This is a genomic window from Microbacterium sp. NPDC056052 (genome assembly GCF_042266785.1).
Classification (GTDB): domain Bacteria; phylum Actinomycetota; class Actinomycetes; order Actinomycetales; family Microbacteriaceae; genus Microbacterium.
Genome location: NZ_JBHJWV010000003.1, coordinates 338,404 through 393,672, shown reverse-complemented (window position 1 = coordinate 393,672; position 55,269 = coordinate 338,404). Strand labels below are relative to the sequence as shown.

Annotated in this window: 54 protein-coding genes and 1 other RNA gene (2 of these 55 cut by a window edge); 20 read left to right on the top strand and 35 right to left on the bottom strand. The window is 70.5% G+C overall.

Annotation, left to right across the window (positions count from 1 at the left end; genetic code table 11):
* Both ACFC1J_RS08405 and ACFC1J_RS08400 read left to right on the top strand, forming a co-directional pair.
* Window positions 1–2,961, top strand: the 3' portion of a protein-coding gene (locus ACFC1J_RS08405) for a tetratricopeptide repeat protein (RefSeq protein ID WP_375904275.1). The gene continues 201 nt to the left of window position 1, outside the view; 2,961 of the gene's 3,162 nt are visible here — the last part of the coding sequence; its start codon lies beyond the left edge, outside the window; the stop codon is at window positions 2,959–2,961.
* Between the two features lie 867 nt (window positions 2,962–3,828).
* Window positions 3,829–4,281 (top strand): GNAT family N-acetyltransferase, encoded by a 453-nt coding sequence (locus tag ACFC1J_RS08400; RefSeq protein WP_375904273.1) that lies wholly within the window; start codon window positions 3,829–3,831, stop codon window positions 4,279–4,281.
* Window positions 4,282–4,435: 154 nt separating this feature from the next.
* Here the strand turns inward: ACFC1J_RS08400 and ACFC1J_RS08395 are convergent, their stop codons facing one another.
* Entirely contained in the window at window positions 4,436–4,756 is a 321-nt protein-coding gene (locus ACFC1J_RS08395; RefSeq protein WP_375904272.1) for a MerR family transcriptional regulator, read from the bottom strand.
* Window positions 4,757–4,803: 47 nt separating this feature from the next.
* Between ACFC1J_RS08395 and ACFC1J_RS08390 the strand changes: the two genes are divergently transcribed.
* The gene (locus ACFC1J_RS08390) at window positions 4,804–5,076 is read left to right on the top strand and encodes a hypothetical protein (RefSeq protein WP_375904271.1); all 273 of its coding nucleotides are present in this window, start codon (window positions 4,804–4,806) and stop codon (window positions 5,074–5,076) included.
* 488 nt (window positions 5,077–5,564) lie between these two features.
* On the opposite strand, the gene ACFC1J_RS08385 is transcribed toward ACFC1J_RS08390, so the two are convergent.
* The 3 genes from ACFC1J_RS08385 to ACFC1J_RS08375 form a co-directional block, all read right to left on the bottom strand.
* Entirely contained in the window at window positions 5,565–6,539 is a 975-nt protein-coding gene (locus ACFC1J_RS08385) for a hypothetical protein (protein ID WP_375904269.1), read from the bottom strand.
* A 464-nt stretch (window positions 6,540–7,003) separates the two neighbouring features.
* Window positions 7,004–7,373, bottom strand: a transfer-messenger RNA (tmRNA) gene (gene ssrA, locus ACFC1J_RS08380).
* Window positions 7,374–7,548: 175 nt separating this feature from the next.
* Complete coding sequence (locus ACFC1J_RS08375; protein WP_375904267.1) at window positions 7,549–7,884, bottom strand: hypothetical protein; 336 nt, start codon at window positions 7,882–7,884, stop codon at window positions 7,549–7,551.
* A gap of 173 nt (window positions 7,885–8,057) precedes the next feature.
* Here ACFC1J_RS08375 and ACFC1J_RS08370 point away from each other — a divergent pair, with 173 nt between their 5' ends.
* Window positions 8,058–8,714, top strand: a complete 657-nt coding sequence (locus ACFC1J_RS08370) for an SIMPL domain-containing protein (protein ID WP_375904265.1) — start codon at window positions 8,058–8,060, stop codon at window positions 8,712–8,714.
* Window positions 8,715–8,752: 38 nt separating this feature from the next.
* Here the strand turns inward: ACFC1J_RS08370 and ACFC1J_RS08365 are convergent, their stop codons facing one another.
* Window positions 8,753–10,699, bottom strand: a complete 1,947-nt coding sequence (locus ACFC1J_RS08365) for a collagen binding domain-containing protein (protein ID WP_375904263.1) — start codon at window positions 10,697–10,699, stop codon at window positions 8,753–8,755.
* A gap of 93 nt (window positions 10,700–10,792) precedes the next feature.
* Window positions 10,793–12,298, bottom strand: coding sequence for a GTPase HflX (gene hflX, locus ACFC1J_RS08360; RefSeq protein ID WP_375904261.1), 1,506 nt, complete (start codon window positions 12,296–12,298; stop codon window positions 10,793–10,795).
* Window positions 12,299–12,372: 74 nt separating this feature from the next.
* On the opposite strand from hflX, the gene ACFC1J_RS08355 reads away from it, so the two are divergent.
* Window positions 12,373–13,014 carry a class I SAM-dependent methyltransferase gene (locus ACFC1J_RS08355; RefSeq protein WP_375904259.1) on the top strand — a complete coding sequence of 214 codons (642 nt, stop codon included), beginning with the start codon at window positions 12,373–12,375 and terminating at the stop codon, window positions 13,012–13,014.
* Between the two features lie 63 nt (window positions 13,015–13,077).
* On the opposite strand, the gene dapF is transcribed toward ACFC1J_RS08355, so the two are convergent.
* Window positions 13,078–13,950 (bottom strand): diaminopimelate epimerase, encoded by an 873-nt coding sequence (gene dapF, locus ACFC1J_RS08350; protein ID WP_375904257.1) that lies wholly within the window; start codon window positions 13,948–13,950, stop codon window positions 13,078–13,080.
* Between the two features lie 148 nt (window positions 13,951–14,098).
* On the opposite strand from dapF, the gene ACFC1J_RS08345 reads away from it, so the two are divergent.
* Window positions 14,099–14,719, top strand: coding sequence for a ClpP family protease (locus ACFC1J_RS08345; RefSeq protein WP_375904255.1), 621 nt, complete (start codon window positions 14,099–14,101; stop codon window positions 14,717–14,719).
* 1 nt (window position 14,720) lies between these two features.
* Complete coding sequence (locus ACFC1J_RS08340; protein WP_375904254.1) at window positions 14,721–15,365, top strand: ClpP family protease; 645 nt, start codon at window positions 14,721–14,723, stop codon at window positions 15,363–15,365.
* On the opposite strand, the gene ACFC1J_RS08335 is transcribed toward ACFC1J_RS08340, so the two are convergent.
* Window positions 15,347–15,718: a helix-turn-helix domain-containing protein gene (locus tag ACFC1J_RS08335; protein ID WP_375904252.1), complete on the bottom strand. Its 372-nt coding sequence runs from the start codon at window positions 15,716–15,718 to the stop codon at window positions 15,347–15,349. The two genes, ACFC1J_RS08340 and ACFC1J_RS08335, sit on opposite strands and share 19 nt — an antisense overlap.
* 156 nt (window positions 15,719–15,874) lie before the next feature.
* Between ACFC1J_RS08335 and ACFC1J_RS08330 the strand changes: the two genes are divergently transcribed.
* A complete protein-coding gene (locus ACFC1J_RS08330) occupies window positions 15,875–16,129 on the top strand; it encodes a DUF4242 domain-containing protein (protein WP_375904250.1) in 255 nt (84 codons plus the stop codon).
* A 40-nt stretch (window positions 16,130–16,169) separates the two neighbouring features.
* Here ACFC1J_RS08330 and ACFC1J_RS08325 read toward each other — a convergent pair whose 3' ends face one another.
* The 13 genes from ACFC1J_RS08325 to ACFC1J_RS08265 all read right to left on the bottom strand — a co-directional run bounded on the left by ACFC1J_RS08325 (window position 16,170) and on the right by ACFC1J_RS08265 (window position 29,465).
* Window positions 16,170–16,664, bottom strand: a complete 495-nt coding sequence (locus ACFC1J_RS08325; protein ID WP_375904248.1) for a GNAT family N-acetyltransferase — start codon at window positions 16,662–16,664, stop codon at window positions 16,170–16,172.
* Window positions 16,661–17,569, bottom strand: a complete 909-nt coding sequence (gene miaA, locus ACFC1J_RS08320) for a tRNA (adenosine(37)-N6)-dimethylallyltransferase MiaA (protein ID WP_375904496.1) — start codon at window positions 17,567–17,569, stop codon at window positions 16,661–16,663. Before miaA ends, ACFC1J_RS08325 begins: the two co-directional genes overlap by 4 nt.
* Window positions 17,570–17,691: 122 nt before the next feature.
* Complete coding sequence (gene miaB / locus ACFC1J_RS08315; RefSeq protein WP_375904246.1) at window positions 17,692–19,242, bottom strand: tRNA (N6-isopentenyl adenosine(37)-C2)-methylthiotransferase MiaB; 1,551 nt, start codon at window positions 19,240–19,242, stop codon at window positions 17,692–17,694.
* Between the two features lie 91 nt (window positions 19,243–19,333).
* The gene (locus ACFC1J_RS08310; protein ID WP_375904244.1) at window positions 19,334–20,164 is read right to left on the bottom strand and encodes a regulatory protein RecX; all 831 of its coding nucleotides are present in this window, start codon (window positions 20,162–20,164) and stop codon (window positions 19,334–19,336) included.
* 37 nt (window positions 20,165–20,201) lie between these two features.
* Window positions 20,202–21,254 carry a recombinase RecA gene (gene recA / locus ACFC1J_RS08305; RefSeq protein WP_375904242.1) on the bottom strand — a complete coding sequence of 351 codons (1,053 nt, stop codon included), beginning with the start codon at window positions 21,252–21,254 and terminating at the stop codon, window positions 20,202–20,204.
* Between the two features lie 273 nt (window positions 21,255–21,527).
* Window positions 21,528–21,752 (bottom strand): DUF3046 domain-containing protein, encoded by a 225-nt coding sequence (locus ACFC1J_RS08300; RefSeq protein ID WP_375904240.1) that lies wholly within the window; start codon window positions 21,750–21,752, stop codon window positions 21,528–21,530.
* A gap of 4 nt (window positions 21,753–21,756) precedes the next feature.
* Complete coding sequence (locus ACFC1J_RS08295; RefSeq protein ID WP_045273774.1) at window positions 21,757–22,065, bottom strand: helix-turn-helix domain-containing protein; 309 nt, start codon at window positions 22,063–22,065, stop codon at window positions 21,757–21,759.
* 141 nt (window positions 22,066–22,206) lie between these two features.
* Window positions 22,207–22,746, bottom strand: coding sequence for a CinA family protein (locus tag ACFC1J_RS08290; protein ID WP_375904238.1), 540 nt, complete (start codon window positions 22,744–22,746; stop codon window positions 22,207–22,209).
* Window positions 22,746–23,333, bottom strand: a complete 588-nt coding sequence (pgsA, locus tag ACFC1J_RS08285) for a CDP-diacylglycerol--glycerol-3-phosphate 3-phosphatidyltransferase (RefSeq protein WP_375904236.1) — start codon at window positions 23,331–23,333, stop codon at window positions 22,746–22,748. The genes ACFC1J_RS08290 and pgsA overlap by 1 nt, the downstream gene beginning before the upstream one ends.
* The gene (locus ACFC1J_RS08280; RefSeq protein ID WP_375904234.1) at window positions 23,333–26,143 is read right to left on the bottom strand and encodes a DNA translocase FtsK; all 2,811 of its coding nucleotides are present in this window, start codon (window positions 26,141–26,143) and stop codon (window positions 23,333–23,335) included. The genes pgsA and ACFC1J_RS08280 overlap by 1 nt, the downstream gene beginning before the upstream one ends.
* Before the next feature lie 93 nt (window positions 26,144–26,236).
* The gene (locus ACFC1J_RS08275; protein WP_375904232.1) at window positions 26,237–27,913 is read right to left on the bottom strand and encodes a ribonuclease J; all 1,677 of its coding nucleotides are present in this window, start codon (window positions 27,911–27,913) and stop codon (window positions 26,237–26,239) included.
* 123 nt (window positions 27,914–28,036) lie between these two features.
* A complete protein-coding gene (dapA, locus tag ACFC1J_RS08270) occupies window positions 28,037–29,014 on the bottom strand; it encodes a 4-hydroxy-tetrahydrodipicolinate synthase (protein WP_292716490.1) in 978 nt (325 codons plus the stop codon).
* Window positions 29,015–29,042: 28 nt separating this feature from the next.
* Complete coding sequence (locus ACFC1J_RS08265; protein ID WP_375904231.1) at window positions 29,043–29,465, bottom strand: EF-Tu/IF-2/RF-3 family GTPase; 423 nt, start codon at window positions 29,463–29,465, stop codon at window positions 29,043–29,045.
* Between the two features lie 41 nt (window positions 29,466–29,506).
* On the opposite strand from ACFC1J_RS08265, the gene ACFC1J_RS08260 reads away from it, so the two are divergent.
* The gene (locus ACFC1J_RS08260; RefSeq protein ID WP_375904229.1) at window positions 29,507–30,046 is read left to right on the top strand and encodes an NUDIX domain-containing protein; all 540 of its coding nucleotides are present in this window, start codon (window positions 29,507–29,509) and stop codon (window positions 30,044–30,046) included.
* 150 nt (window positions 30,047–30,196) lie between these two features.
* Here ACFC1J_RS08260 and ACFC1J_RS08255 read toward each other — a convergent pair whose 3' ends face one another.
* The 4 genes from ACFC1J_RS08255 to ACFC1J_RS08240 form a co-directional block, all read right to left on the bottom strand.
* Window positions 30,197–31,117 carry a DUF559 domain-containing protein gene (locus ACFC1J_RS08255; RefSeq protein ID WP_375904227.1) on the bottom strand — a complete coding sequence of 307 codons (921 nt, stop codon included), beginning with the start codon at window positions 31,115–31,117 and terminating at the stop codon, window positions 30,197–30,199.
* 312 nt (window positions 31,118–31,429) lie between these two features.
* On the bottom strand, window positions 31,430–32,191 hold the full coding sequence (locus ACFC1J_RS08250) for an SDR family NAD(P)-dependent oxidoreductase (protein ID WP_375904225.1): 762 nt from the start codon (window positions 32,189–32,191) through the stop codon (window positions 31,430–31,432).
* 32 nt (window positions 32,192–32,223) lie between these two features.
* Window positions 32,224–32,700, bottom strand: coding sequence for a dihydrofolate reductase (locus ACFC1J_RS08245; protein ID WP_375904223.1), 477 nt, complete (start codon window positions 32,698–32,700; stop codon window positions 32,224–32,226).
* Window positions 32,697–33,506, bottom strand: coding sequence for a thymidylate synthase (locus ACFC1J_RS08240; RefSeq protein ID WP_375904221.1), 810 nt, complete (start codon window positions 33,504–33,506; stop codon window positions 32,697–32,699). Before ACFC1J_RS08240 ends, ACFC1J_RS08245 begins: the two co-directional genes overlap by 4 nt.
* Before the next feature lie 134 nt (window positions 33,507–33,640).
* On the opposite strand from ACFC1J_RS08240, the gene ACFC1J_RS08235 reads away from it, so the two are divergent.
* The 3 genes from ACFC1J_RS08235 to ACFC1J_RS08225 all read left to right on the top strand — a co-directional run bounded on the left by ACFC1J_RS08235 (window position 33,641) and on the right by ACFC1J_RS08225 (window position 35,159).
* Window positions 33,641–34,078 (top strand): thioredoxin family protein, encoded by a 438-nt coding sequence (locus tag ACFC1J_RS08235; protein WP_375904219.1) that lies wholly within the window; start codon window positions 33,641–33,643, stop codon window positions 34,076–34,078.
* Window positions 34,075–34,665: a DUF4395 domain-containing protein gene (locus ACFC1J_RS08230; RefSeq protein ID WP_375904217.1), complete on the top strand. Its 591-nt coding sequence runs from the start codon at window positions 34,075–34,077 to the stop codon at window positions 34,663–34,665. Before ACFC1J_RS08235 ends, ACFC1J_RS08230 begins: the two co-directional genes overlap by 4 nt.
* A gap of 68 nt (window positions 34,666–34,733) precedes the next feature.
* Entirely contained in the window at window positions 34,734–35,159 is a 426-nt protein-coding gene (locus tag ACFC1J_RS08225; protein ID WP_045273786.1) for an OsmC family peroxiredoxin, read from the top strand.
* A 71-nt stretch (window positions 35,160–35,230) separates the two neighbouring features.
* Here ACFC1J_RS08225 and ACFC1J_RS08220 read toward each other — a convergent pair whose 3' ends face one another.
* Window positions 35,231–35,677, bottom strand: coding sequence for a hypothetical protein (locus ACFC1J_RS08220; RefSeq protein WP_375904215.1), 447 nt, complete (start codon window positions 35,675–35,677; stop codon window positions 35,231–35,233).
* A gap of 103 nt (window positions 35,678–35,780) precedes the next feature.
* Between ACFC1J_RS08220 and ACFC1J_RS08215 the strand changes: the two genes are divergently transcribed.
* The gene (locus ACFC1J_RS08215) at window positions 35,781–36,785 is read left to right on the top strand and encodes an ATP-binding cassette domain-containing protein (RefSeq protein ID WP_375904213.1); all 1,005 of its coding nucleotides are present in this window, start codon (window positions 35,781–35,783) and stop codon (window positions 36,783–36,785) included.
* On the top strand, window positions 36,782–37,612 hold the full coding sequence (locus ACFC1J_RS08210; protein WP_375904211.1) for an ABC transporter permease: 831 nt from the start codon (window positions 36,782–36,784) through the stop codon (window positions 37,610–37,612). Before ACFC1J_RS08215 ends, ACFC1J_RS08210 begins: the two co-directional genes overlap by 4 nt.
* A gap of 110 nt (window positions 37,613–37,722) precedes the next feature.
* Here ACFC1J_RS08210 and ACFC1J_RS08205 read toward each other — a convergent pair whose 3' ends face one another.
* Together ACFC1J_RS08205 and dapB are read right to left on the bottom strand one after the other, a co-directional pair.
* Complete coding sequence (locus ACFC1J_RS08205; protein ID WP_375904209.1) at window positions 37,723–40,878, bottom strand: BTAD domain-containing putative transcriptional regulator; 3,156 nt, start codon at window positions 40,876–40,878, stop codon at window positions 37,723–37,725.
* Window positions 40,875–41,621, bottom strand: a complete 747-nt coding sequence (gene dapB, locus ACFC1J_RS08200; RefSeq protein WP_375904208.1) for a 4-hydroxy-tetrahydrodipicolinate reductase — start codon at window positions 41,619–41,621, stop codon at window positions 40,875–40,877. The genes ACFC1J_RS08205 and dapB overlap by 4 nt, the downstream gene beginning before the upstream one ends.
* Window positions 41,622–41,747: 126 nt before the next feature.
* On the opposite strand from dapB, the gene ACFC1J_RS08195 reads away from it, so the two are divergent.
* Window positions 41,748–42,227 (top strand): GNAT family N-acetyltransferase, encoded by a 480-nt coding sequence (locus ACFC1J_RS08195; protein WP_375904206.1) that lies wholly within the window; start codon window positions 41,748–41,750, stop codon window positions 42,225–42,227.
* Window positions 42,224–42,658: a pyrimidine dimer DNA glycosylase/endonuclease V gene (locus ACFC1J_RS08190; protein ID WP_375904204.1), complete on the top strand. Its 435-nt coding sequence runs from the start codon at window positions 42,224–42,226 to the stop codon at window positions 42,656–42,658. The genes ACFC1J_RS08195 and ACFC1J_RS08190 overlap by 4 nt, the downstream gene beginning before the upstream one ends.
* A gap of 12 nt (window positions 42,659–42,670) precedes the next feature.
* On the opposite strand, the gene ACFC1J_RS08185 is transcribed toward ACFC1J_RS08190, so the two are convergent.
* From ACFC1J_RS08185 to ACFC1J_RS08165, 5 genes are all read right to left on the bottom strand, one after another.
* Window positions 42,671–43,144 carry a hypothetical protein gene (locus ACFC1J_RS08185; RefSeq protein WP_375904202.1) on the bottom strand — a complete coding sequence of 158 codons (474 nt, stop codon included), beginning with the start codon at window positions 43,142–43,144 and terminating at the stop codon, window positions 42,671–42,673.
* An 11-nt stretch (window positions 43,145–43,155) separates the two neighbouring features.
* Window positions 43,156–43,758 (bottom strand): histidine phosphatase family protein, encoded by a 603-nt coding sequence (locus ACFC1J_RS08180; protein ID WP_375904200.1) that lies wholly within the window; start codon window positions 43,756–43,758, stop codon window positions 43,156–43,158.
* Between the two features lie 83 nt (window positions 43,759–43,841).
* Window positions 43,842–44,894 carry an aldo/keto reductase gene (locus tag ACFC1J_RS08175; protein ID WP_375904198.1) on the bottom strand — a complete coding sequence of 351 codons (1,053 nt, stop codon included), beginning with the start codon at window positions 44,892–44,894 and terminating at the stop codon, window positions 43,842–43,844.
* A gap of 203 nt (window positions 44,895–45,097) precedes the next feature.
* Window positions 45,098–47,374 (bottom strand): polyribonucleotide nucleotidyltransferase, encoded by a 2,277-nt coding sequence (locus ACFC1J_RS08170; RefSeq protein ID WP_375904196.1) that lies wholly within the window; start codon window positions 47,372–47,374, stop codon window positions 45,098–45,100.
* Window positions 47,375–47,490: 116 nt separating this feature from the next.
* Window positions 47,491–49,416 carry a GDSL-type esterase/lipase family protein gene (locus ACFC1J_RS08165; RefSeq protein ID WP_375904194.1) on the bottom strand — a complete coding sequence of 642 codons (1,926 nt, stop codon included), beginning with the start codon at window positions 49,414–49,416 and terminating at the stop codon, window positions 47,491–47,493.
* Between the two features lie 186 nt (window positions 49,417–49,602).
* Between ACFC1J_RS08165 and ACFC1J_RS08160 the strand changes: the two genes are divergently transcribed.
* Together ACFC1J_RS08160 and ACFC1J_RS08155 are read left to right on the top strand one after the other, a co-directional pair.
* Window positions 49,603–49,773, top strand: a complete 171-nt coding sequence (locus ACFC1J_RS08160) for a DUF5302 domain-containing protein (protein ID WP_160299713.1) — start codon at window positions 49,603–49,605, stop codon at window positions 49,771–49,773.
* Between the two features lie 110 nt (window positions 49,774–49,883).
* Window positions 49,884–51,083 carry a hypothetical protein gene (locus tag ACFC1J_RS08155; RefSeq protein WP_375904192.1) on the top strand — a complete coding sequence of 400 codons (1,200 nt, stop codon included), beginning with the start codon at window positions 49,884–49,886 and terminating at the stop codon, window positions 51,081–51,083.
* A 12-nt stretch (window positions 51,084–51,095) separates the two neighbouring features.
* Here the strand turns inward: ACFC1J_RS08155 and ACFC1J_RS08150 are convergent, their stop codons facing one another.
* Both ACFC1J_RS08150 and ACFC1J_RS08145 read right to left on the bottom strand, forming a co-directional pair.
* A complete protein-coding gene (locus ACFC1J_RS08150; protein ID WP_375904190.1) occupies window positions 51,096–51,581 on the bottom strand; it encodes an SRPBCC family protein in 486 nt (161 codons plus the stop codon).
* A gap of 107 nt (window positions 51,582–51,688) precedes the next feature.
* Window positions 51,689–53,143, bottom strand: coding sequence for a cation:dicarboxylate symporter family transporter (locus ACFC1J_RS08145; protein WP_375904188.1), 1,455 nt, complete (start codon window positions 53,141–53,143; stop codon window positions 51,689–51,691).
* Window positions 53,144–53,349: 206 nt separating this feature from the next.
* On the opposite strand from ACFC1J_RS08145, the gene ACFC1J_RS08140 reads away from it, so the two are divergent.
* Both ACFC1J_RS08140 and ACFC1J_RS08135 read left to right on the top strand, forming a co-directional pair.
* The gene (locus tag ACFC1J_RS08140) at window positions 53,350–54,621 is read left to right on the top strand and encodes an ATP-binding protein (protein ID WP_375904186.1); all 1,272 of its coding nucleotides are present in this window, start codon (window positions 53,350–53,352) and stop codon (window positions 54,619–54,621) included.
* Window positions 54,618–55,269 carry the 5' portion of a response regulator gene (locus ACFC1J_RS08135; RefSeq protein WP_375904184.1) on the top strand. The gene runs 41 nt beyond the window's last position, so only the first 652 of its 693 coding nucleotides appear in the window; the start codon lies at window positions 54,618–54,620; its stop codon lies off the right edge, out of view. Before ACFC1J_RS08140 ends, ACFC1J_RS08135 begins: the two co-directional genes overlap by 4 nt.

The window sequence follows — 55,269 nt, the reverse complement described above, 5'->3', positions numbered from 1 at the left end:
ATGTACCGCACGCTCGCCGAGGTCTGCGAGAGCGCACTCGCCGACCAGGGACACCTGGACGAGCACCGCGAGCGGCTCCTCGACGACCGGCTGTACGCCCGCGCCGCCGAGCAGATGGTCGGCCAGGGGCCGGCTTCCTCCGCCGTCGTCGCAGCGCTGGACGCGCTGATCGCAGAGGGCGAGCAGACGCTCGGCGGTGCGCACGGCCGGGTGCTCTGGCTGCTGGACCGGCGGGCGCAGCTCCTGACTCGGATGAACGCTGCCGAGGGTCTGCACGCCTACGACCTGCTCATCGCTCGCGCCGCGGCCGCGGACGAACGCGGCGAGAACCACCTGACGGCGCTCGCGGCGAAGGCGACGGAGCTGTCCCGGATCGATGAGGACGAGCAATCCGCCCTGCTCTGGGGGCAGGTACTGGACGGCCGCCGTGCGCTGCTCGGCTTCGACGCGCCCTCGACGCTGGACGCGTGGTGGTGGCGCGCGCGGACCCGGTACTGGTCGGGCGACGCCGCCGGAGCCGACGCCGACCTCGTCCTGCTGATCCCGGCCCTGCAACGGCAGCACGGGGAGGACGACGCGCTCACCCTGGACGCCATGAAGTTCCGCGCCACCACGCTGCGGGTGCTCGCGCGTGACGGCGTCACCGCAGACGATCCACTGCCGCTGGTTCGTCGGATCGCCGTGCTGGAGACCGCTCGCTTCGGCCCGGGCGCCGACCAGGTGCTCGCGTCCCGGATGATGGCGGTCGAGGTGCAACTCGACCGGGAGGACCGAGAGGGACTGTGGCCCGCGCTCATCGCGGAGGCCCGTGGGATCGTCGACGACACCGCGGATCGCCCACCGCGCGCCACGCTCGCACTCCGCTCGCGAGACCTCCTCGCCCGCGTGCTGCGCGACGCCCACGCAGAGGATCCCTCCCCCGCGCTCGCCGAGTCCGGCCTCGCCGCTGCCATCGCGCGGTGCGAACATCTCGATCGCGCCCGCGAGGAGTCGACCTCCATCGCTTCGGCGGCGGCGAGTCCGACGCCCGGTGAGGATCCGGATCCGTCCCTCGCCTCGCCCGAGCAGCTCGCGAACGAGATCGCGCACGCCTGGACGGACCTGTCCCGGTGGCGCGCACCGCATTCCCCCGGCGCTCTGGAGGCGCTGCGCACGGGCGCCGAACGCCTCCGCGAGCTCGGCGCCGCCGGACGCCGGAGCGAGATCGACGTACGGGACGGCCTCGGCTCCGCCTTGCGCGACGCCGGCCACGGATCCGAGGCTCTTGCCGAGTTCGAGCGCTCGCTCGCGCTCGAACTGAGTCTCGCCGCCGAGGCGTCGACCCCGGAGGACCGCCGCACCGCGGCGACCAGGCTGGCCCAGTCCCGCTACGCCCTCGGCGCCACGCTGCGCGGCATCGGGCGCAACGCCGAGGGCGAGGCGCTGCTCGCCGACGCCATCGAGATCGCGCAGCACGACGGCGCCTCCCCGCAGATCATCTCCGAGGTCCGTGCCGCCCGCGCGCTCGCCCTGCAGGATCTGGGACGCAGCGACGAGGCCGCCGCCGAGATGCGGGCGCTCTACGACGCCTCGGGCGACGTCGGCCACGCGATCGACCTCGCTGCGGTGTATCTGCGCAGCGACCGCGCTGCCGAGGCGGAGGCGCTGCTGCGCCCTGTGCTCGCACACCTCGAGGCGGAGGGCTCCACGGAGACCGCGCAGGGCTCCCGCGTGATCGGCAACCTCGCGCTGGCCGCGTGCCAGCTCGGGCGGGACGCCGAAGCCGCCGCGACCTACGACCGGCTCTACGAGCTGCAGTCGCGCATCCTCGGTCCGGAGCACCGCGACACCCTGATCACGCTGCACAACCGCGCGCAGGAGGAGCGGCACCTGGGTCGCTACGCGGAGGCGGCGCGACGCTTCGATTCGGTCCTCGTACGGCGTACGGCGGCGCTCGGCGGGGACGATCCGCACACGCTCAGCACCCTGTCCGCCCTTGCCGGCACGGTCGCGGACGCCGGAGACCTCCCGCGCGCCAGGGAGCTGGCGGAACGGGTCGTCGCCGAGACGCGCGCGGTACTCGGCGAGACGGATCCGCAGACGCTGCGCCGGATCCGCGATCTGGACGGCATCCTCGCGCGTCTCGGCGACGCCCAGCAGGATCGCGACGTGCTCGCCGATCAGGTCAGGGCCGAGTTCGTCTCGGCCGAGCACGCCACCGACGAAGGCGCCACCTCGACCGGGCTCGCGGCGTTGCGTTACGCCGACCACCTCGCCCGGCAGAACCGCTTCGGCGATGCCTTGGTCGAGTACAGCCGCGCCCGCGACGCGCTGAGCGACACCGCCGGCATCGACTGGCTGAGGGCCGAGCGCGGCGCCGCCGAATGCTCGAAGCGGCTCGGCGCCTATCGAGAGGCCGCCGACGCCTACGTGCGCATCGTGCCGCAGATCGAGAGGCTGTTGCCTGGCGACCACTGGGCGCTCGCCGACACGCTGAACGATCAGGGCCTCGTGCTCTCGCACCTGGGTCTCCTGGACGCGATGATCCCCGTGCAGGAGCGCGCGATCCGGGTCGCCGACAGCGCCGGATCCGACCCCGAACGGGCCGTGCAGCTGCGGATCTGGTTCGGACGCCGTCTGGCCGAGGCCCGGCGCTTCCCGGAGGCGCTCGCCGCCTACGACGATGCCGCCGAGACCGGTGCCCGCACGATCGGCGCCGAGCACGCGGTCACTCTCGACGCGACCGATGACCGGGCCGAGACGCTGATCGCGCTCGGGCGGCATCGCGAGGCGTTGAAGATCTACCGCACCAGCATCCCCGCCATGGAGCGGGTGCTCGGCGCCGACTCCGCGGCCGTGCGTCGCGCCCGGACCAAGCAGAAGGCGGCGGCGCAGCAGGCGTCCAAGACGCGTTCGGTGATCATCGGCGGCGTCATCATCGCGGCCATCCTCGTGTACGTGATCTGGACGCAGATGAACTGATCGTCGAGCTCGCTCGCGACCGCAGACCTCGCAATCGTCGCTGCGCCGCAGGCCGCGACGTCCCCAGTGCCGGCAAACGCCGATATGCGACAGCGCTACGACCAACTTGCGACGTTCTACCGGACCGCACGTCATGGAATCGGCTCACGTCGATCTCATCAGTTGCATGGCTAACCACGCGGTCGAGATCCCAGATGCTCGGCCCGCGTCTTCCCAGCAGCTGTGCATCGCCAGGAGGGTATGGCGGGTGCGGTCGGTATTTTCCCGCCGGCCGCACCAGCATCCCGTGGACCTCTGGCATGTATCGAGGCAGCGCTCAAGGCCGCCGCGCATCTCTCGCCGAGCTGCGCCTCCACAGGCGCACCTCCTGCTCAGCCGCCTCACACCGCTCAGAGACGCTGGAGCGACACGCTCGCGGCCGCTTCACGACATCTTGTGAACCCCGCGTCACTATTTCGACCCTGCTCCTCATACGGTCGCCCCTCGTGGACGCCCAGGGGCTATGGTGATCGTGTCGTCGCAGGGCACCCCCAGCATCCGCGGCGGCAGGGCACCTTGGTTTCCCGGCTCGGTGCCATAGTTCGCTCTCTGGGGAGAGTGAGCGGACCGGTGGTTCCTTCAACAGGGAACGGGGCCACCGGCTTCCCTTCCGCGCCCCCTCACGACGTCGTTGACGTGACCATCCGGTCGCCAGTGTCGAAGTGCGGCCGTCGCGATACGAATGACGTGCGCCAGCGCCGGGGACGTGCTGTGTGGGGTCGCAACGCCGTGAAGGTCGATGAGTCGGACTGAGAGAATCTGTGAGTGCAACCCGAAAGTGAAGTCAGGATCCGACAGGCCGACCTGAATGGAGCCGACGCAGCCATTGTGAGCCGCCTCATCGAGGCGTACCTCGCACAAACGGAACTCGAAAAGGCGGCACATCTAGCTGAGGCGGTGGACCTCGATGGCCTCCCAGAGCGGTACCTCGCTGAGGTCGAACACCCTGCGGAGGCCTACGAGCGCGCCGACGTCCTTCTGGCGGACGTCGATGGCGAGCCTGCCGGCGTTGCCGTGCTCCAACACCGCACCGCCACCCACGAGATCAAGCGCGTCTGGGTTGACCCGCGTGCAAGAGGCCGCCGAGTAGGTTCCGCTTTGATCGACGCACTCGTCGGACAACGGGATAAGCCCGTCCGGCTAACGGTCTGGTCATGGAGAGACGAGGCGATGCGGCTGTACCAAAGTCGTGGTTTCGTTCCTGTTGCGTCGTGGGAGAACCGCCCTGGGCTCGTGTGCATGGAGCTTCCTGCCGTCGACGCCGACGGGTCATCGCGATAGGTCTGAACGTGGCCCATCCCCTGGCCGAAGTCGGGGAGATCGGAGACCATCGTCATGCGCTCAGCCATTCGGGCTGCCGCGTCTGCGATTTGCTCGAGGCGAGGATCGCACCCCGTCCATGTACTCAACGGCTTCAGGGGGCGAGCAGAGCCGATCAGGTTGGTCGAGATGACGCAGCCTTGCCCGTCGCTGCTCGAACTCGCGGATGCGTGCGCGCAACTCGATCTCGACGTGGTCGATCTGTTGTGCTGCTCGGTCGGCATCGACATCCACATATGCCGGGGATGCGAGCCAGGGGGACGCCTGCGTGGGCGACGGTGACGATGCGGGTCAGGTCGATGATCGCTTGGGCGCCGTCGCGCCGATATCCAGAGGAGTCTCGCTCGGGTTCGGGCAGGAGTCCTTCGGCATGGTACACACGGATGGCCTTGGCGGTGACTCCCGCATGGGTGGCGAGCTGTCCAATGGTCAGCATCCTTCGATACTGCCCTTGCCCGTGAGGCAAGGCTGCACACTGGTTCCATGACTGATCATGACTTCGATGAAGACACTCTCCGTGCACTCGCAGACGAGGGAAACGAGACCGCACTGGATCGGCTCGCCGACCTCTATGACGCCCGCGACGACGGGGAGGCGCTCTCTGCACTGCTGGACGAGGGCAGCGAACAGGCCGGGCGGCTGTTGACGCGTCGCGCCGTTGCGAACCGTGACCTACGCGAACTGCAAAGGCTCTCCGACGCTGGAAGCAGTGAGGCCGGCGTGGAGTTGAAACGACTTCTCACGCAAAGGGAATGAGCACGAAGATGGCCCGGCGAGTGACGTCGCACCGTGGCCGCGGTGTATCTGCGAGAACCAGCAGGCCGCTCGCCAGAGCGCGTCCGCGCCCGTTCGGGCCGTTCCGGGGTCCACACCTCAAAGTTGCAGTATGGCGGAGATGCCGGCGGATTCGTCTGTGACTGCTTCTTTCATAGGGTGGCGCGGTCACCACCGATGCGGACGCCACGGTTCTCAAGATCCCCCGTCACGAGACCGAGGACGTGTCCGACAAAGGTCGTGCTCGTTGGCTGAGAGTCGGGAACGACTTCGGGCGTCAGCCTCCCGTAGGCGCCTCGCCGACCGTCACCCTGCGCCATGTGCGACGCAGGTTCACAGTGCGCCATGTCGACGTCTGACTGCAGCCCATCGCGTCGAACAGGTCGCTGTCGCGATCAGGAGCGGGAAGCACGGAAGACCGTGTTCGCGGCTCCGGAGCCACGGCCGCGCGGGAGAAGGAAGAGAGCGGCTCAGTTGATTCGCCCCTCTGCCCACTCCTGAATGAGCATGACGAGGGCGCCGGCCTCGCGCTCGCCGAGGTGGCTCGGGAACTCGTGCACCTCGCCGATCGCGGCAATGATCTGGCTCTTGCTCTGGGGATTCACCCTCACTGCCTCAACCTCGACCTGGACTCGCGGAGTCGATACAGGATCCTCGCCGAGACCACGAGATCGCAGGTGGCGGTCCGTGAGCATGAGACCATATGGGCCCGCCAGGGTGCTGGCACTGAAACACGCGAGGATCTGCTCGCCTGGGTCGAGTGGCATCTTCTTCGCGAACTTTGCGAAGTGCTTCGCGTGTTTCTCGTCATCGGCGTATTTCGCTGCAGCAAAGAGGCCGAGTTCCTTCACTCGCGCGCGGATGTCGCTCGCTGCGACCGGGGCGCCGGCGATCGCCGTACCCGTGCTCGCCACGGCTTCCAACGTCGTGGTGATCGCGGCGACGAGCAACTGGCTGAACCACTCGGCGTCCTCCTCGTCAACGAGTGAGTCGGCGCTGTCCCAGTCGTAGCTCTCGATCGCCGTCGAAGCGATCGCGGCGGCCGACGCCGCGATGCCGTTCGGTCCGACGTAGAGCGGGTACTGTCGCGCTTCCCCCTTGCCGAACACCAGATCCACGTTGTCCTTGACGATGAGTCGGCGATCGGTGACGAGGAATCCCTGTGCTTCTCGCCTGTTGGTGAATCGCGTCGCGACGTCGTATCCCACCCAGACGACGGGGAGTTCGTCGTCGCCTGCGGGCGAGACCAGCATCATCTGCTCGATGGCCCGCCACAACCTGTCCTGACCGTCGTCCCACGTAGGGTGCGTGTGCCCGGGAACGAACACGAAGTCTTGAATATCGGGCTTCTCCGCTGCCAGCTCCGCGGCCCGTGCCGTCAGCAGCGTGAACAGAGCGGACCGCTGCGGCGGGAGGGCTGATTCATACATCTCGATGCTTTCCACGCTGAGAGCGTAGCTTAGGTTGAACGATGATTCAGCGAATCTGCGCGACGAGCGACAAGACCCGTCTTCCAGGTCGCGCTGGCCGACGACCCGGCAACGCCAGATCCCCGCAGGCGGGGACCCGGACCGAGGCGGCGTTCTGCTGATGGGCGTTGCAGGAAGCGCACCTCCACGACGCTCGCGCGCATTGCGCTCGCTCTCGCCGACGCGTACTCCCCGGAGGACATCGACCTCCTCGACCTCGACGCCGGCGACCTCCTTGGCGTGAAGCTTCCTCGCAGCGCCCCTGTGGCACTCACCACAGGTCGAGGCTATGCCTGCAGCGGCGGCGACATCGCCCTCCTCCAGGCCTTCGGGGGCCCACGGGGCGTCTAGCGAGCTCACGAAACGAGAAACGCACCAACAAGGAAACCCCAGGCCACAATGACCTGGGGTTCCTTGTATTCCATCTTGCGACAGCGGCACGGTGGAGCTGGGGGGAATCGAACCCCCGTCCAACGCTGAGTCTCCACGCCTTCTCCGGGCGCAGTCTGTGCAGACGTTCTCCTCGGCTCCGACCTTTGTCACAGACACCTAAGTCGACAAGCCCAGCCTGGGAAGAGTCCCGTGCGACGTCCAGACGCCATCGCACAGCAAGATTCCTAGATGACGCCAGGATCCGTATCGGAATCACATACGGCCTGACGGACTATCGGGCTCGCTTACGCAGCGAGGGCGAAGTCAGTGCGCTTTGCATTGGCACTTATTGTTTTGCAGGGAGCGTTCACGAGATAACCCTGCATCCTCGGCCCGCTTCTCGTGGATTCACAGGCGCTGTCGAAACCGATCAGCCCCGTGGTCCTTCTTGCGAAGGAGCCGCTGTCGCTCTGTGGAATTACCAGCGGGTGCACGAAGCACCCGAGCATCACAGACTACAACGCTTGAGCCGCCCGCGCCATTCCGCGCCCGTGAGACGGCGCCCCTCCCCTTCCCCAGGGCGCCGTCGATCAGCGACCCCAGCGCCGCGCGCTCACTTCCCGCTGCCGTTGCACGCCACCCCGGGTGACGGCACGAACTCCTTCAGGCCGGCCTTCACGAACGACCCGTAGGACTGCACACCGTGATACCTGTCGACGCCGCCAGGGCTCTGACTCCCTCGCATCGCGATCGCGTCATCATCGAACCCCGGAGGGTTGTTCTCCACCGAGTCCATCCTGTCCAGCCCCGAGTAGACGCATTCGGACGCGGCGTGGGAGGGTCCGGATGTCGGATCCTCGTTCCCGTTGGTCTCGCCGGCATATGCCGCGCTGGATCCTGCTGCCACGAGCCCCAGCGCGATCGCACAGCCGATCGCCACTCGTTTCATCTGATGGTCCTCCTTCACGCAGTTCTTCTTCGCCGAGGCGCGGAACTGCGCCGCGGTGCGCGAATTCTACGCGCGCACCACGGCGGCGCTGCACCGTGCTAGCACGCGGAGTGCGGCGACTGCCGGCCTCTCGGAGATGCCCCGGGCAATCGACGGTGCCGTAGAGTCGCGACATGAGCGAGGTCGTCATCACCGTCCGCGGCGAGCACGAGGTGCGGATCGCACCCGAACGCGCCATCGTCACGCTGTCCGTCGCGCTGGACGGCCCGGATCGCGAAGAGGTCGTCGCCCGCACGCTCACCCTCGCGGAGCCCGTGCGCGACGGAATCGCCGCTCAGGAGAAGGTCGGTGCCGTAGAGAGCTGGTCCAGCCGCCGCCTCGCGGTGCGCTCGGAGCGGCCGTGGAGCAACGACGGTACGCGGCTCGCCCTGGTGCATCACGCCTCGGTCGATTTCACGGCGACGTTCGCGGACTTCGCCGCGCTCTCCGCCTGGGTCGCCGAGGTGTCGACCGGTGACGGCATCGCCGTGAACGGCACCGACTGGATCCTGACGCCCGAAACGCGAGCCCGCGTCGAGCAGGAAGTGGCGTCGCAGGCGGTGCGCACAGCGGTCACGCGCGCCGGTGCGTATGCGGCCGCCTTGGGACTCACCACGGTCGAGCCGATCGAGATCGCCGACGCCGGGCTCATCACCGACCGCGGCGCGGCGGACATGGCCCCGAAGGCGATGCGCGCGTTCGCCGCTCCCCCATCAGGCGCCGGACTCGAACTGCAGGGCGACGACATCACCGTGTCCGCGACCGTCGAGGCGCGGTTCGTAGCCGCCTGAGGAGCGACAGGAACCGCGCCTCGAACAGGCGTGCAGAGTCAGGCCCTGCGGCGCCTCACGAACGCCAGGGCGAGCACGCCGCCGAGCAGCAGTACTGCTCCGGCACCGATGACCGGCAGCGGATCGGCGCCGGTCGCGGGCAGGGATCCGCTGCCGGATCCGCCAGGAGCCGTCGTGGGCACGGTACTCGGCGTGATCGTCGGGGTCGGTGTGGAGGTCGGAGTGACGACGACGGGCGTCAGTACGAAGTCCTGCCCTTCGATCAGCTCACCGAGCTCCGTGATGGTCACCGTGCGCGTCGCCGGGGTCGCCCCCGTGAAGCCATCGGGAACGGCGATGTCGATCGTGTGGACGCCGGGAGCGAGCTCGCCGAGCGCGTACGAGCCGTCCGCGGCCGTCGTGATCGTGACGGGGCCGCCGGGGCCGGTGACGGTCACGCTCACTCCCTGGTGGGGCGCTCCGCCGTCGTCCGTGACCGTGCCGGCGACGGAGCCGAGACGGGCGAGCGCGAAGTCCACGTTCGCGACGTCATCGGCGGCGACCGTCTCGGCGCGCGACGCATCACCGGACACGACGTAGCCCTGAGGAGCCTCCACGCGCACGGTGTAGTCGCCGCGGGGAAGGCGCGGGAACGAGTACGTGCCGTCCGCGGCGGTCACGGTCTGCGCAGTCCCGTCCGGACCCTCCGCGGTGACGACCACACCGCCGACGCCCGCGCCGGCCGCGGTGACCGCACCCGAGAGTGTCGGCTGCACCTGAAGGATGAAGTCCTTGCCGGTGATCGGCGTCTCATCGTTGTCCGGCACCGTGAACGGCGTCGGCGAGGACACCAGGGTGTACCCGTCCGGCGTGGTGATCCTCACCGCGTGGATGCCCACCGGCACATCGTCGAAGAGGTACGACCCGTCCGCGCCGGTGACCACCGTGCGTCCGCCGTCGAGCGTGATGGCGGCCCCTGCGATCGGAGTGCCGTGCTGGTCCTTCGCCGTCCCGGAGACGGGCACGGGGATGATGTCGCGCACCGCGAAGTCGGCCGTGCCATCGGCAGCGGTCAGGTCGACCTGGCGCGACCGCAGGTCGCTGGTCTTGCCCGCGGGCGGGGTGATCTCGACCGTGTACCCGTCGGTCGCGACGGCGCCGCCGAACGAGTACGTGCCGTCGGCCGCAGTCGTGGTCGTGCCGATGACCGTCCCATCGGCGGCGGTCAGCCGCACGCCGACGCCGGCCGCCGGAGTGCCGGCGGTCTGATCCAGGACGACGCCCGCGACGGCGCGCGTGATCGCCGCGAACCACGTCTGGTACACCGGGAACCCGGCACGACGGGTGAAAGTGAAGGTCAGGGAGGAGATCGGCGCGTTCGGCTCGAACCACGCGGCAGCCCCACTCGTGTCCGCCGCCGCCGCATTGCCGGTCAGCGTCAGCGTCGAGGCGTCCCAGCTCGGCACGTCGCCGGCGTCGCCCGTGCACGAGGGCTTGCCCGTGAACTCCGGCGCGCAGTAGTTGAACCCGCCGCGGAAGCCCAGCTCGGACGCGGTGAGCGCGTGGCCGCCGGGGCCGACAGCCGAGATCGCGACCTTGTCCGCGTCGATGTCGCCGAGTACGAACGTCCACCCGGCCGTCGGCGTCGCATGCGCGAAGGTGTACGTCGTCTCCGATGGCGACGAGGCGTTGTCGGCGCGCGGCCGCAGGTTCAGGTACTGCTGATCACGGCTGCTGCCGTATTTCGCACCGACGGGCGTGGTCGCTGCGAGCCACGTGCTGGCGCCGCTGATCACGCCGACGGATCCGCCGCGCGAGTCGCTCGTGTACATCGCGTCCAGCTGCGGCGCGGCGGCGGTCATCGTGCCGGTGTACGCGCCGGAGGATCCCTTCAGCTCGCCCCAGTCGGCCCAGGGGGTGCCCGTCGCGGCCGAGGCGGGCGCGACGAGGGCGAGAGCGGTGAGGGTCGCCAGAGCGGCTGCAGCGAACGCGACGGTACGTCTCATACCGATATGTTGGCAGATCTTGCACCCGGCACGGTGCGCACGGCGTCGCCGAAGGACGCACCGCGGCGGGAGGATCGACCCCTCCCGGGGATCTCAGACCGCGAAGGGTGCGAGTTCCGCGGCGAGGCGCTCGTTGACGTGCGCGTGGATGCGAGTCCCCGCCTCCTCGTGCGCGACCTCGAGCAGCAGCCCGGTCTCGTGCACGGCGGCGACGAGATCGCCCCGGTCGTACGGGACGACGGCGCTGATCTCCACCGCCGGCTTGGGCAGCACCTCATCGATCGCGGCCCGCAGCTCTGCGATCCCCTCGCCGCTGCGCGACGACACGAAATGCGCTCCGGGAACGAGCCCCCGCAGCACCATCCGCTCGTCGTCGTCGAGGAGATCGGCCTTGTTGAACACGATGAGCTCGGGGATGCTGCGCGCCCCCACATCACCCATCACATCGCGCACGGTCTTGATCTGCCCGGCCGGATCCGGGTGCGATCCGTCGACGACGTGCACGATCACGTCGGCGTCCGCGACCTCCTCGAGCGTCGAGCGGAACGCCTCGACGAGCTGATGCGGCAGGTTGCGCACGAAACCCACCGTGTCGGTGAGCGTGTAGACGCGTCCGTCGGCCGTCTCCGACCGGCGCACGGTGGCGTCCAGGGTCGCGAAAAGCGCGTTCTCGACGAGCACGCCCGCGCTGGTGAGCGCGTTGAGCAGGCTGGACTTGCCGGCGTTCGTGTAGCCGGCGATCGCGACGGACGGGATCGTGTGGCGCTTGCGCTCGGCGCGCTTGGCCTCGCGCGCGGGCTTGAAGTCGCGGATCTGCTTGCGCAGCATCGCCATGCGGGTGCGGATACGGCGGCGGTCGAGCTCGATCTTCGTCTCACCGGGGCCGCGCGAGCCCATGCCCGCGCCGCCCGCGCCGACCTGCCCACCGGCCTGACGGCTCATCGACTCGCCCCAGCCGCGCAGACGCGGCAGCAGGTATTCGAGCTGGGCGAGCTCGACCTGCGCCCGGCCCTCGCGGCTCTTCGCGTGCTGGCTGAAGATGTCGAGGATCACCGTGGTGCGGTCGATGACCTTCACCTTGACCACGTCCTCCAGAGCACGTCGCTGAGACGAGGCGAGCTCGGTGTCCGCGATCACCGTGTCGGCGCCGACCGCGGCGACGATGTCCTTGAGCTCCTGCGCCTTGCCGCGACCCAGGTAAGTGGCGGGATCCGGATGCGGCCGGCGCTGCAGCAGGCCGTCGAGCACCACAGCACCCGCGGTCTCCGCAAGCGCGGCGAGCTCGCGCAGCGAGTTCTCGGCGTCCTCCTGCGCACCCTGCGGGTACACGCCGACCAGCACCACGTTCTCCAGGCGGAGCTGGCGGTACTCGACCTCTGTGACGTCCTCGAGTTCGGTCGAGAGCCCTGCCACGCGCCGCAGCGCGTGCCGGTCCTCCACCTCCCACTGTTCGCCGTCGGTGGAGGTGTAGCCGGCGGTGGCCGTGTCCTGCAGCGCCTGCGCGGATCCGAACACGTGCGATTCCGCACGTCGCTCCGCTGCCGCCAGGACGCGCTCGACCGCGTCGCCGTGCTCGTCATGTGTCGTGGACTGCGTCATCCGCACCTTTCTCATGCCCGCCGAATCGGTCGGGCGCCTTAACTTTAGCCGGGAGTGTCCGCTACGCTCGCTCCATGGGCTCGGACCACTACTTCACTGCGGCCCCCGCCAGCCCCGAGAACCTCCGCAGGATCACGGTGACCCTCGCGGGCAAGGAGATCGAACTCACCACCGCGGCCGGAGTCTTCAGCCCCGATCACGTGGATGTCGGCACCTCCGTGCTCCTCGCGAACACCCCGCCCCCGCCGCCTGGCGGGCACCTGCTCGATCTCGGGTGCGGCTGGGGCCCGATCTCGCTGTCGCTCGCTCTCGCCTCACCGCACGCGACCGTATGGGCGGTGGACGTCAACGAGCGCGCGTTGGATCTGGTCCGCCGCAACGCCGCGGAACTCGGCCTCGACAACATCAACGCCGTCACCCCCGACGATGTTCCCGCCGACGTGAGCTTCCGCACGATCCGCTCCAATCCCCCCATCCGCGTCGGCAAGAGCGAGCTGCACGATCTGCTGGAGCGCTGGATCCCGCGACTGGACGAACGCGCGGACGGCTGGTTCGTGGTGAGCCGCAATCTCGGAGCCGACTCGCTGCAGCGCTGGCTGGCGACCACCTTCGACGGCGGCTACAGCGTCTACCGTGCGACGACCGGGCGAGGATTCCGCGTACTCAAGGTCCGTCGGCACGGCACGCCGCCCACCGACGCCATCACGTTGCCCTAAGCCTGTCGTCCAGCGCTCCGCGGACGCACCGACGGGCACGCGCCCTTCCCGCGGTACGGAAGGTCAGGCGAGTTCGATCTCGCCGGAGAAGGCGAGCTGCGCAGGCCCCGACAGGAAGGCATGCTCGCCGTCCGCGCCGGGCGCCATCGTCACTCGGAGCGTGCCGCCGGGGACCTCGACGAGCCACTCGTGAGGCGCCGCTGCGCCCGCCCAGTGCCGCACCGCGAGAGCGGTGGCCACCACGCCCGTCCCGCAGCTGAGGGTCTCGCCCACGCCGCGCTCGAAAACGCGCATGCGCACCCGGCCCACGCCGTCGTGCACGAGCGGCTCCGCCGGCACGACGAACTCGACGTTCGCGCCGTGCTCCGGCATCGGGGCGAGCTCGGGACCGTGCGCGAGCTCGAGGCCGTCCAGCTCCGCATCCGACGCGATCGCGACGACGACGTGCGGGTTCCCGACGTCGATGCCGAGGCCGGGGCGGGGAACGCTCAGACCCGTGGCGCGGGCGAGCGGATCATGCCCGGACAGCCGCCAGACGCCGATGTCGACACGGTAGCCCTCGTCGCTGCGGGTGACGTCGCGCACCCCGGCACGCGTGCCGATCGGCAGCGCGCCGCCCTCCTCGAGGTCGGCGAGCCCGGTGCGCAGCAGGTAGTGCGCGAAGACACGCACGCCGTTGCCGCACATCTCGGCCACCGAGCCGTCGGCGTTGCGGTAGTCCATGAACCATTCCGCGTCGGGGTTCTCCGCGAGCGCAGCGGTGCCCTCGGGAAGTGCGCGGGAGCGCACCACGCGCAGCAGCCCGTCCGCACCGATGCCGAAGTGGCGATCGCAGAGCGCGGCGACCTGATCATCGTTGAGCTCCAATTCACCGTCGGGGTCGGCGATGATGACGAAATCGTTGCCGGTACCGTGCCCCTTGGTGAATGCGACCATGCGTCGATTCTAGGGGCGGTGCTTCTGCGGCTGCTGCGCGCAGGGTCTGCTGTGCGCTCACGTCGCGCGCCTCCTTCTCTGCCGGGAGCGGATCCGCTCCGAGCAGATCCGCTGGCGCCGAGATCGCCCACCGCCGCACGCTGAGGTCATGACCGATGACATGCCCCGCAACCTCTTCGACGCCGACACGCGCCGGATGCTGTTCGCGCGCCGGGTGCTCGTGCTCGACGGCGCCCTCGACGACGACAACGGCGTGCTGCTCATGACCCAGCTGCTCGCCCTGGCCGCCGAGGATCCCGATGCCGACATCACGCTCTGGATCCACTCCCCCGGCGGATCCGTGCCCGCGATGCTCGCGATCCGCGACCTCATGCGCACCGTGCCGTGCGACGTGGCGACCGTCGCCTTCGGGCTCGCCTGCAGCGCCGGCCAGTTCCTGCTGTCCGCGGGGACGAAGGGCAAGCGGCGCGCGCTGCCGCACAGCCGGATCCTGCTGCACCAGGGCTCCGCGGGCATCGGCGGCACCGCCGTCGACGTCGCGCTGCAGGCCGCGGACCTGAGGCACACGCGCGATACCGTGCTGGGTCTGATCTCCGACGACACGGGGCAGAGCATCGAGCGGGTCTTCGAGGACTCGCTGCACGACCGCTGGTACAGCGCGGATCAAGCGCTCGCCTACGGATTCATCGATGAGATCACCACGGATTTCGCGGCGGTCCTGCCGCGTCCCAGTCGCCGAAGCATCGGCCTGACCGCAGAAGGAGCCTGACATGGCCTCGTTCCTCGTCCCCAACGTCATCGCGACCTCGCCCCGCGGCGATCGCGTCCTGGACGTGTACTCCCACCTGCTCGCCGAGCGGGTGATCTATCTCGGCACTCCGCTGGATGCCGATGTCGCCAACGTGCTCGTGGCGCAGCTCCTGCACCTCGACGCCACGGGCAGCGACCGGGACATCCAGCTCTACATCAACTGCGAGGGCGGAGATCCCAGCGCCATGCTCGCGGTCTACGACACCATGCGCTTCATCCGCTCGGACGTCGCCACGTTCTGCATCGGCCAGGCCGTGTCCGTCGGAGCGGTGCTGCTGGCTGCGGGAGCGGCGGGCAAGCGCGCCGCTCTGCCGCACGCCAGGGTGATCCTGCACCAGCCCGCCGCGCAGGGCCGCGGCACGATCCCCGACCTCATCCTGCAGGCCGACGAGGTCGTGCGCGTGCGCGACAGCCTGGAGGAGATCCTCGTCGCACACAGCGGGCAGAGCGCGGAGCGGCTGCGCCGCGACACGGATCGGGATCTCGTGCTCACCGCGGAGGGCGCGCGCGAGTACGGCCTCGTGGACCAGGTCGTGATGCAGGCGCCCCCGATTCCGGGGCCGCCGTCCGTCGACGCCGGACGCGCTCAGGCGGCCAGCGCGTAAGCGGCGCGCGCGGGCTGCGCGGGCTGACGGATCGGCGCCGCGGCGCCGATCGTGATCCGCTCGGCGACGCCGAGGGTGAGGTCGAGCAGAGTGAGATCGAGCGCGCCTGACACCGCGGCGAGCATCTCGCTGGACGCCTCCTTGCGCCCGCGCTCCATCTCCGACAGATACTGAGGCGAGACGCCGGCGCGCTGCGCGGTCTCGGCGAGCGTCTCGCCGCGATCCGCGCGGGCGTCGCGCAGCAGCTCCCCCACGACGGTGCGCCAGAGGCGCTCCGGTTCGGCGCCCGGGTTCGTCCTGGGTTCGTGCGAGGGGGCGTGCTCGATGCGGATCGGGTCAGGGGTCGCGGTCATGGCGCCATGCTAGGCACGCCGCTTCCGCAGGCGCGACCGGATCCGCTCAGAGCAGAACAGCTCCGGCCGGAATCGGGTGCTGACCCGGATGCGCACAGGACCGCCGAGGAGTGGAATCGAGCCCAGGGGCGATCCGCCCCCGGAGGAAGGGAACAGATGATGGCGCTCTACATGGATGTCCACAGGCTCGACGGCCCCGTCACGCTGGACGACGTCGCGGCGGCGCACGCGGCCGACCTCGCGACGCAGGATCAGCACGGAGTGCACTATCTGCGCTACTGGGTCGACGAGGCCGGCGGGAAGATCTTCTGCCTCGTCGATGCCCCGGACGCGGAGTCCGCCAATACCGTGCACCGCGAGGCGCACGGACTCGTCGCGGACGAGATCCACCTCGTCCAGGAAGGTCGCTGACGATCAGGACGCCCTGACGCCGCCCGCGGCACCCGGGCGGTCAGATGTCGTGGATGAGCCGCTTGCCGGTGTTGCCGACCTCGAAGCGCTCGTAGCCGAGCGCATCGTAGAAGCCGAGCACCTGCTCGTTCCCGACACGGACCATGAGCTGGACCTTGGGGCAGCCCATCGCCAGCAGCAGCCGCTCGGCCTCCGCGACGAGCGCCCTGCCGATGCCGGCGCCACGACGGTCGGAGGCGCTGGCCAGGTAGTACAGCCAGCCGCGGTGCCCGTCGTAGCCCGCCATCACGGAGCCGACGATCCGAGCGTCGGCGGCGTCGGGCTCGGCGTCGGGCTCGGCGGCGTCGGCGGCGACGGGCCGATCCTGCACGCGCTCCTCCGCGACGAGGAAGAGCTCCGGCTGGACCGCGAGCTTGCGCTCGATGTCGGCCCGGGGATCGTTCCACGGCCGGGTCAGGCCCGCATCCTCCCAGAGGGCGACGACGGCGTCGGTGTCGCGCCGATCGAAGGCCCTGATCGCGATTCCGGTGGTCATGCCTTCTCCTCCACGATGGTCCGGGCGTCGATCGGCGCCAGTGCGTCTATCCACTCCGCTTCGACGTACCGGCGGAACCAGGACACCTGGCGTCGCGCATATCGGCGGGTCAGCGCCTGCGTCTCGGCGATCGCCTCGTCCTGGGTGAGCGCGCCGGTGAGCTGGGACAGCGCCTGCGCGTAGCCGATCGCACGGCGTGCCGTCGTGCCCTGCTCGAGCCCCTCGCCGCGCAGTCGTTCGACTTCAGCGAGCATGCCATGCTCCCACATGCGCTCCACCCGACGGTCCAGCCGCTCGACCAGCGCGGCGCGTTCGACGCCCAGCGCCAGCATGCGCGTGCGCGGGTGCCACGGCACCGGCTGCTCGGGCAGCGCCGCGCCATGGGTGCGCTCACCCAGTGCGAGCACCTCGAGCGCCCGCACGATGCGGCGGCCGTTCTTCGGGTCGATCCGTGCGGCGGTCTCCGGATCCTGCTGCTGCAGGCGGGCGAGCAGGGGCCCGGGCCCGTCGTGTTCCAGCTCGGCCTCGAGGCGCGCACGCAGCGCGTCGTCCCGGGGCGGGAAACGGAAGTCGTAGAGCACGCTGGAGATGTAGAGACCGGATCCGCCGACGAGGATCGCGTCCGCGCCCCCGGCGTGGATCCGATCGATCGCGGTGCGCGCGTGCGGCTGATACCAGGCCACCGCCGCGTCCTCGGTAACGTCGAGCACGTCGAAGAGGTGATGCGGGATCCCCCGCCGCTCCGAGACGGCGAGCTTCGCGGTGCCGATGTCCATGCCGCGGTAGAGCTGCATGGCGTCCGCGTTCACGATCTCGGCGCGACGCCCGCGCGAGGACAGCGCTTCCGCGAGGTCGAGCGACAGGTCGCTCTTGCCGGTGCCGGTCGCGCCGACGATCGCCCACAGACGCGGGACGGCGACGTCGGATCCTTCGCTCCCCCCGCCGCCCTCCCGCCGGCGCTCCGCGCTGCCCGGAGCCTCCGAGGCGCGTGGGCCCGGCTCGGGGACCGGCACGGCGCCCGGCGCGTTCACACTCCGACGCGGAGCGTCGGCAGTCCCAGCGACACCGCGCGCGGCTTCCCGTCGGCCGCGGGAGCGGCCGGCACCGCGCAGGACTCGGACTGCGCACGGTCCCAGGCGTCGCCGCCGCGCGTACGGCGGATCCGCAGCGGCGCGCCGTCCGGTGCGTCCGCGAGCAGGTGGAACGGCGCCCCGTGCGTGATCGTCACGGTCACCACATCGCCCGGACGCGGCCGGTCGGAGCCCTCCGGCAGCTCGAAGTGCACGAGGCGGTTGTCCTGAGCGCGGCCGGTGAGCCGGTGCGTCTCGGCATCCTTCTTGCCCTCCCCGACGGAGACCAGGACCTCGACCTCGCGGCCGACCTGCTTCTGGTTCTCCTCGAGCGAGATGCGCTCCTGCAGCGCGATGAGGCGCTCATAGCGCGCCTGCACGATCTCCTTGGGGACCTGTTCCTCCATGGTCGCGGCCGGCGTGCCCTCGCGGATCGAGTACTGGAAGGTGAAGGCGCTCGCGAAGCGGGCCTGCTCCACGACGCGCATCGTGTCCTCGAAGTCCTCCTCGGTCTCACCCGGGAAGCCGACGATGATGTCGGTGGAGATCGCGGCGTTCGGGATCTTCGCGCGCACGCGGTCGAGGATGCCCAGGAACTTCTCGCTGCGGTACGAACGACGCATCGCGCGCAGGATCCGGTCGCTCCCGGACTGCAGCGGCATGTGCAGCTGCGGCATGACGTTCGGCGTCTCCGCCATGGCGTCGATCACGTCGTCGGTGAAGGCCGCGGGGTGCGGGCTCGTGAAGCGGATCCGCTCGAGACCCTCGATCTCACCGGCGGCGCGCAGCAGCTTGCCGAACGCCTGGCGGTCGCCGAACTCGACACCGTAGGAGTTCACGTTCTGACCGAGCAGCGTGACCTCGATCGCGCCGTCCTCGACGAGCAGCCGGATCTCGTTCAGGATGTCACCGGGACGGCGATCCTTCTCCTTGCCGCGGAGGTTCGGCACGATGCAGAACGTGCAGGTGTTGTTGCAGCCGACCGAGATCGACACCCAGCCGCTGTGCGCCGAATCGCGACGGGTCGGCAGCGTGGACGGGAAGACCTCGAGAGCTTCCAGGATCTCCAGCTCGGCCTCGCCGTTGTGGCGGGCGCGCTCGAGCAGACCGGGCAGAGATCCCATGTTGTGGGTGCCGAAGACCACGTCCACCCAGGGCGCCTTGTCGAGCACGGCCTGCTTGTCCATCTGCGCCAGGCAACCGCCGACGGCGATCTGCATCCCCGCGTGCTTGTCCTTGCGGCTCTTCAGATGCCCCAGTGTGCCGTACAGCTTGCCGGCGGCATTGTCGCGCACCGCGCAGGTGTTGATGATGACGATGTCCGCCTCGTCCCCCATGGCGGCGCGAACGTAGCCGGCGCTCTCCAGCGAGCCGGACAGGCGCTCGGAGTCGTGCACGTTCATCTGGCATCCGAAGGTGCGCACCTCGTACGTGCGCCGCTGCCCGGCCTCATCGAGCGCCGCGGCGGAGGGCGCGATGAGCGTGGGCTCTGAGAGGGGAATGGTCATAGTGCCTGCCATTCTACTTTCGCCTGGCGGGAAAGGTCCCCGCCCTTCTCCTGGGCCGCCCCTCGGTGAGGTGGAACTCCGTCCTCCGGGATCAGCTCTCCTCGAACCGCACCCGCCCGACGCCCGAACCACGCTGCGTCTCACGCCAGGCCGTCCGTGCGGCGGTCAGCGCGACGCTGCCTCCGTACCCCCGGCGAGAGAGCTGCCCGACGAGGCGCCGGATCGCGGTGTCCTCGTCGTAGCGACGCAGACCGGCCACCTTGGAGCGTGCATAGTCGAGCGCCCGCTCGGCATCGTCATCGTCCAGGACGGACAGCGCCTCGTCGGCGACCTGGCGCGGAATGCCGCGTTGGCTGAGCGTGCGGGCGATCGCCACACGCCCCTGCCCCTTGCGTTCGGATCCCGCGGTCACCAGGAGCTCGGCGAGGGAGACGTCGTCGAGATAACCGCGCTGCTCGAACTGCTCGATGACGAGATCACGATCCTCGGAAGACAGGCCGTTCTCGCGCAGCACGTCGCGCGCCTCCGCGCTGGAGAGCTGCTTGGAACGGAGCTTCCGGACCAGCAGCTCGCTCGCGTCAGCGATCGGGTCGTCGGGGGCGAAGGCGTCGTCCCCGCCGTGACGGCCGACGGCGCGCAGCCCACGACGGCCCGGCGCAGATGACGCCGCCGCAGAGGCATGAGCCGCTTCCGGCGCCAGCGCTGCGGCGGCGGGGTGGCGGGAACTCGGCCCGCGACGCTCGGCCGCAGATTCCGCAGCCCAGGTCGAGCGCCACTCCGCCCCCGTGGACGGCTCTGCCGGTGCAGGGCCCGAGGGGCGCGGCCGCCCGCCATCGGCGGTCGTACCGCGCCCTCCGAACAGCGGGATCACGGGGGCGAGGCGACGGTCCTCGGACGATGCCCCGCCCCTTTCGTCACTCACGGCTCACTCCGGTCGCTGAGCGTCATCGATGCGCATGTCAGGCCGGACGGCGCTGTGCGAGCTCGTCGGCCGCTGTCGCGTCGGGAGCCGCCGCCCCGCCGATGCCGAGCTTCTGCTTGATCTGCGTCTCGATCGCCTGCGCGATGTCGGGGTTCTTGAGCAGGAAGTTGCGCGCGTTCTCCTTGCCCTGACCGAGCTGGTCGCCGTCGTACGTGTACCAGGCGCCGGATTTCTTCACGATGCCGTGGTCGACGCCGAAGTCGATGAGGCTGCCCTCACGGGAGATGCCGACGCCGTAGAGGATGTCGAACTCGGCCTGCTTGAACGGCGGAGCCATCTTGTTCTTCACGACCTTGACCCTGGTACGGTTTCCGACCGCCTCCGTGCCGTCCTTCAGCGTCTCGATGCGACGGATGTCGAGGCGGACCGACGCGTAGAACTTCAGCGCCTTTCCACCGGCGGTGGTCTCCGGGGAGCCGAAGAACACGCCGATCTTCTCGCGCAGCTGGTTGATGAAGATCATCGTGGTGTTGGTCTGGTTCAGACCACCGGTGAGCTTTCGCAGCGCCTGTGACATCAGTCGCGCCTGCAGGCCGACGTGCGAGTCGCCCATCTCGCCCTCGATCTCCGCACGCGGCACGAGGGCGGCCACGGAGTCGATGACGATGAGGTCAATGGCACCGGAGCGGACGAGCATGTCCGCGATCTCGAGCGCCTGCTCACCGGTGTCGGGCTGGGAGACGAGCAGCGCGTCGATGTCGACGCCCAGCTTCTTGGCGTACTCGGGGTCGAGGGCGTGCTCCGCGTCCACGAACGCCGCGATGCCACCGGCGCGCTGCGCATTGGCGATCGCGTGCAGGGTCAGCGTGGTCTTACCCGAGGACTCCGGGCCGTAGATCTCGACGATGCGGCCCCGCGGCAGCCCGCCGACGCCGAGCGCGACGTCGAGCGCGATGGAGCCGGTGGGGATGACGGCGACAGGAGCACGCTCGTCGCTGCCCAGGCGCATGACCGAGCCCTTTCCGAACTGCTTGTCGATCTGGGCGAGTGCGGTCTCGAGGGACTTCTCGCGGTCTGCGGGAGAGGGCATGACGTGCTCCTTCGTGCTCGTGAACTGCCGCCTGTAGGCTGTCGCGGCCACCCCGGCCGGGGTCGGCTCTCCGACAAGGCGTATGACCTCGTGGTCATGTCGAACACGCTAGGCGGGGCCACCGACATTCAGCCGAGGTTCCCGCAAGCCGTGCAGATCCCGATCACGAAATCATCTGTGCAGGACGATACGCGCATCTCGAACATGTCTTCGACGACACGCCGATGAGAGCGAGGAACGGATCGAACACCGCGCGCCCGGATCCGACCGGGTTCAGCGCCGTTTCGGCTCCAGCCGACCCGCGCCGTACCGGTGCGACTCGGGGACGTCCGTCTCGGCGCACAGCGCCAGCCACACATCCCGCGGAGGCACGCCGGCTTCCAACGCCTGCACGGCCGTACGCCCGCCGACGGCGCTCAGAACGAGGTCCGCCACGAGGGAACCGCCACGCGATCCGAACTCCGCGTCGACGGCGCGGAGGAACTCACTGCGCCGCATCCCGTCAGCGCAGCGACAGCTCGGACTCGACCGAGGCCACCAGCTCGTCGGGAACGACGTCGGGGATGACCTGCATGCCCTCGAGCACGGCGATCCGATCGCCGACCTCACGCATGATGGTGGAGATGGGCACGTCGAGTGCTTCGGCGACCGAGGCGAGGATCTCGCTGGACGCTTCCTTCTGCCCACGCTCGACCTCACTGAGGTACCCGAGCGCGACAGACGCCTTGCCTGCGACCTGGCGGAGCGTGCGACCCTTCTGCAGACGGAAGTCCCGCAGCACGTCACCGATCTCCTGACGTACGAGAATCATCGGGACCTCCTCTCCCCCATCGCCCGGCCCCAAGCGCCGGATCGGATGGTCAGTCTAACCCGACCTGTCGGGTTCGACACTAGTATTTCGTCCTGTGCGTTGAATGTGAGCACACTCGACTCAACTTCATCGAAAAGCACTCTATTCCCTGTCATCCTGCCCGGGCGCGCCGGCGTCGAACTCTCCGCCCGTCACAGCTTCGAAGACCAGCGCGAGAGCCGCCAGCACCGCGGCCGCACGGATCGCGGAACGATCGCCGCCGAACAGGAACGCCCGGCTGATCGTGCGCTCGGCGACGCTCACCCCGATGTGCACCGTGCCGACAGGCTGCCCGCCCTGCGGGGTGGGACCGGCGACACCGGTCGTGGCGACACCGACGTCCGCCGGGCGCCCCTCCACGGCCAGCGCCGCGCGGGCGCCCGCGGCCATCTGCCGCGCGACCTCCGGGTCGACCGGCCCGTGCGTGGCGAGACGGAGCGGATCCACTCCCAGCACCGAGGACTTGATCGGCGTCGCGTAGGCGACCACAGCGCCGTTGAGCACGTCCGAGGCACCCGCGATCTCCACGAGCGCCGCAGAGAGCGCCCCGCCGGTGAGCGACTCGGCGACGGCGAGCGTCATCCCGCGCTCTCGCAGCGCATCGAGCACGGCGGCCGCGGCGCGAGGCGACTCGGAGGCCATCAGGACGCTGCGCCGCGATCCGCGCGGGAGCCGCGCACCTGCGCCACCACGTAGTCGATGCCGCTCAGGATCGTCAGGATGAGCGCGATCACCATCAGCACCGTGGTCGTGACCGACCACACGGGCATCCCGATCCAGACGTGCAGCGGCAGCAGCGCCCACGACAGCGCCACGGCCTGCACGGTCGTCTTGATCTTGCCCATCCACGCCGCAGCGACGACGTGCTCCTTGACGATCATGAAGCGGTGCACGGTGATGCCCCACTCGCGCACGAGGATCACGAGCACCAGCCACCACCACACCTCGCCGAGGATCGCGAGGCCGATGAAGCCCGCTCCGGTGAGCAGCTTGTCGGCGATCGGATCCCAGAGCTTGCCGAAGTCGCTGACCAGGTCGTACTTGCGGGCGAGGTAGCCGTCCACCCAGTCCGTCGAGATCGCCAGGATGAACAATCCCGCGGCGACCCAGCGCAGCGCAGGCTGGGTCAGGCCGTTCGCGCCCCCGAGCAGCAGGAGCACGAAGAAGACGACGGCGAGAGGGATACGGGCGATCGTGATCGCATTGGGCAGCTGACGCGGAATGGCCATCAATCGCGTCCCGTCAGGCCCCAGGCGTCCTCATCGGCCTCGGCATCGACCTCGGGGAGCCCGCGGTACTGCGCCTCGAGCGGGTCCTCGCCGTAGCGGTCGTCCGTGCCGCCGTAGGACGATGCCGGCACCGGGTCGGCAGGACGCGGCGGCAGTGGGGCCGCGGGCACGGCGGGAGCGCTAGGAGCCGGAGCCGCCGCACGCGCCGAGGGCGGATCCTCGCCGCGCAACTTGGCCAGCACACCGGCCAGCTGCTCGGGGGTGACCAGCACATCGCGCGCCTTGGACCCCTCGGACGGGCCGACGATCTCGCGCGACTCGAGCAGATCCATGAGCCGTCCGGCCTTGGCGAAGCCGACGCGCAGCTTGCGCTGCAGCATCGACGTCGAGCCGAACTGCGAGGAGACGATGAGCTCGGCGGCGGCGAGGAGCAGCTCGAGGTCGTCGCCGATGTCCTCGTCGACCTCCTTCTTCTTGCCCTCGACGGCTTCCGCCACATCGGGCCGGTACTCCGGACGCGCCTGACCCGTGACGTGCTTGACGACCGCTTCGATCTCGCTCTCGTCGACCCAGGCGCCCTGCAGGCGGAAGGGCTTGGAGGAACCCATCGGGGAGAACAGCGCGTCACCCTGTCCGATCAGCTTGTCGGCGCCGGGGCTGTCCAGGATCACGCGGCTGTCGGTGACGCTGGTCACGGCGAACGCGAGGCGCGACGGCACGTTGGCCTTGATGAGGCCGGTCACGACGTCGACGCTCGGTCGCTGGGTCGCGAGCACGAGGTGGATGCCGCTCGCTCGGGCGAGCTGCGTGATGCGGACAATCGAGTCCTCGACATCGCGCGGGGCGACCATCATGAGGTCCGCGAGCTCATCGACCACGACCAGCAGGTAGGGGTACGGCTTGAGCACGCGCTCGCTGCCGGGAGGAACCACGACCTCGCCGGCGCGCACGGCGCGGTTGAAGTCGTCGATGTGGCGGAAGCCGAACGACGCGAGGTCGTCGTACCGCATGTCCATCTCCTTCACGACCCACTGCAGCGCCTCTGCGGCCTTCTTCGCGTTCGTGATGATGGGCGTGATGAGGTGCGGGACGCCGGCATAGCTCGTGAGCTCGACGCGCTTCGGGTCGATCAGCACCATGCGCACGTCGGCGGGGCGGGCGCGCATGAGCAGGCTCGTGATCATCGAGTTCACGAAGCTCGACTTACCGGATCCGGTCGATCCGGCCACCAGGAGGTGCGGCATCTTGGCGAGGTTGGCGAGGACGAAGTTCCCGCCGACGTCCTTGCCGACGCCGATCGTCAGCGGATGCGTGCTCTTCTGCGCCGCGGCCGAGCGCAGCACATCGCCGAGCGCGACGGTCTCGCGGTCGGCGTTCGGGATCTCGATGCCGATCGCGCTCTTGCCCGGGATCGGCGACAGGATGCGCACGTCGTTCGACGCGACCGCATAGGCGAAGTTGTTGCTCAGCTGCAGGATCTTCTCGACCTTGACGCCGTGACCGACCTCGACCTCGTACTGCGTGACTGTCGGGCCGCGCGAGAAGCCGGTCACCTTCGCGTCGACGTTGAACTGCGTGAGCACGTTCGTGATCTGCTCGACCACGCGGTCGTTCGCCTCGGAGCGGGCCACCGCGGGCGGCCCCGCCTTCAGCGCCCCCGGCGACGGGAGGATGTACGGGGCGGCCGGCGCCTGCAGGCCGTCCTTGCCCGGTCCGTCGGTGCCGAACCCGTCGAATCCGGCCAGTTCGAGTTCGCCGGTGTCGCCGTCGTCGAGCAGCGCCGTGCTCTGCTGCTCGGCGAGGGAGTCCGCGACGGCGCGCACGTCGGTGAGCACCTCGGTGGCCGCGTCGTACGGATCCTCGTCCTTGATGACGGCCTGGTCGTACGCGGTCGCCTGCGCCACCGTGGGGGTGTCGTCCTGCGCCGTGAGCAGCTCGGTGAGGTCCTGCGAGCCGAGCCCGTCATCCGGATCCTCTTCGCGTCCGGTCTTGTTGCGCCGCCACCAGGGCAGCACGTCCGGATCGTCGACCTTGTCGGCCTCGTCGACCGCCGCGGCGCCCTCGCCGGGGGTGGCCTTCGGCGTGCGCTCGGCGTCGAACATCCACGCGTACAGGTCGCCCAGGCGCTGGCCGATGCGGTTCGGCGGCGTCTTGGTGAGGATCAGCACGCTGAGCGCCGCGAGCAGCGACAGCACGATGTAGGCCGGGACCGAGGTCAGGTAGCTGAGAGGCTGGCCCAGCAGCCAGCCGAAGAGGCCACCGGCGGCGCTGAGCGCCACCATCCCCTGCTTCGGCTGCGGCATGCCGCCCGCGACGTGGCAGAAGCCGGCGAGCGTGATCACGAACAGCCCGAAACCGATCCCGATCCGCCCGTTGTCGTGCACGGAGGAGGGATGCCGGAACAGCCACCCGGCCAGGAGCAGCAACAGCACCGGCATGATGAACGCGGCCCGGCCGATCAGGGCGCCCACCGAGTAGGCGCTGATGTTGGTCGCGACCGTGTTGCCGATGAAGAACCACTCGTTCACGGCGCCCGCGACGGCGAGCAGGACGAGAAGGAACGGGAAGCCGTCGCGACGCTGATCCTTCTCCAGCGTCTCCAGGCCGAAGGCGCGGAAGAGCCCGCCCACGCCGTGCGCGAGGCCCGTCCAGGCGCGCGCGATCACCGGCGGCTTGTCCGGCTCGTCGACGTACTTCCTCGGCGCGGGCGCGGCCTTGGTCGAGCTGCGCGGCTTCGCCCCGGACGTGGAGCGACTGCGCGTCGAGGGCTTCTCGGTCGCGCTCTTGGTCGCATTCGAACTCCTGGGCATGCTCCCACGCTACGGCCGCACGCCGACAAAGGCCCGCAATGACGCGGCTTTCCGCGGGATTGCGGGCCTCAGCCGGACTCAGAAGGCCGTCGCTCAGGCCTCGATGACGAGCGGGACGATCATCGGACGACGGCGCAGCTTCTGGTTGACCCATCGGCCGATCGTGCGGCGCACGATCTGCGACAGCGCGTGGTTGTCGCGCACCCCGTTCCCGGCCGCCTCCTTGAGGGCGGCGACGATCTTCGGCGCCACGTCGTCGAACACGGAGTCGTCCTCCGCGACGCCGCGGGCGTGGATCTCCGGCCCGGAGATGATCCGGCCGGTCGTGGAGTCGACCACGACGATGATGGACACGAAGCCCTCCTCGCCGAGGATCCGCCGGTCCTTCAGGTCCGCGTCGGTGATCTCGCCGACCGTGGAGCCGTCGACGTACACGAAGCCGATGTCGAGCTGCCCCGCGACGCGGGCGACGCCGTCCTTGAGGTCGATCACGGTGCCGTTGGAGCCCAGGATCGTGCGCTCCTCCGGAATCCCGGTGTCCTGCGCGAGCTTGGCGTTCGCCATGAGGTGGCGGTACTCGCCGTGCACGGGGAGGACGTTCTTCGGCTTCAGGATGTTGTAGCAGTACAGCAGCTCGCCCGCCGCGGCGTGGCCGGACACGTGCACCCGGGCGTTCGCCTTGTGCACGACGTTCGCACCGAGCTTGGTCAGTCCGTCGATCACGCGGTACACCGCGTTCTCGTTGCCCGGGATGAGGCTCGACGCCAGGATCACGGTGTCGCCGGGCCCCGGCTCGATCGCGTGGTCGAGGTTCGCCATGCGGCTGAGCACGGCCATCGGCTCGCCCTGGGATCCGGTCGACATGTAGACGATCTGGTCCTCGGGGAGGTCGCGTGCCTTCTTGTAGTCGATGAGCACGCCGTCCGGCACCTTGAGGTAGCCGAGCTGCTCCGCGATCGTCATGTTGCGGACCATGCTGCGTCCGAGGAAAGCCACACGCCGGCCGTGCGCGTGCGCCGCGTCGATGACCTGCTGCACGCGGTGCACGTGGCTGGAGAAGCTCGCGACGATGACACGGCGCGGCGCCTTGCCGATGACCTGGTCGAGCACGGGTCCGATCGAGCGCTCGGTCGGCGTGAATCCCGGCACGTCGGCGTTGGTGGAGTCGACGAGGAACAGGTCGACGCCCTCCTCGCCGAGGCGCGAGAACGCACGGAGGTCCGTGATGCGGCCGTCCAGCGGGAGCTGGTCCATCTTGAAGTCGCCGGTCGCGAGGACCATGCCCGCGGGGGTGCGGATCGCGACGGCGAGCGCGTCGGGGATGGAGTGGTTGACCGCGATGAACTCGAGGTCGAACGGGCCGACCTTCTCGCGCTGACCCTCCTTCACCGTGAGGGTGAAGGGTCGGATCCGGTGCTCCTTGAGCTTGGCCTCGACGAGGGCGAGGGTGAGGCCGGATCCGATCAGCGGGATGTCGCCCTTGAGCCGCAGCAGGTAGGGCACGGCGCCGATGTGGTCTTCGTGGCCGTGCGTGAGCACGACGCCGACGATGTCGTCGAGGCGGTCCTTGATGGGCTCGAAGTCGGGCAGGATCAGGTCGACGCCCGGCTGGTGCTCTTCGGGGAAGAGCACGCCGCAGTCGACGACGAGGAGCTTGCCGTCGTACTCGAAGACGGTCATGTTGCGGCCGACCTCCCCGAGTCCGCCCAGCGGCGTGACGCGGAGGGTGCCGGGGGCGAGAGCTTCGGGGTCGGCGAGGGGAATGTTCATGTGGTGCCTCCTAGGCGGGACGCGCTGCGCGTCCGAGGTTCGTGTCTCCCCTGCCGGTCAGGACCGGATCCGCCTGCGCGTTCCGCGCGGGTCCGTCCCGTCCGATGCCCATCGGCCACGCCCTCATCGGGTCGTGCCGTGCACCTTGGGGAGTGCGCCGCCGGCGGCGGCATTGCGGTCGGGGCGGAAGTCGGAGAAGTCCGCGCCGGGGATGTCCTTGACGAGCGCCAGCTCGTCCTCGATGAGGGCGGCCTCCCACTCCTCCGGCCCCACCAGGGGCAGGCGGACGCGGGGGCTCGTGATGCGGCCGAGGCCGTGCAGGATGTACTTCGCCGACACCGTGCCCGGCACGTGCGTCATCGCGGCGCGCACGAGCGGCTCGAGGCGCTTGTGCTCGGCGGTCGCGGTGGCGAGGTCGCCGCGGTTCACCGCGTCGACGATCGCGCGGTACGGCGCCGAGGTGATGTTGGCCGTGACGCCGATGAGGCCGGTGGCGCCGATCGAGAGATGCGGGAGCACGTTCGAGTCGTCGCCGGAGAAGTACATCAGGTCGGTCTGGTTGAGCACCCGGCTGACCTCGGAGAAGTCTCCCTTGGCATCCTTCACCGCGAGGATGTTCGGGTGCTTGGCCAGACGGAGGATCGTCTCGTACTTGATCGGCACACCGGTGCGTCCGGGGATGTCGTAGAGGATCACCGGCAGATCGGTGGCGTCCGCCACGAGCCGGAAGTGCGTGAGGATGCCCGCCTGGGTGGGCTTGTTGTAATACGGCGTGACGATCATGATGCCGTCGGCGCCGGCCTTCTCGCTGGCCTTGTACAGCTCGATCGCGTGCGCGGTCTCGTTGGATCCGCCGCCCGTGATGATCTTCGCGCGCCCCGCAGCGACGTCCTTGCCGACCTCGACGAGGCGCAGCTTCTCGGCGTCGGTGAGGGTCGAGGTCTCCCCCGTCGTCCCGGTGACGACGATGCCGTCGGCACCATCCGAGATGACACGGTCGATGTGCTTCTCGACAGAGGGCCAGTCGACCTCGCCGTCGGCCGTCATCGGCGTGATGAGGGCGACGAGCACCTGTCCGAAGGGATTGCCCGTGTGCGTCATGCGTCCAGCGTAACGGTTCGGGCGACGCTCACGCTGTCGCCATGACGCGGATGACGTCGCCGCGGGCCAGATCCGCACTGGGCTTCAGCAGCAGACCGGCGGCGGTGCCGACCGGCGCCTCGCTGGCCTTCTTGCGGAACATCTCGATGCCGGTGATGGTGCTGGCACCGGTCTGGGTGGCTCCGCGGAGCACCGCGACGCGGTCGCCGACGCGCATCGTGCCCGTCGTGGTCCTGCCCGTGGCGACCTGGCCGCGTCCGGTGATGGTGAAGACGTCCTCGACCACGAACTCCGAGGTCCCGATGCCGGTCGACACCGTGCTCGCGACCGAGGCGATGCCCGTGCTCGGAGCGATCCCGGCGGCGGCCAGGCGCTCGGCCTCCTGCGCGTTGTACTGCCGGAGCATCTCGTTCGCGTCCTGCGGATCCTTCTTCTTCCCGAACCAGCCCATGCGGTCGAGCCTAGAGGGGGCGGGCGGTTAGGCTCGCGCACATGGCCTGGCAGACGCGGGAATCGCGCATCGTCTACGACAACCGCTGGATCTCGGTGCGGGAGGATCGGGTCTCCGGACCCGCCGGGGACGGGATCTACGGCGTGGTCACCCTGAAGAACCCGGCCGTGTTCGTGGTCGCTCTCGACGAGCAGGATCGTGTGTGCCTCGTCACGATCGACCGCTACACCACAGGGCGCTCGGTCGAGGTGCCGGCCGGGGGCTCGGACGGGGAGGATCCGCTCCTCGCCGCCCGGCGCGAGCTGCGCGAGGAGACAGGGCTCGAGGCCGACGACTGGACGCCGATCGGCACCATGAACGCCCTCAACGGCGTGACCGTGGCACCCGAGCATGTGTTCCTCGCCAGAGGCCTGCGCGAGGCCGCGGACAGCGCGCACACGCAGGCCGAGGAGGGCATCGACGAGATGGCGTGGGTGCCTTTCGCCGAGGCGCTCGCGATGATCGCCGACGGGCGGATCCGCGACGGCGAGACGATCGCCGCCCTCGCCTACGCCGGTATCAGGCTGGGCCGGTTCGCCTAGGCGGGCGGCGGGCGCGGTTCCGCCGGCGCCTCCATCGGCATTGGTCGGGCCCGTCTCGCCGAATGCAGGAGCGGTTCACCACGTGCAGGAGCACCGACGTTCCGCGCCCACGGATCCCCTGCTACTCCGCGGATCCGTCATATCCTCCGCTCATCGATCCTGCGGTCGGGTGGCATCGTCCTGCACGTGGCGGGACTGGAGGACAGCAAGCCGCCCCTCGATCGCGGCCAGCACCAGATCCCAGCGGAAGAGGATCATCGCGTAATCGAAGCGCAGCGTTTCGTAGCCCTGAGCGGCCGCCGCCGCATCCCGCAGCAGATCCTTGTGCCGTTTCGAGAATCCCTCGTGGTTCTCTCTGCCGTCGGCCTCGAGGATGATGCGACCAGCGAGGAGGAAGTCGACGCGTCCGACCCCGACTATCTCCACCTGCGACTGCAGAGTGATCCCCCGCAGGTGCAATCGAAGTCGGAGCAGGGACTCCAGCCCGCTGTCGGCCTGATCCGACGCGAAGTCGACGAGCCAGCGCAGGTGTTCCGAGATACGAGAGCGCAGCGTCGTCAGGCCACCCTGCGAAATGAGCCCGAGGTGCAGCGCAGACTCCAACGCCGCGAAGAAGCCCTCGGGCGTCCCGCATACGGCGTACTGCATGAGGGCGAGGAGCACTTCGACAACCCCGAATCCGACGGGCCGGTCACCGATCTCATGATGCGTCCTGCACCGGCACCCGGCGTGCGCGTGCTGCCGTCCGGAGGGCCCCATCCACACATGCAACCGGGGCATGGGGCGGTGATCGCGATCGTTGGCACCGCTCCGCGCGGGATGTGCATCCGGGAGAACCCAGACACCGTGGGCGCGCAGGGCCGCACCGCACGCGACCTCGCCGCCGTGTCGGGCCGCGCTGAGCACCGGCGGGTCTACCGCAGGCGTCGCGTACACGCCCTGCCGGACGCGGATCACCGCGCCGCGCGCAAGCGCGCGGTCGATGTCCGGCCTGGATACGCCTCTGTCGAGGAGCTGTGCGCGACGGCCAATGCCACCGAGCTGGCCGAGCACGCGTGCGATCTCTGACATGCCCGGAGAGCCTGCCGCACCCGCACGGCGCTGTGCGACGCTCTCGCGGAATCGGGGGAAAACCGGGGCGCCTACCGGATTGTGTGGACCGTTCTGGTTCAGACGGTGACGACGACTTCCCCCGCCAAATGCAGGACCGATCCTCCGCATGCAGGATCAGCCAGGGTCCCGGGCCCGATCGGCGCTCGTTGTTCGCAGGACTCCGCGGGATCGCTGAGGTTCGCCGCCGACCGATCCTGCAGTTGGCCAAGCGGTCCTGCATTCGGCGCGCACAAAGTCGGAGCCCCCAACGGTGCTCCGCCGCCGCGCGCCCTACATGCGGCCGCGGCGGGCGATGCGCGCCGTGAGCGAACGCGGGACCAGGCGCGAACCGGCGACGACCGCCTTGTAGCGCAGTGACGGGACCACGACGGACCGGCCCTGCGCGGCGGCGCGCAGCCCCTGGCGCACGACGAAGGGCGCGTCCAGCCACAGGAACCGCGGCACCCCCTCCTGGCCCGCGCCGAGCCCCATCCGCGAATGGAAGGTCGTGTGCACGAATCCGGGGCACAGCGCGGTGACCGTGACGCCGTCGGCCGCATACTCGCCGTTCGCCCAGCGGCTGAAGCCGATGAGCCACGCCTTGCACGCCGAGTATGTCGACCGTGAGATGAAGCCGGCGACCGAGGCGACGTTGATGATCCGCCCTCCGCGACCGCGCATGACACCGAGCGCGGCGTGCATGAGCCGCATCGGCGCCTCGACGTGCACGCGCAGGTGGCGCACCTCGTCCGCGATCTCGTTGTCGGCGAAGTGCAGCGGCAGCCCGAACCCGGCGTTGTTCACGAGCAGGTCGATCGGGCGCTCGGCATCGGCCACCCGCTGCGCGACGCGGTCGACGTCGTGCTCCTCGGCGAGGTCGGCGACGAGCACCTCCACGGCGACGCCGTGGCTCGTGCGGAGCTCCGCGGCGAGCGCCTGCAACGCGTCCTCCGAGCGGGCGACCAGCACGAGGTCCGCGCCGCGGTCGGCGAGCTGGCGGGCGAACTCGGCGCCGAGCCCTGCACTGGCGCCGGTGATGAGAGCGGTGGGCATGCGGATCCTCCTGTCGGGAGCGGGCGATGCGGTCAGCGCTGGTAGCCGAGGAAACGGAAGCGGATCCCACTCCTGCTGGTCTGCCATTCCCCCTGCGAGATGAGCTGGAAGCCCTCGCGGGGCGGGGCGAAGGCATCGCCCGGCACATCCAGGTCGAGCTCGGTCACCTCCAGGCGCTCGGCGTCGCCGATCACCTCGCGGAAGATCTCTCCGCCGCCGATCACCCATGCCTCGTCGAGGCCTTCGAGCGCATCGGCGATCGATCCCGCGGTCCGCGTGCCATCGGCGGCCCAGCCCGCCTGTCGCGTGATCACGATGTTGTCGCGCCCGGGAAGCGGTCTGAACCGCTCGGGGAGCGACTCCCAGGTGCGCCGCCCCATGAGCACGGGCGCACCCAGGGTGACCTCCTTGAAGTGCGCGAGGTCCTCCGGCACGTGCCAGGGCATCGTGCCGCCGGCGCCGATCACGCCGCCGTGCGCCTCGGCCCAGACCAGCCCGATCCGGGTCATACCGCGACCGCCGCGCGGATGGCCGGGTGGTGCTGGTAGTCCTCGACCGCGAAATCCTCGTAGGCGTAGTCGAAGATCGACTCCGGCTTCCGCGTGATCCGCAGGGTCGGGTACGGGTACGGCTCGCGCGTGAGCTGCTCCCGCACCTGCTCGAGGTGGTTGTCGTAGATGTGGCAGTCACCGCCCGTCCACACGAAGTCGCCGGGCTCGAGGCCGGTCTGCTGCGCCACCATCAGGGTGAGCAGCGCGTAGGACGCGATGTTGAACGGCACGCCGAGGAACAGGTCGGCGCTGCGCTGGTAGAGCTGGCACGACAGCTTTCCGTCGGCCACATAGAACTGGAACAGTGCGTGGCAGGGGGCGAGGGCCATGTTCGGGATGTCCGCCGGATTCCACGCGGACACGATGATGCGGCGCGAATCCGGCGAGTTCCGGATCTGGTCGATCACCTGCTGCAGCTGGTCGATGTGGCCGCCGTCCGGCGTGGGCCAGGAGCGCCACTGCACGCCGTAGACCGGGCCGAGATCGCCGTCGGCGTCCGCCCACTCGTCCCAGATCGTGACGCCGTTCTCCTGCAGCCACTTCACGTTCGAGTCGCCGCGCAGGAACCAGAGCAGCTCGTACGCGATAGACTTGAAGTGCACGCGCTTGGTGGTGATGAGCGGAAAGCCCTGCGACAGGTCGAAGCGGATCTGCCGGCCGAACACGCTGGTCGTGCCCGTGCCGGTGCGATCGTCCTTGTGCGTGCCGCTCGCCAGCACGTCGCGGAGCAGGTCTTCGTACGGCGTGGGGATCGCGGCGCTCATGTGTTTCAGCGTACCGGCGGCGACCGACGCTCGGGCCCTTCGACAGGCTCAGGAACCGACAAGCACAGGGACCGCGCCCTGACTCGAACCGTCATATCCGCCCGCTCCCCCGCGGACGGACGTAGCCTCGGACCATGTCTCTGCCGCTCGCCGTCGCCGTGGTCGCCGCTCTGCTCGCGGCGACCGTGATCGCCGGCGTGCTGCTGCGACGCCGAGATGGCCGCGCGGTGGCCGTGCACGGCGACCGGCACGTGGATCCCGCCGACCTCATGCGACCGCTGGGAGCGCACGCGACCCTGGTGCAGTTCAGCACCGAGTTCTGCGCGCGCTGCCCGCAGGTGCGGCGCATGCTCGGATCCGTCGCCGCCGAGCGGGACGGCGTCGTGCACGCCGAGGTCGATCTCACCTCGCGCTCCGATCTCGCCGCACGCTACAAGGTGCTCTCCACACCGACGACGCTCATCGTCGATCCGGAGGGCCGGATCCGCTCGCGCTTCACCGGCGTCCCCACCCGGGCCGCCGTGCTCTCGGCGCTCGACGGCGCCGACCACGTCAAGGAGGCCATCGCATGACCGCTCCCACCGGCATTGATCCCCGCGGTCCGCGTTTCGCGGCGTGGATCACATCCGCCCTGCTCCTCGTGGCCACCGTGCTCGGGCTCATCTCAGGACCTTCGCCCAGCTCGATCTCCTTCGGCTGGTTCGCCTACCAGCCGCTCGCGGACGCCACGTTCACGCCGGGCGACTTCGCCTTCATCGCCGGACGCCCGTTCTGGCTCCAGATCCTGCTGCTCCGTGCCGCTCAGCCCGCGTTCATCCTCACGTTCGTGATCGCGCTGCTCTTCCTCTGGGGCGTGCTCTCGCCGCGCACTCAGCCGTGGAGCCTGATGTTCCGCACCCTCGTGCGCCCACGGCTCGCGCCGCCCCGCGAGCTGGAGGACCCGCGTCCGCCGCGCTTCGCCCAGGGCGTCGGGCTGCTCGTCGTGACGGTCGGACTCGTCCTGCATCTGCTCGGTGTGCCCTGGGCGCTGCCGATCGCGACGGCGATGGCGTTCGTCGCTGCCTTCCTGAACGCCGCGTTCGGTCTGTGCCTGGGCTGCCAGCTGTACCTCCTGCTGCAGCGGGCCGGGATCCTGGGCAGGGCCCCACGACTTCCCTGAGAAGTACGGATCCGTCCCGGTCCGGTCGCTAGGCTGGCAGCCTCACCCATCCCGATCGGAGGACCCCCATGTCCGTCACGAGCGAAGCCGCTGCCACCTGGACCGGAAGTCTCATCGAGGGCGAGGGATCCGTCTCCCTCTCCTCCTCCCGCCTGGGCACGTTCCCCCTGAACTGGAAGGCGCGGTCGGAGGGGTCCGACACCACGACCACGCCCGAGGAGCTCATCGCCGCTGCGCACTCCTCGTGCTTCAGCATGGCGCTCTCGCACGCGCTGGCCGGCAACGGCACCCCCGCGGAGCGCGTCGACACGACCGCGTCGGTCACCTTCAAGCCGGGCGTCGGCATCACCGGCAGCCACCTCAACGTGAACGCCTCGGTGCCAGGCCTCGACGCAGAGACCTTCCAGCGCCTCGCGCAGGAGGCCAAGGTCGGCTGCCCGGTCTCCGCCGCGCTCTCCGGCATCGAGATCACGCTCGAGGCGACTCTGGCCTGAGCAAGCCTCACATCAGAAACGCCGCGCCCATCAGGGTGCGGCGTTTCGTCTCGGTCGCTTCGCGTCCTCGCTCAACGACCCCGTGCGCCGGCAAGACGGATCGCGGCGCGGATCGCCGCGCGCGCGTCCTTGCGGTGCCCCGCCGCGTCGTGCACCACGCCCAGGCGGTACTGCGCGCGCCAGTCCTCGGGCTCCGCGGCCGCGGCCGATCCGTACTCCGACACCAGCCGGTCGGCGTCCTCGGGCAGCAGCCGACCGTTCGGGCGCAGGTTCTCCGGTGCCTCCGGCATCCCGCCCTCGTCGTTCAGCGTCCGGCCGAGGCGATCCGCGGCGAGGCCGAACTGCAGCTCGCGCACGAGCGCCCAGGCGCCGATCAGCGGCATCACGAGCAGGGCGACGCCCATCGTGACCCCGAGAGCCTGTCCCGAGCCGAGCAGCACCACCGCTCGCCAGCCGACGAGCGCGATGTACAGCACGAGGAGCGTGGCCATGACGACAACGCCGATGCGGGAACCCATCCCTCCATCCTAGATCGGCGCCGTCGACGCGACCCGCGGCACCGGAAAGCGCGCGACAGCGGCACGACAGTGCTCCGACAGCGGGGCGGCGGATGCTCGGAGCATGACGAATCCCACCACCGACTGGGCCCTCGAGGCCGACGGACTCGTGAAGGTGTTCGGTGAGAACCGCGCGGTCGACGGTGTCGACCTGCGCGTGCGCACCGGCACCGTCTACGGCGTCCTCGGCCCGAACGGCGCCGGCAAGACCACGACCATCAACATGCTCGCGACCCTCATGCGCCCCGACGGCGGATCCGGTCGCGTCTTCGGCCACGACGTCGTGCGCGAGGCGCACATCGTGCGCCAGCTCATCGGCGTCACCGGGCAGTTCGCCTCGGTCGATGAGACCCTGTCCGCCACCGAGAACCTCATGATCTTCGCCCGGCTGCTGGGCCTCGGCCGCAGCGCGGCGAAGGCGAAGTCCGCCGATCTGCTGGAGCGCTTCGGGCTCACCGAGGCCGCGCGGCGTCCGCTGAAGCAGTTCTCCGGCGGCATGCGCCGACGGCTCGACCTGGCCGCGTCCCTGCTCGCCCAGCCCCCGCTGATCTTCCTCGACGAGCCCACCACCGGACTGGATCCGCGCACCCGCGGCCAGATGTGGGACACGATCCGGGAGCTCGTGCACACGGGGTCCACCGTGCTCCTCACGACCCAGTACCTCGATGAGGCCGACCAGCTCGCCGACCGCATCGCCGTGATCGATCACGGCAGGGTCGTGGCGGAGGGCACCCCGGACGACCTCAAGGCGTCCGTCGGCACCTCGTCGCTGCAGCTGCGCGTGCGCGACACCGCCGACACGGCAGACGCGCTGCATGCGATCGAGCAGACGCTCGGCGTCCGCGGCGTGCTCTCCCCCGAGGCGTCCCGGATCACGGCTCCCCTGGCGGATCCGGATCGGGTCGCCGAGCTGCTGATCACGCTCCGAGAGGCCGGCATCGGCCTCTCCGAGGTCAGCGTGCAGAAGCCCACGCTCGACGAGGTGTTCCTCACGCTCACCGGCCACGCGGCCGACGAGGAATCCGCGGACGAATCCACCACCGCACAGATCCAGGAGGTCCGCGCATGACCACCCTCGCCCCCACCGCCGGTCGCATCGTCCCGGCCGCCGAGCGCCGGCTGAGCCCGCGCGCGAGCCTGTCCCTGACCCTCCGCAACACCCTCACGATGGCGGCGCGCGGTCTCATCAAGATCCGGCGCACCCCGGAGCAGCTCGTGGACGTGACGGTGCAGCCGATCCTGTTCACCCTGATGTTCACCTACATCTTCGGCGGCGCGATCTCCGGAAACGTCACGAACTACCTGCCCGTCATCATCCCCGGCATCCTCGTGCAGACGGTCATCACCACCTCGGTGGTGACGGGTGTGCAGCTGCGCGAGGACATGGACAAGGGCGTGTTCGACCGATTCCGCGCACTGCCGATCGCGCGCATCGCCCCGCTGTCCGGCGCGCTCCTGGCCGACACGATCCGCTACGGCATCGCGACCGTGCTCACCTTCGCGATGGGCTTCGTGATGGGCTTCCGCCCCGCGGGCGGGCTCGGCGCCGTGATCGGCGCGGGCCTCCTGGTCATCGTCTGCTCCTGGGCGATCAGCTGGATCTTCGCCTTCGCCGGGGTGATCGCGCGGACCGCGTCGAGCGTGCAGGGCATCTCGATGATGATCCTCTTCCCGCTCACCTTCCTGTCCAACGCGTTCGTCCCGGTGAACACGATGCCTGGTTGGCTGCAGTGGTTCGTGAACGTGAACCCGGTCTCGCACCTCGTGACAGCGGTGCGCGACCTCGCCAACCTGGGCACCTTCGGCGTCGACGCCTGGGTCTCGCTGCTCGGCGCCGCCGTGATCGTGGCGGTCTTCGCCCCGCTCACGGTGCGCGCGTACATGCGCAAGGCCTGAACCGGACCGACATGGGGCGTCCTCGATGAGGGCGCCCCTTCGCCGTGCCCGGCGCAGGGGATTCGCAGCAAGATCTGCCCGGCGCCCGCCGGTCACGTCGGGCGCTGCGGTCAGCGGGAGCCCAGCACGGCGAGGCCTCGCGCCACACGATCCGCAGGATCCAGCGCGGCGGCATCCGTCCTCGCCACGGCGACGGCCTCGGGCCCGGCGATCCGCTCCGCATCCGCGAAGTGCGCCGCGAGGTCGAGGCTCGGCATGTTCTGCCGCCCGCCGAGCACCTCGGCGAGCGCGATCGCCTCGGTCCCCCGCGCGACCAGCTCCGGCTGCCGCAGCGCCCAGGCGGACCAGCCGATCAGCGCCGTGCCGAGAACGGGCCTGTCCACGCCCTCCCGCCGCTGCCGGCATGCGGCGATCGTACGCGTGCGCAGGCGCCGCTCCCAGACGGCGAGCTCGGCCTCCGGCATCGCGAGCTCCCGCGCGGCCGCGGAGACGTAGCCGGACAACGCCATCAGATACCAGGGCGAACGGCGATGCACCGGATCGGCGAAGGCGCCCATCGCACGCCGGAAGGCCTCGGTCGCCCCCGCCACGTGCCCGTCCAGGAGCTCCGCCTCCGCGAGGCCGTACAGCCCGATCGATCCCAGTTCCACGCCGTCCTGGCTGAGTCCGCCCTCCTCGGTGAGCCGGGTGAACAGCGCCCGCGCCTCGCCTCCGCGCCCCAGGCAGAGCAGCGCGCCGCCGCGCACCCACTCCTGGTGGTTCATCTGATCCTGCGCGTCGAACTCCTCGAACACGACGGTCGCACGCTGGATCCAGGTCATCGCCTCGGCGGGGCGCGCCGACTGCGCAGCCAGCTGCGCCGCGAGATCGGCGGCCATGCCCTCGGCCCATCGTTCGTCCAGGCTCCGCGCCCGGTGCCAGGCGCTGCGGGCGGCCTCCATCGCGACCTCGGCCTCGCCGTCGTTCTCCGCCCGGTGCGAGCGCAGCACATCCGCCGTCAGCTGCGCCCGCGGATCCGTCCCGTGCTCGAGCTCCGACACCGACCCCATCGGCCCGCCCCGGCCGACCGCGAGCAGGGAGTCCGCCAGCAATTGCCAGGACGGCGCGAGCGCGTCACCGGCGGCGCGCACGGCGCGGGTGACGAACGCGAGTCCGCGCGCGGCGAGAGGATCCCCGCTGATCATGCAGCCGAGCGAGGCCATCACGACCGCCATGACCTGCAGGTCAGGCTCGATGTCCCCGGACGGCAGCGCATCCACGATCTCGATCATCGGTCCGGCGTAGCCGATGAACTCGGTGAAGGATCCGCGGATGAACCACGACTGCCCGAGGACGGTGAACAGGCGCACCGCATCGGCGCCGCGGTGCGCGGCGACGAGGTGCCGCAGCACATGCACGAGGTTGTCGTGCTCGCGCGTGATCGCGAGGTGGGCGGGCGCGGTCAGCCCCGAGGGGAACGCCCTGGCCCTCGCGCCGTGCTCGGCGACGAAGGCGAGCGCCCAGGTGACCACGGCCTCCCACGCATCATCCTCCGCGCCGGTCTCGGCGAGGCGGTCGTGCCCGAACTCGCGCACGGTCTCCAGCATGCGGAAGCGCACGGCACCGTCGGCGACCTCGATGACGTTCAGCAGCGACTGCGAGACGAGGCCCTCCAGGACGTCGTCCGACGCCGCGGACAGCACCGCGTCGGCGGTCTCCGCGGAGAACCCGCCAGGGAGCACGGACAACAGGGCGAGCGCCTGCCTGGCATCGGCGGAGAGCAGATCCCAGCTCCACTCGATCACGGCCTCGAGGGTGCGGTGACGCTCGGGGGCCGCGCGGTCTCCCGAGGTCAGCAGCGCGAAGCGGTTCTCCAGGCGCTTCTCGATCTGCTCCGGCGTCATCGTGCGCACGCGCGCGGCCGCGAGCTCGATCGCGAGCGGCAGCCCGTCCAGGCGCGCGCACAGTCGCGCGACGACCTCGAGATCGAGCGTCGCGCCGGGGCGCGCGGCGTGCGCGCGCTCCACGAAGAGGCGCACCGCGGGCGCCGCGGGCGTCGCCTCGATCTCCAGCGGTTCCAGGGGCAGCACGCGTTCCGCGGCGATCGCGAGCGGCGTGCGGCTCGTGGTCAGGATCCGCAGGGAAGGGACCGCGGCCAGCAGATCCGCGGTCCAGCGCGCGACGCCGTCGATCACCTGCTCGCAGTTGTCCAGCACCAGCAGCGTCGTCCGGTCGCCGAGCACAGCCACGATGCGCGCGCCGAGGTCGGGGCGCGGACGCTGCTCGGAGAGCCTGCCCCCTGGGACGTTCTCGCTGATCCCCAGCGCGGCGGCGATCGCCAGCGGCACCCCCGCGTCCGCACGCACGCCCGCGAGTGGGACGACGACCACCGCAGGGACCGTGGACTCCGCCGCCAGCGCCTGCGCGAGCCGGGTCTTGCCCAGGCCGCCGGCGCCCATGATGGTCACGAGCCGCGCCGAGTGCAGCAGAGAGCGCGCACCCGTGAGCGCGTCGTCTCGGCCGATGAGCTCGTTCGGGGCGGACTGCACCCCGATCTGGACCCGCGGGCCGTCGTCCTGTCCGCGCAACAGCCGTGCGTTGAGTTCGACGAGGGCAGGGCTGGGTGAGGTGCCCAGAACCTCGGCGAGGGTGCTGCGCAGCCGGGCGAAGACGCCGAGGGCCTCGGGCGCTCGGCCGTCCTCGGCGAGGGCGGTCATCACGGCGGCGTGCACGGCCTCGTCGAGCGGGTGCGAGGCTGCGAGTTCCTCGAGGATCCCGATGCCCTCGGCCATCTGCCCCGAGGCGATGAGCGCCGCGGCGAGGCAGCCGCGGAGAGCTGCGTACAGCTCCTGCGCCTGGGTCGCGAGGTCCTCCGCGATCGGAGCCCCGGCCAGGTCGACACCGGGTTCGCCCCGCCAGAGGCCGATCGCCACGCGCAGCAGCCGGATGCGCTCCGGATCGCCGTCGTCGAGCGTCTCCGCCTCGGCACGCAGCCGGCGTGCGGTGTGCAGGTCGGTGTCGTCGGTGCCGAGCGCGTAGCCGCCCGGCGCGCTCGCGATCGCGTCGGATCCGGCCAGTGCCCTGGCCCGAGAAACGAGCGTCTGCAGTGCGGCCTTCGGGTTCTGCGGCTGATCCTCGCCCCAGACCTCGTCGGCCAGCGCGGGCACCGAGCGCGTCGTGCCGATGCCGGCCAGGACGAGCGCGGCCAGCAGCGCGCGCATCGGTGTTCCGCCGGCGTCGCGATCCGCGATCCGCACCGGGCCGAGCACGCCGATGCGCGCGGTCATGCGCGCGGCCGGATCCCCAGGTCGATCACGTTCTCCAGGCCGACGACCACGCCGCGCAGGTCCCGCGCGTACGGCAGGGCGAGGCGGATCCCGGGGGCGTACGCCGCGGCGGACTGCACGGTGTCGTGCACGATCGACAGCGACTCGCCGGGGCCGGAGAGGATGACCTCCTGCTTCGCGATCACGCCGGGCCGTCGCAGCGAATGCACGGGCACGCTCGCCACTTGCTGCCCTCGGGCGCGCTGGTCGACGTGCGGCGCGTCCACAGGGCCCTGCTCGGCGCGTGCGGCGGCGATGAGCTCGGCGGTGCGCACGGCCGTGCCGCTGGGCGAATCGATCTTGGTGTGCTGGTGCGACTCGATGATCTCCACGGATCCGAAGAACGGCGCAGCCAGGGCGGCGAGGGCTGTGCCGAGCACGGATCCCAGCGAGAAGTTGGGTACGAACAGGGCGCCCGTGCCTGCCGCCTCGATGGCCGGGCGGACCTGTGCGATGCGGTCGGCGGACCACCCGGACGTGGCGACGAGGAGGTTGATGCCCCGATCGGTCGCGGCACGCACGATCTCGACGCTGGAGGCGGGCGTGGTCGCATCGACCACGAGGTCCGCGCCGTCGAGCTCGTCCATGGCGCTGGCGGATCCGAGCACCGCCCCGATCTCGAATCCGTCGAGACGGGCGATCACGTCCGCAATGATGGTGCCGAGCTTGCCGGAGGCGCCCACCAGGGCCACGCGCGTCGTCATGCCCTCAGTCTATTCAGCGCCTCCGACGCGGTCGCCGCCGATCGACGCGGCTCGCGACACAGCGCGTCGCGGAGACGCTCGACGAGGACGGACCGCCGGGGCCGCGGCATCGATTACCGTCGGATCATGCCCACGTTCCGCATCGCGTCCCCCGAGGACGCCGACGCGCACGCCGTGCTCGTCGATTACTTCACCCTCCGCGCGGCGGAATTCCCCGGCGGCAGCTACTCCCCCACGTATCCGACCGCCGCGGCGTTCCAGGCTCCGGACGGCGTCTTCCTCCTGCTCCAGGACGAGGGCGCGATCGTCGGTTGTGGCGGGATCCGCCGGGTCGGTATGCCCGATGGCGAAACGGACGTGTTCGAGATCAAGCACGTCTTCCTGCGCCCAGAGACCCGCGGCCGAGGCTGGGGCCGCCTGCTGCTGGACGAGCTGGAGCGCCGCGCTCGCGGCTTCGGGGCCGGCGCCCTCGTGCTCGACACCCACCACACGCTCGAGGCGGCGGGCCATCTGTACCGCAGCAGCGGCTTCGCCGAGATCCCCCGCTACAACGCCAATCCGAACGCAACCCGGTGGTACCGCAAGGACCTGGAGCACCGCGCATGAGGCTGTGGTCGGTGCATCCGCAACACTACGATCGGCAGGCGCTGACGGCGTGCTGGCGCGAAGGGCTGCTCGCACAGGCCGTCATCGCGGATCCGACGCGCCGGGGCTATGCGCACCATCCGCAGCTCCAGCGCTTCCGCGAGACGCGCGACCCCCTCGCCGCGATCGGCGACTATCTTGCTGCCGTTGTCGACGAGGCGGACGCCCGTGGCTACCGCTTCGCGAGGGAGAAGATCCTCAAGACCGGTCCGGTCGAAAGCATCCCGGTGGCCCAGGGTCAGCTCGAGTACGAGTGGGGGCACCTGCTCCGCAAGCTGGAGGGGCGCACCCCCGAACTCTGGGAGCGCTGGCGCGCGCTCCCCCTCCCGGCGCCGCATCCGCTGTTCACGGTCGTGGACGGCCCGATCGCGGACTGGGAGAGGGCCGGCTGAGCGGCCCCACGATCACAGAAGGCCCTGGCTCGGCTCCTGCTGTTGCAACCGATGCTGCTTGTCGTCCTCCCTGCGCGAAGCGCGAGCGGTGAGGAGCGCTGCGGCAATCGCCGCGACCAGCGCGAACGCCCCGCAGAGAGGCAGCCAGATCTCCCACGACACGAACGCTCCGTACGTGCGCAGGCCAATGCCGACCCAGACCAACGCCGCCCCACCGGCCGCTCCGACCGCTGCGACCCAGGCTCTCGACACCACCGTGCGTTCCGCGTACCAGGTCCACGGCCTGAGCAGGGCGAGGACTCCGAATCCCGCTACGAGTCCCGTCACGGCCCCGACGGCAGCACCCGCGTATGCCAGCGCTACCCGGACGAAGAGGCTGTCTTCGCCGTCGTCGGGCGGCAGCATCATTGGCTCTGCGACCATCAGAAGCAGACCGATGACGGCGCCGAGGACGGTCAGCCACCCCAACACCTGCCGGTACGCCACCCAGAACATGGTCAGACGAGGAGCGGATCCGGCAGGCCGGTGCGCAGCTCCATCGGGAGATGGCTCAGGTCGTTGTGCGCGACCAGGCTCCACGGACGTCCCTGCTTCTGCGAGATCACGGTGAGGCCGCAGTTGGCCTGGTTCAGCGTCATCCAGCGCCACTCCGGGGATTCCAGGACCTCGCGCACGAACCAGCTGATCACGAAGTTGTGCGTGATGAGCACCTCGTGCACGTCTCCCGGCTTGCGCACCAGGAACTCGTTCACGGCATCGCCCATCTGCGCCCGGCCCGCCTCGATCTCCGCGTCGGTGATGGATCCGAAGAACGGCTCGAAGACGGCGGGCGTCTCCTCCGTCATGCCGGTGGGCACGCAGTCGAACAGCAGGGCGGACGGCTCCGCCTCGACCGAGGGGATCCGCTCCGAGATCGCACGGGCCGTCTCGGCGGCGCGCAGCAGCGGCGAGTGCCAGATCGCGTCGAGCGGCAGCCCGGACAGACGATCGGCGAGGAGCGCGGCCTGGCGGCGGCCGCGCGGTGAGAGGGGTCCGTCAGCGAGACCGTGCTCGGCGTCCTGATGCTCGCCGTGCCGGACCAGATAGATGTAATGCGTCACAACCGCTCGCCTCGTCTCCGACGCCGTGGCCGGGGTGCTTCCAGCCTATGTCACAGATCGGACACAGCGAATGACCGATCGGGTCAGCTCGCGGCCCGGGTGAGCTCGGCCAGCTGTGCGCGACCGAGGGCGACGCCCGCGCCCTGCATCAGTTCGTCGACCTGCTCGGTGGCGAACGCGTTGACGATGGGGGCCGTGATCGTGCGCTGCGCGAGCAGCCAGCCGATCGCGACGGCGGCGACGGGCACCTGCAGCTCGGAGGCCGCGATGTCGAGCGCCCGCAGCACCTTGATGCCGCGACGGTTGATGTTGCCGCGCAGCTGCATGCCGCGCACGCCCTGCAGCGCCTGCTTGGTGCGGTGCCGGCCGGAGAGGAATCCGTGCTCGAGCGCATGAGACGGGGTGACGGCCAGTCCCTGCGCCGCGGCGACGAGCCGGAGGTCTCCCTCGAAGCCCGCCCGGCGCAGCAGGTTGTACGGCTCGTCCAGCACTTCGATGCGCGGGTAGCCGGCGGACGCCAGGATGCGCGCCTCGACGAGCCGCTCCGCGGTGAAGCCGAAGGCGCCGAGCGTCCGCACCTTGCCGGTCTCGACCAGCCACTCGGCGGTGGCCAGTGTGTCCTCGAGGGTGCTCCCGTCGTCGACCGTGCCGTCGAGGTAGAGCACGTCGATGCGCTCGACGCCGAGGCGGGTCAGCGAGGCCTCGGCCGCACGCACGAGGTTCACCGATCCGATGCCCGGGTTGTCGGGGTGGCCGCCGACGCGCACGCTGAGGACGACGTCATCGCGGTTGCCGCGCGTCGCGAGCCAGCGACCGATGATGTGCTCGCTGCGTCCCGCGGCGAAGCTGTCGGCCGTGTGCACCGCGTTGCCGCCGAAATCGGCGTAGCGGTCGAGGATGTGCAGCGCGGTGTCCGCGTCGGTGTTCCAGCCGAACTCGGCGCCGCCGAGGATGAGCGGGAAGGTGCGGATGCCGGTCTCTGCGAGCGGCACGCGCAGGTTGCTCCCTATGCCGGGCCCGACCACGGGGATCGGGGCGGAGGGATGGGGCGGGACCACGGCGGACGCGCCGGTCGCCGCGGGTGCGGCATGGCCGATCGCGGATCCTGCCGTGGATCCGACGCTGAAGAGACGCATGCGATCACCCCCGTGCCTGCTGCGTTGTGTTCGGTGGCGCACCCCCCGGTGCGTCCCTTCGAGAGTAAGCGAGGCCTCGGACAGTTCCGTTCATTGAGTCGTCCAGGAGGCGAACAACTCGTAACGTTTCGATCACGAAGGCGGGAAAAGGCCCGTCCTGTCCCCCTTTCGGTGGACAGGACGGGCCTTTTCGTGCGAAGGACTCAGACCTCGGCGACCTCAGCGGCCGGCTCGGCGGCCTCTGCCGGAGCCTCGTCGATGACGGGCTCGAGCGAGAGCTTGCCGCGGTCGTCGATCTTCGTGATCTTCACGAGGATCTTCTGGCCGACGGAGAGCACGTCGTCGACGTTCTCCACGCGCTTGCCACCGGCGAGCTTGCGCACCTCGGTGACGTGCAGCAGGCCGTCCTTGCCCGGGAGCAGGGAGACGAACGCACCGAAGGTCGCGATCTTGACGACCGTGCCCAGGAACTGCTCGCCGACCTCGGGGTTGGTCGGGTTGGCGATCGCGTTGACCTGGGCGCGGGCGGCCTCGGCCGAGGGGCCGTCGGTCGCGCCGATGTAGACGGTGCCGTCCTCCTCGATGGAGATCTGCGCACCGGTCTCGTCCTGGATCGCGTTGATCGTCTTGCCCTTCGGGCCGATCAGCTCGCCGATCTTGTCGACCGGGATCTGCACGCTGATCACGCGCGGCGCGGTCGGCGCCATCTCGTCCGGGCTGTCGATCGCGGCGTTCAGCACGTTGAGGATCGTGAGACGAGCCTCCTTGGCCTGGGTCAGCGCGCCGGCGAGCACCTCGGAGGGGATGCCGTCGAGCTTCGTGTCCAGCTGGATCGCGGTGACGAACTCGCTCGTTCCGGCGACCTTGAAGTCCATGTCGCCGAGGGCGTCCTCGGCGCCCAGGATGTCGGTGAGCGCCGCGTAGCGGGTCTCGCCGTCGACCTGGTCGGACACCAGACCCATGGCGATGCCGGCGACGGGCGCGCGCAGCGGCACACCCGCGTTCAGCAGCGACAGGGTCGAGGCGCAGACGGAGCCCATCGAGGTGGATCCGTTGGAGCTGAGCGCCTCGGACACCTGACGGATCGCGTACGGGAACTCCTCGCGCGTCGGCAGCACCGGCACGAGGGCGCGCTCGGCGAGGAAGCCGTGCCCGATCTCGCGACGCTTCGGCGAACCCACGCGGCCGGTCTCACCGGTCGAGTAGGGCGGGAAGTTGTAGTGGTGCATGTAGCGCTTGCTCGTCGTCGGGGACAGCGAGTCGATCTGCTGCTCCATCTTGAGCATGTTCAGCGTGGTGACGCCCAGGATCTGGGTCTCGCCGCGCTGGAAGATCGCGGAGCCGTGCACGCGCGGGATGACCTGCACCTCGGCGTCGAGCGGACGGATGTCCGCCAGGCCACGACCGTCGATGCGGACGCCCTCGGTGAGGATCCGGCCGCGCACGATCTTCTTCGTGACGGACTTGTAGGCGCCGGAGAACTCGGAGAGCGCGGCCTCGGGCTGCTCGCCCGCCTCGACGGCGGCGACGAGCTCGGCCTTGACGCGGTCCTTGATCGCGTCGTCGGCGTTCTGGCGCTCCTGCTTGTCGGCGATCTGGTAGACGTCGACGAGCTCGGCGTACGCGCGCTCCGCCACGAAGTCGTACGTGCCCTCGCTGTACGGCAGGAAGACGGGGTAGACACCCGGCTCCTTCGACGCCTGCGCGGCGAGCTCGGCCTGAGCCTTGACCAGCTGCGAGATGAACGGCTTGGCGGCCTCGAGACCCTGCGCGACGATGTCCTCGCTGGGCTTGGTGGCGCCGGCCTTGATCAGGTTCCAGCTGCCCTCGGTGGCCTCGGCCTCGACCATCATGATCGCGACGTCCTCGGTGCCGTCACCCTTGGTGACGACACGACCGGCGACGACGAGATCGAAGACGGCCTGCTCGACCTGCTCCGCGTTCGGGAACGCGACCCACTGGTCGGCGTGCTCGCCGTGACCGGGGATGAACGCGAGGCGCACACCGGCGATCGGGCCGGAGAACGGCAGACCCGAGATCTGGGTCGAGGCGGACGCCGCATTGATGGCGAGCGCGTCGTAGTACTCGCCCGGAGCGATGCTCAGGACGGTGATCACGATCTGCACCTCGTTGCGCAGGCCGTCGACGAACGACGGACGCAACGGGCGGTCGATCAGACGGCAGACGAGGATCGCCTCGGTGGAGGGACGGCCCTCGCGACGGAAGAACGAGCCGGGGATCTTGCCGGCGGCGTAGGAGCGCTCCTCCACGTCGACGGTCAGCGGGAAGAAGTCGAAGCCCTCGCGCGGCGACTTGCTGGCGCTCGTCGCCGAGAGCAGCATCGTCTCCTCGTCAAGGTAAGCGGCGACCGCGCCCTGCGCCTGCTGCGCGAGACGGCCCGTCTCGAAGCGGACGGTGCGGGTGCCGAAGCGGCCGTTGTCGAGAACGGCCTCGGTGGCGGTGATTTCAGGACCTTCCAAGAGGTCTCTCCTTCTTTGTTTAGGCTCGCTCTCCCGTGTGGAGCGCGAGCATGGACGGATGCGCACAGAGGCATCCTGTTCGATCCTATCAGCGCGGCGCGCCTGAGTCCGCGCCGTCAGACCTCGCTGGGCACGCGCACCCCGCGCTCACGGCCGAGGCGCACGTAGTCGTGGTGCTTGGCGCTGCGTCCATCGCCCGCGGCGCGGCCGTGCAGGCGGCGCCAGACCCATGGCAGCGCGTGCCGGCGCCACCAGACGCCGGCGCCGGTGCGATCGGTGGCGTGCAGGGCCTCGTCCAGCGCGCCGAGCTCGTCCGCGAGGGGAACGCCGAGGGCGACGCCCGCCCGGTAGGCGAGGAAGCGGTGCCCGCGGCTGGAGAGGTGCACGAGGTCCTCCCCCCAGTTCGGCCGTTCGGCGAGCTGCGGGTGGAGGTCGGTGTCGAGCAGGATCGCGCCCTGACGCCGGGCGATGCCCGCGAGCGCGGTGGCCCAGGCGGAGAAGCGGCGGGCGTAGATGCGGGCCGCGGGGTTGCCCGGCAGGAACGCCGTCACGAGGAGCACGTCGGCGCCCGCCTCGCGCAGCTGCCGCACGGCGTCCTCGAGGCGGATCGCCAGGAGCGGGACCGAGACGCGCTGCTTCACGAGGTCGTTCGCGCCCACCAGGATCGACACGAGGTCGGGGCGCAGCTGCAGCGCGCGATCCAGCTGGGATCCGCACACGTCCCTGACGCGCTTGGAGCGGATCGCGAGGTTCGCGTACTCCAGCGGATCCCGCGCGGCCAGCAGCAGCGCGAGCCGGTCCGCCCAGCCGCGCAGCGCGCCGTCGGGACCGGGGTCGCACAGCCCCTCGGTGAGCGAGTCGCCGAGCGCGACGTAGCGGCGCCAGTGCTTGCGCTCCCCCGCCGGCGTCGGCTCGGGCCGCACGGCCCTGGGCGCGCGCAGGCCCGCATCGGCCCTGTGCAGATCCTGCGCCTCGGCGAAATGGCCGAGGAGCTGGTCGCACACCGCGCTCCAGCTGCGCCCCTCCACCGCCTCCCGGCCGGCGCGGCCGAACGCCTGCCGCTTGCGCACGTCGCCGGCGAGATCCCGCACCCGCTCGCGCAGATCCTGCAGGTCGCCCGGGCGGTACAGCCAGCCGTCGATGCCCTGGCGGACGAGGTCCAGCGGGCCTCCTCTGCCCGTCGCGACCACCGGGATCCCGCTCGCGTGCGCCTCCTGCAGGGTCTGCCCGAAGGTCTCGCTCTCCCCCGGGTGCACGAAGACGTCGAACGACGCCATGACCTGCGCGAGCTCGGGGCCGCTGAGATGGCCGAGGAAGACCGCGTCCGGCAGCATCGACTCGAGCCGAGGACGGGAGGGTCCGTCGCCGACGATCACGAGCCGGATTCCCGGCAGATCCGCGAGCACGCGCAGGTCGTCGACCTGCTTCTCCGGGGCGAGCCGTCCCACGTAGCCGACCACCGCCTCGGCGCCGGGGCGGTGCTCCCACGCGGTGAGGCGACGGTCAGGACGGAAGCGCTCGGCATCCACGCCCCGGCCCCAGCGACGCACCCGGTCGACGCCGAGCCGGGCGAGCTGCTCCTCCGATTCGGACGAGGGAGCGAGGGTGAGCGTGGCACGCCGGTGCAGCCGGGCGATATGGGCCTCGGCGAGGGCCGTCGTCAGGGAGACCCCATAGCGCGCGGCGTAGGCGGCGACATCGGTCTGATACGCGGCGACCGCGGGCACGCCGATCCGCTCGGCGGCGAGCGCGCCGCGCCAGCCCAGGGCGAACGGCGAGGCGAGGTGCACCACGTCCGGTGCGAAGCGGGCGAGCGACGCCGACAGCCGATGCGTGCTGGACGTGCCGACCCGCACGGTGCGGTAGCCCGGCAGCGCCACGGACGGGATGGCCTCGACCCTGGCGTGCCCGATCATGCGCGGCATGTCCGCGGCGGCCGGCGCGTACACCCTGGCCTCGTGGCCGTGCCGCTCGAGGTGGCGAAGGATCTGCAGGACGCTCCCGGTCACGCCGTTCATGTGCGGGAGGAAGGATTCCGTCACGATCGCTGCTCTCACGCGATCAGGATCCCGCCTGTTTCCGCCCCGAAGCGCCGGAAACAGGCGCCATCGCGGAGTGTTCACCGGATGCACCGCGATCGGTCACCGCGTGTCCGCCGCCGCGCCCCCTGCCCGTCCCGCTTCGTTCTTCCAGGACTCGGGGACGCCCCCGGGGCTAGGCTGACGCCCATGAGTACCGACGACACCGCCGCCGCGGACATGAAGCGCAAGTTCAAGGAGGCGCTCGAGAAGAAGAACGCCCAGCAGCACCAGGGCGAAGCGCACCTGAACGGCGACTCCGCCGTGCATGGCACGCACGGGGCGCAGACCAGGCGCGAGTTCCGCCGCAAGAGCGGCTGATCCCGTATCCACCACGAAGGGCGTCGACGAGGGATCGTCGGCGCCCTTCGTCGTCCGCGCATCCACCGGAAGGGGTGGGAATCCACAGCGAGCGGGGTTAGCGTCGAAGGGTGATCCTTCCCTCCGCCCCTGCCGCGCCCGTGCGCGGAGCACGCGCCGCCCGCCCGATCCTGGCGCTCGTGGCCGGCGTGCTGCTGATGGTGCCGCTCGCGGTGGCCGCGCCGGCGTATGCGGACGACTATCCGTCGTGGCAGGACGTGCAGAACGCGCAGGGCGACGAGCAGGCCACGCAGGATCAGATCACCCGGATCGACGACGCGCTCGCCACGGCGCAGCAGAAGGCCGCGGACGCGTCGACCGCGGCGTTGAAGGCAGGGCAGGCCGCGGACTCCGCCCAGGCTGATGCGCACGCGGCCGCCCGGCGCGCGGACGAACTGGGCGTGCAAGCCTCCGCCGCCGAGCAGGCCGTGCAGGAGACGCACGAGCAGCTCGGCGCGGTCGTCGCCGGACGCGCCCGCACCGAGACCGCCGCGCCCCTCACCGTGCGACTGCTCACGTCGGCGGATCCGGATCAGCTGCTCACACGCCTGGGCATGCTGCGGCAGCTCGACTCGACCTGGGCGAAGCTCGGCGAGCGCGCGCTCGAGGCGCAGAGCGTCGCGACCTCGCTGCAGGACCAGGCGCAGACCGCCAGAACGGCCAGGGACGCGCTCGCGGCTGCCGCGGAGGACGCCGCGCAGAAGGCGAAGGCCGCGGCGGACGTCGAAGCCACCGCCGTCGCCGACCTGCAGAGTCACGTCACCACGCTGTACGCGCAGCTCGCGACGCTGAAGAACACCACGGCCGATGTCGAACGGCGCTACCGGATCGGCCAGCAGGTCGCCGAGCAGGAGCGCGAAGCCGCGGCCGCGGCGGCGGCCGCCGCCGCGGCTGGATCCGGAAGCTCCGGAGGAGGCGGTTCCGGAGGCGGCGGGAGCGATCTCGGCGGCGGCGGCGTGAACGTCGACCCCGCGGGCGCGCAGGCCTACGCCGCCGGCCAGCTCGGCAACTACGGCTGGGGCCAGGATCAGTTCTCGTGCCTGTACCGGCTGTGGATGCAGGAGTCGAGCTGGCGCGCGGATGCACTGAACCCCGACAGCGACGCCTACGGGATCCCCCAGGCGCTGCCCGCGGACAAGATGGCGGCGGCCGGGCCGGACTGGCGCACGAACGGCGACACCCAGATCGACTGGGGCCTCAGCTACATCCAGGGCCGGTACGGCTCCCCCTGCGGGGCCTGGGCGCACGAAGTCGCGAACAACTGGTACTGAGCGGTCGCGGACTCAGCTCTCCGCGAGCGCCTCGCGGGCGGCTTCGAGCACGACCGGATCCGCGCAGCCGCGCGCGAAGCCCGCGATCCTGCGACGGATCTCCCGCCCCAGGACCACCGTGCCGATCCGCTCGGCGAGCGGCGCGAGCCATACGGGGCGGCAGGTGAAGCTGTACTTCCAGACGGCGCGGGTGCCGCCCTCGGCGGCTTCGAAGCGCCAGCCCGCACCGAGGGAGCGGAGGAACCACGGCCCCTTCTCCATCACCATCCCCACGTTGGTCGGCGGCGCGTACGAGACGTAGTGGGTGATCATCGACAGGCCGAACCGCTGCCGGGTGAAGGTGCGCACGCCCTTGGCCGGCGCCATCGCTCCGTCGAGGAAGTGCTGCGCGTGGATGAAGCCGTCCCAGCGCCGGCGCACCTCCCCCGTGGTCTGCGAGACCGCATACGCCAGGTCGGGCGGGATCGGGACGACGACGGCGGCGTGGACGACGGGCATGCCCCGACGCTATCGCCCCGGGGGCGCGAGGACGGTCCGCCCGGGCGATCGAGCCGGGGCGGGGAGCCGGCATCGGCACCCCGCCCGGCCGTTCCGGTCGTTCCGGATCAGCGGCGCCCGGCGCGAGCGCGAGCCCGCTCCTGCTTCGCCGCCATCTCGTCGACCGCCGCGCGCCCGAGGGTCTCGGTGCTGACCGGTTCCGCCGCGGACGAGCTCTGCGAGGCCGGGTGCGCGTCGTGTCCCACGCCGTCGAGCAGCGACTCGTCGAACGGACGCGCACCGGAGAGCACCTGACGCACCTGCTCCGTGTCGATCTGCTTCGTCCAGGTGCCGATGAGGATCGTGGCGACCGCATTGCCGGTGAAGTTCGTCAGCGCGCGCCCCTCCGACATGAAGCGGTCGATGCCGACGATCACGCCGACGCCGTTCACGAGGTCGGGACGATACGCCTGCAGGCCGCCGGCCAGGGTGGCGAGTCCGGCGCCGGTGACGCCCGCGGCGCCCTTGCTCGCGATGATCATGAAGACGAGCAGGCCGATCTGCTCGGGGATCGACATCGGCTGACCGAGGCCCGCGGCGATGAACAGCGACGCCATCGTCAGGTAGATCGCCGTGCCGTCGAGGTTGAACGAGTAGCCGGTCGGCACCGTGATGCCCACCACGGGCTTCGCCACCCCCAGGTGCTCCATCTTCGCGATCAGCCGGGGCAGGGCGGATTCGGACGACGAGGTGCCGACGATCAGCAGGTACTCGCGCGCCAGGTACTTCATCAGCTGGAAGATGTTCACTCTGGCGACGAGCAGCAGCAGGCTGCCGAGCACCACGACGATGAACACGATGCAGGTGAGGTAGAACGCCCCGAGGAGGATCCCGAGGCTCCAGATCGCGGCGACGCCGGTCTTGCCGACCACGGCGGCGATCGCGCCGAATGCACCGAGCGGGGCGAGCCACAGGATCATCCCTAGCACGCGGAACACAAGTGTCTGCAGCTGCTTGATCGCGCCCATGATGGGGGCGCCGCGCTCCCCCAGGCCCTGCAGCGCGAAGCCGACGAGCAGTGCGATGAAGAGCACCTGCAGTACGCTCTCGCCGGTGAAGGCGCCGAAGAATGTGGCCGGGATGATCCCGAGGATGAAGTCCTGCGTGGTCTTCGCCTCGGTCGTCGTCGCCTCGTAGGTCGCGCCCGCCATGTGCAGCCCCTCACCGGGGTGGATGATGTTGCCCACGACCAGGCCGATCGCGAGCGCGAACGTCGACATGACCATGAAGTAGAGCAGCGCGAGCCCGCCGATCTTGCCGACCGTCGCCGCCTTGGCGATGGATCCGACGCCGATCACGATCGTGCAGAAGATGATCGGCGCGATCATCATCTTGATCAGGCTCACGAATCCCTTGCCGATCGGCTCGAGGCCCTGCGCGAACTGCGGGAACGCGAGCCCCACCGCGATCCCGAGCCCCACCGCGATGAGCACGGACACATAGAGCCACGTGTGTCTGTCCCAGGAGTTCTTGCCGCGGCGCCAATCGTGCCGCGGGAGGGTGAAACCTTCGGTGAGAGCCATCGTCGCCTCCGCTGAGTGAAACCAGACACCCGCACCACTGCGGGCGGGCCGTGCCGACCATCGTGCGGACCGGAGGCGCCGCGCGGCGAGTTCTGGTCGTATTGAAACCGGCGCGGATCCGGTGCGAGCCGCCGTGCGCGGCGTGACCTCGCGCATACTGGCTGAGGAGGTCCTGATCGGCGATGGCGACGATAAGACGCGGTGGAGTGCGCAGTGCCGCATCGCGCGTGTTCGCGCTGTTGATCGGATCCGTCCTGCTGATCGGCGCGGCGATCGGGGTGTTCCTCACGTGGGAGGCGCAGACCTCGGCGCGGCAGGAGGCCGAGCACGTCACCGCGGCGATCGCGCACGCGCTCTCGACGGCCCCCGCGATCGAGACCGCCGTGACCGCGATCGACCGTCCCTCGGCGGAAGAGGGCCTGCGCGCGTACGTGGCGTCCGTGCGCACCGGGGCGGGGCTGGACTTCATCACGGTCATGGACCGCGACGGGGTGCGCCTCACCCATCCGGACCCCGCACGCATCGGCGGGAGGTATCTGGGCACGATCCCCACCGACGGCCGCGCGCTCACCGAGCAGTACACGGGAACGCTCGGTCCGTCGGTGCGCACGATCGCTCCCGTCCACGACGCCGGCGGTGCGATCGTCGGCTGGGTCTCGGCGGGGGTGACCGTGGAGTCGCTGGCCGGTGCGCTGCAGCGGCGGCTGCCCGTGATCGTGCTGCTCACACTCGCGGTCGTGGCGCTGGGCGCGATCGGAGCGGTGCTCGCGCGGCTCGCGACGCGGCGCATCACCGGGGATCTGGAAGCCCGCGACGTGCGCGAGGCGGTGGCCGGATACGAGTCGGTGCGCACGCTCGGCGAGGCGCTGCGTGCGCAGACGCACGAGCACGGCAACCGCCTGCACACGGCGCTGTCGCTGCTGGAGCTCGACCGCCGGGACGAGGCGATCGCTCTGCTGTCCGAATCGTCCCTGCAGAGTCAGTCCGTGATCGACCAGATGACGCTGCGCGACGGGGATCCGACGCTCGGCGCCCTGCTGCTGGGCAAGGCCTCGCAGGCGAAGGAGCGCGGCGTGCGCTGGCAGGTGCACGTGGACCCCGCCGCCCCTCGCGTGGATCTGACCCCGGTCGACGCGGTCGCGGTGGTGGGGAACCTCATCGACAACGCGCTCGATGCGGCCCCTCAGGCGGAGTCGGGCGCCGACCGCTGGGTGCGGGTCGACGTGACCGCGGCGGACGGCGGCGCCGTGGCGATCACGGTCTCGGACGGCGGCCCCGGAATACCCTCGGACGTCCGCGGGCGGATCTTCGAGCACGGCTTCTCCACCAAGCCGAGCGACCGCTCGGGGCGCGGCGTGGGGCTCGCCCTCGTTCGCGACATCGTGACGGCGGCCGGCGGGAGCATCGAGCTGTCGGCCGAGCCGACCGCGTTCCGGGTGACGCTGCCGGGGATCCCGGCGGGACGGAGGTCGGGATGATCGGCGTGCTGCTCGTGGACGACGACCCGCTCACCCTCGAACTCCATGCGGCGTACATCGCGCGGCTCGAGGGGTTCGAGGTCGTGGGCGAGTGCACCGGCGTCCGTGCCGCGCTGAACGCGCTCACCGCAGATGCAGAGCGGATCGACCTGGTGCTGCTGGACCTCACCATGCCCGACGGCTCGGGCATCGACGTGCTGCGGCGCATCCGCGGCGCGGGCAGCGCGATCGATGTGATCGCGGTGACCAGCGTGCGCGACGTCGAGGCCGTGCGGCGGATGTCGGCGCTCGGTGTCGCCCAGTACCTGCTCAAGCCGTTCCCGTTCGCGGTCTTCCGCGACCGCCTGCTGCAGTACCGCGACCGGCATGAACGCGCGGTCGCACTCGCGGGTGCCGCCAGTCAGGAGGAGATCGACGCCCTGATCGGGGGGCCTGCGACCGGCGCCATCTCTCTGCCGAAAGGGCTCGCCGCCGAGACGCTCCAGGCGGTGACGGCGGTGCTGCGCGCGCACGGCGACCTCTCCGCCGCGGAGGCGGCGCCCCTCGTCGGGGTCTCGCGGGTGACCGCGCGACGCTACCTGGAGCACCTCGTCGCGCAGCAGGTCGCGATCCGCGCCCCGCGCTACGGCGCTCCGGGTCGCCCGGAGA

Bases quoted from the DNA above. Each gene is read 5' to 3' on its own strand.
- dapA (WP_292716490.1), bottom strand. From the start codon at position 29,014: ATGACGCACACGGGCAATCCCTTCGGACAGGTGCTCGTCGCCCTCATC.
- pgsA (WP_375904236.1), bottom strand. From the start codon at position 23,333: ATGGCCATTCCGCGTCAGCTGCCCAATGCGATCACGATCGCCCGTATC.
- ACFC1J_RS08325 (WP_375904248.1), bottom strand. From the start codon at position 16,664: ATGACCACCGGAATCGCGATCAGGGCCTTCGATCGGCGCGACACCGAC.
- ACFC1J_RS08290 (WP_375904238.1), bottom strand. From the start codon at position 22,746: ATGGCCTCCGAGTCGCCTCGCGCCGCGGCCGCCGTGCTCGATGCGCTG.
- dapB (WP_375904208.1), bottom strand. From the start codon at position 41,621: ATGACGACGCGCGTGGCCCTGGTGGGCGCCTCCGGCAAGCTCGGCACC.
- ACFC1J_RS08280 (WP_375904234.1), bottom strand. From the start codon at position 26,143: ATGCCCAGGAGTTCGAATGCGACCAAGAGCGCGACCGAGAAGCCCTCG.
- ACFC1J_RS08295 (WP_045273774.1), bottom strand. From the start codon at position 22,065: ATGATTCTCGTACGTCAGGAGATCGGTGACGTGCTGCGGGACTTCCGT.
- dapF (WP_375904257.1), bottom strand. From the start codon at position 13,950: ATGGTCGCATTCACCAAGGGGCACGGTACCGGCAACGATTTCGTCATC.
- ACFC1J_RS08255 (WP_375904227.1), bottom strand. From the start codon at position 31,117: ATGTCAGAGATCGCACGCGTGCTCGGCCAGCTCGGTGGCATTGGCCGT.
- ACFC1J_RS08220 (WP_375904215.1), bottom strand. From the start codon at position 35,677: ATGGGTTCCCGCATCGGCGTTGTCGTCATGGCCACGCTCCTCGTGCTG.
- ACFC1J_RS08370 (WP_375904265.1), top strand. From the start codon at position 8,058: ATGAGCGAGGTCGTCATCACCGTCCGCGGCGAGCACGAGGTGCGGATC.
- recA (WP_375904242.1), bottom strand. From the start codon at position 21,254: ATGCCCTCTCCCGCAGACCGCGAGAAGTCCCTCGAGACCGCACTCGCC.
- ACFC1J_RS08335 (WP_375904252.1), bottom strand. From the start codon at position 15,718: ATGACCGCGACCCCTGACCCGATCCGCATCGAGCACGCCCCCTCGCAC.
- hflX (WP_375904261.1), bottom strand. From the start codon at position 12,298: ATGACGCAGTCCACGACACATGACGAGCACGGCGACGCGGTCGAGCGC.
- ACFC1J_RS08250 (WP_375904225.1), bottom strand. From the start codon at position 32,191: ATGCCCACCGCTCTCATCACCGGCGCCAGTGCAGGGCTCGGCGCCGAG.
- ACFC1J_RS08345 (WP_375904255.1), top strand. From the start codon at position 14,099: ATGACCGATGACATGCCCCGCAACCTCTTCGACGCCGACACGCGCCGG.
- ACFC1J_RS08190 (WP_375904204.1), top strand. From the start codon at position 42,224: ATGAGGCTGTGGTCGGTGCATCCGCAACACTACGATCGGCAGGCGCTG.
- ACFC1J_RS08245 (WP_375904223.1), bottom strand. From the start codon at position 32,700: ATGACCCGGATCGGGCTGGTCTGGGCCGAGGCGCACGGCGGCGTGATC.
- ACFC1J_RS08145 (WP_375904188.1), bottom strand. From the start codon at position 53,143: ATGGCTCTCACCGAAGGTTTCACCCTCCCGCGGCACGATTGGCGCCGC.
- ACFC1J_RS08215 (WP_375904213.1), top strand. From the start codon at position 35,781: ATGACGAATCCCACCACCGACTGGGCCCTCGAGGCCGACGGACTCGTG.
- ACFC1J_RS08230 (WP_375904217.1), top strand. From the start codon at position 34,075: ATGACCGCTCCCACCGGCATTGATCCCCGCGGTCCGCGTTTCGCGGCG.
- ACFC1J_RS08265 (WP_375904231.1), bottom strand. From the start codon at position 29,465: ATGGGCTGGTTCGGGAAGAAGAAGGATCCGCAGGACGCGAACGAGATG.
- ACFC1J_RS08225 (WP_045273786.1), top strand. From the start codon at position 34,734: ATGTCCGTCACGAGCGAAGCCGCTGCCACCTGGACCGGAAGTCTCATC.
- ACFC1J_RS08355 (WP_375904259.1), top strand. From the start codon at position 12,373: ATGGGCTCGGACCACTACTTCACTGCGGCCCCCGCCAGCCCCGAGAAC.
- ACFC1J_RS08195 (WP_375904206.1), top strand. From the start codon at position 41,748: ATGCCCACGTTCCGCATCGCGTCCCCCGAGGACGCCGACGCGCACGCC.
- ACFC1J_RS08205 (WP_375904209.1), bottom strand. From the start codon at position 40,878: ATGACCGCGCGCATCGGCGTGCTCGGCCCGGTGCGGATCGCGGATCGC.
- miaB (WP_375904246.1), bottom strand. From the start codon at position 19,242: ATGACCATTCCCCTCTCAGAGCCCACGCTCATCGCGCCCTCCGCCGCG.
- ACFC1J_RS08175 (WP_375904198.1), bottom strand. From the start codon at position 44,894: ATGCGTCTCTTCAGCGTCGGATCCACGGCAGGATCCGCGATCGGCCAT.
- ACFC1J_RS08160 (WP_160299713.1), top strand. From the start codon at position 49,603: ATGAGTACCGACGACACCGCCGCCGCGGACATGAAGCGCAAGTTCAAG.
- ACFC1J_RS08390 (WP_375904271.1), top strand. From the start codon at position 4,804: ATGACTGATCATGACTTCGATGAAGACACTCTCCGTGCACTCGCAGAC.
- ACFC1J_RS08375 (WP_375904267.1), bottom strand. From the start codon at position 7,884: ATGAAACGAGTGGCGATCGGCTGTGCGATCGCGCTGGGGCTCGTGGCA.
- ACFC1J_RS08330 (WP_375904250.1), top strand. From the start codon at position 15,875: ATGATGGCGCTCTACATGGATGTCCACAGGCTCGACGGCCCCGTCACG.
- ACFC1J_RS08235 (WP_375904219.1), top strand. From the start codon at position 33,641: ATGTCTCTGCCGCTCGCCGTCGCCGTGGTCGCCGCTCTGCTCGCGGCG.
- ACFC1J_RS08260 (WP_375904229.1), top strand. From the start codon at position 29,507: ATGGCCTGGCAGACGCGGGAATCGCGCATCGTCTACGACAACCGCTGG.
- ACFC1J_RS08300 (WP_375904240.1), bottom strand. From the start codon at position 21,752: ATGCGGCGCAGTGAGTTCCTCCGCGCCGTCGACGCGGAGTTCGGATCG.
- ACFC1J_RS08210 (WP_375904211.1), top strand. From the start codon at position 36,782: ATGACCACCCTCGCCCCCACCGCCGGTCGCATCGTCCCGGCCGCCGAG.
- ACFC1J_RS08240 (WP_375904221.1), bottom strand. From the start codon at position 33,506: ATGAGCGCCGCGATCCCCACGCCGTACGAAGACCTGCTCCGCGACGTG.
- ACFC1J_RS08395 (WP_375904272.1), bottom strand. From the start codon at position 4,756: ATGCTGACCATTGGACAGCTCGCCACCCATGCGGGAGTCACCGCCAAG.
- ACFC1J_RS08340 (WP_375904254.1), top strand. From the start codon at position 14,721: ATGGCCTCGTTCCTCGTCCCCAACGTCATCGCGACCTCGCCCCGCGGC.
- ACFC1J_RS08150 (WP_375904190.1), bottom strand. From the start codon at position 51,581: ATGCCCGTCGTCCACGCCGCCGTCGTCGTCCCGATCCCGCCCGACCTG.
- ACFC1J_RS08275 (WP_375904232.1), bottom strand. From the start codon at position 27,913: ATGAACATTCCCCTCGCCGACCCCGAAGCTCTCGCCCCCGGCACCCTC.
- ACFC1J_RS08365 (WP_375904263.1), bottom strand. From the start codon at position 10,699: ATGAGACGTACCGTCGCGTTCGCTGCAGCCGCTCTGGCGACCCTCACC.